Genomic DNA, 56,088 nt, shown 5'->3' with positions numbered 1-56,088 from the left:
TGCAGGACGTCGGCTCGGAAGTCACCCTGCGTCACAGGGAGTTCAAGGAGAGCATCCCCTACTGGGGCGCGAGCGTCACGGTGGACGCCGACGACATGCAGGGGTTCGTGAAGGCCATCTCCGCCGCCACGGGCGAGGAGGTGTGGAGGTGGCGCAACGAGACGCCGATGAGCGCGTCGGCGCTGGCGACGGCCGGAGACCTGGTGTTCGTCGGCAGGCCGTCCGGGGAGTTCACCGCGTTCCACGCGCGCACCGGGGAGCCGCTGTGGGAGTTCCAGACGGGTAGCGGGCACCACAGCAGTCCGACGACCTACAGCGTCGACGGAAGGCAGTTCATCGCCGTGCCGGTCGGCTGGGGCAGCTGGATCGAGGGGATCGTTCCGGCGATGCTCGGCGCCTCCCACGGCGACGCGGTGTTCGCCTTCGCACTCCCGCAGTAGCGCGGCGGCCCCCGCTGTGCTGCCTGCGACCGAAGACGTCAGGGAAGCGCGAGACACAGGAGGAGGTGACAGCCGTGGACCGGGAGAGCGTCATCGACCAGGCGTGCCTGGACGAGTGGGAGACCCCTGTGTTCGAGGAGATCAGCGTGTCCGCCGAGGTGACCGCCTACATGGGCGTGTGGGAGCCCGACGGGGGATGACGGCGGTGCGAGGCGCCGGGCACCGGGAGGACGGCGGATCGACGTGTGGGTGCGCGTGCTGGGTTCGGCGGCCGGGGGCGGTTTCCCGCAGTGGAACTGCGCCTGCCCGCCGTGCCGTGCGGTGCGGGACGGCTCCCGGCCGTGCCGTGCGCGCACCCAGTCGTCGATCGCCGTGAGCACCGACGGACGGGTCTGGTTCCTGTTCAACGCCTCTCCGGACGTCCGGGCGCAGATCGAGTCGTACCCCGCCCTGCGCCCCACCGCGGCGCTGGTCGTCGTGCTCACCGATGCCGAGCTCGACCACACGCTCGGTCTGCTGTTGCTCCGGGAGGCGGAGGGCATCGAGCTGCACGCCACCAAGGTGGTGCACGACACGCTGTACGACGGGACCTCGCTGCTGCGGACGCTCCTCGCCTACTGCCCGGTCACCTGGCACCCGGTCGAGCCGGAGACCGACGTGCCGCTCGCGGAGGGGCTGTCGTACCGGGCGTTCGACGTGCCCACGAGGAAACGGGCCCGCTTCGGCTCCGACGACGGGGCCGGGCAGGGGCGGGTGGTCGGCTACCGCCTGACCGACGAGCACAGTGGCCGGGCCCTGGTGTACCTGCCCTGCGTCCAGGAGCTCACCCCCGAGGTGCGCGACCGACTCGCGGACTGCGCCTGTCTGTTGGTCGACGGCACGTGCTGGGACGACGAGGAGCTGATCCGGCTCGGCAGGGGGCACCGGACCGCCCGGGAGATGGGCCACGTGCCCATCTCCGGCCCCGGCGGCAGCCTGCAGCAGCTGTCCCCGCTCCCCGTCGAGCGCACGATCTACACCCATCTGAACAACACGAACCCCGTCCTGCTCGAGGACTCGCCCGAGCGGCGCGCCGTCGAGCGACACGGCATGGAGGTCGCCGTGGACGGGCTGGACCTGTGGATCTGAGGGCCATGGCGACGGCGACGGAAACCGACGAATTCGTGGCGGCGCTGCGCGCGCAGTCCCGCCGCTACCACGACCGGCATCCCTTCCACCGGGCGATGAACGCGGGCGCGCTGACCCGTCGGCAGCTCCAGGCGTGGGCGGCGAACCGCTTCTACTACCAGGAGAACCTGCCCCGCAAGGACGCCGCGATCCTCGCCAACTGCCCCCACCGCGAGGTGCGCCGCCGCTGGATCCTGCGCATCGTCGACCAGGACGGCACCGCGGACGGCGAGGGCGGTATCGAGGCCTGGCTGCGCCTGGGCGAGGCGCTGGGGCTGACCCGGGAGGAGATGGGGGACGACCGGCACGTCGTCCCCGGGGTGCGGTTCGCCGTCGACGCCTACGTCACCTTCGCCCGTACCCGGCCGTGGACCGAGGCGGTGGCGTCCTCGCTGACCGAGTTGTTCGCGCCGGACCTGATGGCCGAACGGCTCACCGCGTTCGAACGCCACTATCCGTGGATCGACCGCCCGGGGCTCGCCTACTTCCGGTCCCGCCTGACCCAGGCCCCCCGCGACGCCGAGCACGCCCTGGAAGTGGTGACGGCGTACTGCGGCAGCCCGGCGGAGCGGGCGGGCGCCCTGGCCGCCCTGTCCTTCAAGTGCGACGTCCTGTGGAGCATGCTCGATGCCATCGAACGGTCCTGTGCGGACGGTCGGTGACACGGACCGTCCCCGCCTCGCGCCGCACGTCCGGCTGGCCTACGACCCGGCGCGCGGGCGGCACGTCCTGCTCGCGCCGGAGGCGGTCTCCGTTCTGAACGGCACGGGCGCGGCGATCCTGGACCTGTGCGACGGCGAGCGGACGGTCACCCAGATCGTCGCTGAGCTGAGCGGGCGGTACGCCCATGTGGCCGGCGACGAGGTCCGGCTGTTCCTGGCCCGGCTCGCCGCCCGGCGATGCGTGGAGGTCGGTGATGGATGAACCGCTCGGGCTGCTGGCCGAACTCACGTACGCGTGCCCGCTGCACTGCCCGTACTGCTCCAACCCGCTGAACCTCGGTGACTTCGGGGACGAGCTGACGACCGAGGAGTGGCGGCGGGTGGTGACCGAGGCCGCCGGTCTCGGGGTGCTGCAGCTGCACCTGTCCGGTGGTGAGCCGCTGGTGCGCCGCGACCTCGTCGAGATCGTGCGCCACGCCGGTGACCTCGGGCTGTACACCAACCTCATCACCAGTGCGGCCGGCCTGACGCCCCGCCGTGCCGAGCAGCTGCGCGCCGCGGGCCTGGACCATGTGCAGATCAGCATCCAGGCCGACGAGCCGGCGCTGTCCGACCGCATCGCCGGAACGCCGTCCTTCGCCCGCAAGACGGCGGCGGCCCGGCTGGTGAAGGACCTGGGCTGGCCCCTCACCGTCAACGTGGTGCTCCACCGGCACAACATCGACCGCATCGACCGCATCCTCGCCCTCGCCGAGGAACTGGCAGCCGATCGCGTCGAGCTGGCCAACACCCAGTACTACGGATGGGCCTGGCGCAACAAGGAAGCCCTGCTGCCCAGCACGGCCCAGCTGGCGCGCGCCGAGCCGGTGGTGCGTGCGGCACGGATACGCCTCAGGGACCGGATGGAGATCATCTACGTCGTCCCCGACTACCACGGCCGGTACCCGAAGCCCTGCATGGGCGGCTGGGGCCGGCGGCAGCTCACCGTGGTCCCGAACGGGGATGTGCTGCCCTGCCCGCCCGCGCACGCGCTGCCGCTGCCCCGCGCCAGTGTGCGCGAGCACTCCCTGGCATGGATCTGGGAGAGCTCACCCCTGTTCCAGCGCTTCCGCGGCACGGACTGGATGCCGGAGCCCTGCCGGAGCTGTCCGCGCCGCGAGGTCGACTTCGGCGGGTGCCGCTGCCAGGCGTTCCTGCTCACCGGCGACGCCGCCCGCACCGACCCGGTGTGCCACCTGTCCCCCGACCACGGGATCGTCGCCGCGGCGGTGCGGGCGGCCGACGAGGCGGCCGGGCGGCGAGAGCACGTCCTTGCGCCCCGGCCGCATCCGGGCCGTCGGGTGTGAGTCCGCCGTGGCCTCGATCCTGCTGTTCGTCGCCGGGGCGGCCCTGCTGGTGTTCAGCGCCGAGCAGCTGATCCGGCGGCTCGTCGGGATCGCGAGCGGCTTCCACATCTCCCTGTTCCTGGTGTCCGTCGTCTTCACGGGCATCGAGTTCGACGACATCGTCCTCGGCGTCGCGCTCAACTTCGAGGACCTCGGCGGGGTCGCACTGGGTGTGGTGATCGGGACCGCGCTGTCCATGACGGGAGTGGTGCTGGCCCTCGCGGCGATCCTCACGCCCACCCGCGTCAGGATTCCGCGCGACTACGTCCTGATCTTCGCCTGCGCGCCCCTCGTGATGGTCGTGTGCGCGCTGACCGCGCCGCTCACCGCTCTGGACGGCGTCGCGCTCCTCGGGCTGTTCGCGCTGTTCCTCGCCTATGTGGCGGTCCGGGAGTCGCGGGACGACACACCGGTGTTCCGGGACGCGGAGCTGTACGAGGCGTACTCCCTCGCCCGGGGCTCCAGGGACGCCCCACCGGTCCGCCGGGGGGCGGACGCCCGCGCGATCACGGCGGAACGGACCTGCGCGGGAGCACCGCCGGGTGACGGGCTGCTCGCCCAGGTGCGCGAACGGTCCGGCTGGACGGGGCTCGGCCTCGCGGTGCTCGCCCTGGCCGGCCTCGTCGCCGGCTCCGCCATCACCGGCATCGGCACCAAGGGCATCCTGCAGACGTACGGGCTTCAGGGAACCGTCTTCGGCGCGACCATCGTGACGGTGGTGCTGACGGTCGAGGACGTCTTCCTGACCGTGGAACCGGCCCGGAAGGGGGCACCGGAGATCGGGGTCGGCAACGTCATCGGCAGCGTCGTCTTCTCGGTCACGGGCAAGCTCGGCATCGTGCTGCTGGCAGGCAGCGTGGTCATCGACCGGAGCGTCCTGACCTGGCACCTGCCCGCGCTGCTCGTGGTGAACGGGTTCGCGGCGTATGTCATCTCCACCGGGCGGCTCAGGCGCCGGCACGGTTTCGCGCTGCTCGCGCTGTACGTCGTGTACTGGGTGGTGAGTTTCATCGGGTTCGGAATGGTTCCTGCCGATACGTCCTGACGGTGCCGGGTGCCGGCCCCGCCTCCCGCGACGGACGCGCCTCCCTGCCGCGTAGAGCAGAGGAAGGGATCCGTACAGGGAGGGGAGTGCTCCGTGGCAGGGCGAGTGTTCAGGCATGCGTTCGGGGGTGCGTTCAAGGGAGTCAGGGGGACGGCGGTCGCGGCGGCGGCCATGGCGGCGCTCACCGCTTCGCAGGCGCCGGGCGCGGTGGCGGCACGGGCCTCCGAGCCCGTGCGGCCGGACGCCCCGGCGGAGCACGGGCCGAGCGTGTCCGGCGACACCCCCTACCGCACGCAACTGCCACCGCTGCGCGCGGGGAAGCCGGACCAGGGCGGGCGGTCGGCGACGGGCGGCGCGGGGGCGTTGCCCGCGACGGTGTTCGCCGCCTACCGGCACGCGGAGGCGGAACTGGCGCGCACCGCTCCCGGATGCCACCTGCGCTGGCAGTTGCTGGCCGCGATCGGTCAGGTGGAGTCCGGGCAGGCGTGGGGCGGCCGGGTGCGGGCGGACGGTACGACGGTGACACCGATCCTCGGACCGCGACTGACCGGCGGTCCCTACGCCGTCGTGCGGGACACCGACGGGGGCGCGTACGACGGGGACCCGGTGTACGACCGCGCGGTCGGGCCGATGCAGTTCATCCCCTCCACCTGGGCCCACTGGGGCGCGGACGGCAACGGTGACGGACGGGACGACCCCGACAACGTCTTCGACGCGGCGCTCGCCGCGGGCCGTTACCTGTGCGCGGGCGGCCGGGACCTGTCGGACCCCGCGCAACTTGACCGGGCCGTCCTGGGCTACAACGCCTCGCAGGAGTATCTGCGGACGGTCAGGGCCTGGTACGCGTACTTCCTGGCAGGGCACCGCGTGGTGCCGGACCTGCCCGGGGGCGCCGCGGCGTCGCAGGGACCGAAGCCGCCCCGGCAGGGCGGCACGGCGCACCCCTCGCCGAAGCCGTCGGGGCACCACCCGGGCGCGACACCGTCCCCGGCTCCGTCGGCCACGGTCTCCGCGCCCTCCCCCACCCCGTCCCCGTCCCTTACGGCCGGGGTGCCGCAGCAGACGGACGCCCCGCCGTCGCTGCCCGTGCCCACCATCGGGCTCCCCGGGACCGGGGTGCTGCCCAGCGGAGGCCCGCTGACCAGCAACAGTGCGGACACGATGGGCTCCACCCCCTCCCCAACCGCGGATACTGGGCGGTAATGTCGCCACCCGCCGGGTGCACAGGACCGGCGGGTGAGCGCGAAGGGGCCCTCATGGCGACGGACATGCCTGCTGAGACAGGGGAGGCCGGGTACGCGGAGACACAGGCGGCCCACGACGACCGCTGGAAGCGCATGTGGAGCCACCGGGAGCACCTGCTCAAGGTGGCCCGGCGCCGGTCGATGAGTCTGGAGGACGCCGAGGACGCGGTGCACGAGGCGATGCTGCGTGCGGCCGAGCGCCCGGATCTCGACGACGAGCGCCTCGGTGCCTGGCTGACCACGGTGACCATGCGGCTGTGCGTGGACCGGTACCGGCAGGTCAACCGGGAGGCCGAGGTGCGCAGCAGCCCCACGCTCCTCACGCCCGGCCCGGTGCCCGTGGACGAGGCGGTGTGCGACCGGGCCGAGGCCCGGTGGCTCGCCGTGCGCAGCGGGGAGTTGCCGGCGCGCCAGGCGGAGGCCCTGCGGCTGAAGTCCGAGGACCTGGACGTGGGTCAGGTCGCCGTGCGGATGGGCCTGAGCTACCGCACCGTCGAGTCGTTGCTGGCCCGGGCCCGGCGCACGCTGCGCGCCTCGCTGGCCGGGACGCTCGGCGCCGTGCTCTTCCTGCTCGGGCGTGGACGGCCGCGCGGGGCGGCAAGGCGCAGACGGTGGCGGTCACCTCTACAGCGGCGACGCTGGTGGTGGCCGGGTTCGTCCTGCCGCAGACGCTGGGCGGAGGCGGGGGCTCCACCGACGCGCCGGTCCCGCGTCCGGCGGTGTCGCAGAGCGCCGAGCCGCTCCGCACAGGCAGCACCGACAGCACGGACCGGCTTCATACGCCGAGGACGCGCCCGGCCTCGCAGACGAAGAGTCTCCCGGCCGGCCGGAAGACGGCCCGCACACCGGGCACCGGCTCACCGCTGCCCCTGTCCGTGCCGTCCCTGCCGGAGGTGTCGTCGGCCCCGCTCCCGACGCTGTCGGCGCCCGGGGTCCCCGGCGTGCCCACGGTGCCGAAGCTGCCGGTCCCCTCCACCGCCCCCTCGCTCCCGTCGGTCCCGACGGGCATTCCCTCCCTGCCCTCCGCCTCGCTGCCCGTGTCCACCCCGAGCACGCCTTCCGTGAAGCTGCCGTAGGACCCGTCGGCAACGCCGCCGCAGGCCCTGCCGGCGCGTCCGGAAAAATTTCCGCTTCCTAGCGACGGACCCGCCGCCCCTCCCCGTAGAGCAGATGTCGGAGCTGCTCACGCGGGCGAAGGGTGGAGCGCGGATGGGTGTCGAGATCTGTGTGGAAGGGCTGACCAAGTCCTTCGGGCACCAGGTCATCTGGCAGGACGTCTCGCTGACGCTGCCCGCCGGGGAGGTCTCCGTGATGCTCGGCCCCTCCGGCACGGGCAAGTCCGTGTTCCTCAAGACACTCGTCGGGCTGCTCAGACCCGAGCGCGGCTCGGTGAAGGTCGCGGGCCGGGACATCACCAGGCTGCGCGAGCACGAGCTGTACGAGGTGCGGAAGCTGTTCGGCGTGCTGTTCCAGGACGGCGCGCTGTTCGGCTCGATGAACCTGTACGACAACATCGCCTTCCCGCTGCGTGAGCACACCCGCAAGTCCGAGTCCGAGATCCGGCGGATCGTGCTGGAGAAGATGGACATGGTCGGCCTGCTCGGCGCCGAGGGAAAGCTGCCCGGTGAGATCTCCGGCGGTATGCGCAAGCGGGCCGGGCTCGCCCGGGCACTGGTGCTCGATCCGGAGATCGTCCTCTTCGACGAGCCGGACTCGGGCCTCGACCCGGTGCGCGTGGCCTACCTCAACCAGCTCATCGTCGACCTCAACGCACAGACCGGCGCCACCTTCCTGATCGTCACCCACGACATCGCCTCGGCCCGCCAGGTCCCCGACAACATCGGGCTGCTGTTCCGCCGCGAACTGGTGATGTTCGGGCCCCGCGAAAAGCTGCTGACCAGCGACGAGCCCGTGGTGCGCCAGTTCCTGAACGGCCGGATGCAGGGTCCCATCGGCATGGCGGAGGAGAAGGACGCCGCCCAGGTCGAGCAGGAGCTGGCGCGTCTGGACGACAGTGCGCCCCAGGAGATGACTCCCCGGCTGCTGCCGGGCCCGGGCATCACCCGCCCGCCCCGCTGGGAGGCCATCGCCAGACGTGAGGCCGCACTGCACCGGAAGGAGGCCGCCGACGCATGAGCCTGTCCCCCACCGCGCCACTGCGCCACTCGGGCAACCTGTTCGCGCTGGCACTGGACGTCGTACGGACCCTGCCCCGACGGCCGTTCCAGGCGAGGGAATTCATCCAGCAGGCGTGGTTCGTCGCGAGCGTCACCATCCTGCCCACGGCACTCGTGTCCATCCCCTTCGGGGCGGTCATCGCCCTGCAGATCGGCAGCCTGACACGGCAGTTGGGCGCACAGTCCTTCTCCGGTGCCGCCTCCGTGCTGGCGGTGCTGCGGGAGGCGTCGCCGATCGTCACCGCGCTGCTGATCGCGGGCGCGGGCGGCACCGCGATCTGCGCGGACCTCGGGGCGCGCAAGATCCGTGAGGAGATCGACGCGATGCAGGTGCTCGGCATCGACCCGATCCACCGGCTCGTCGTCCCCCGCGTGCTGGCGTCCATGGTGGTGGCCGTCCTGCTCAACGGCCTGGTGTCCGTCGTCGGTGTGGCCGGCGGCTATTTCTTCAACGTCGTCCTCCAGAACGGCACGCCGGGCGCGTACCTGGCGTCCTTCACCACCCTCGCGCAGCTCTCCGACCTGTGGGCGGCCGAGATCAAGGCGCTGGTGTTCGGGGCGATCGCCGCGATCGTCGCCTCCTACAAGGGGCTCAACGCGAAAGGCGGCCCGAAGGGCGTCGGGGACGCCGTCAACCAGTCGGTGGTGATCACCTTCATGTTGCTGTTCGTGACGAACTTCGTGATGACCGCGGTGTACTTCCAGATCGTCCCGCAGAGGGGTTGAGCGATGCGATCTCCACGACCCCTGCGGCTCCTCGAACGGCCCCTGCGCTCCCTGGAGGATCTGGGCGCCCAGCTCTCCTTCTACGGCCGTTCACTGGCGTGGACGGGCCGCACCCTGCGCCGCTACAAGAAGGAGATCCTGCGGCTGCTCGCCGAGGTCAGCTTCGGCCGGGGCGCGCTCGCCGTCGTCGGCGGCACGGTCGGCGTGATCGCCTTCATGTCGTTCTTCACCGGCACCGAGGTCGGCCTTCAGGGCTACGCCGCCCTCAACCAGCTCGGCACCTCCAACTTCGTGGCGTTCCTGTCGGCGTACTTCAACACCCGGGAGATCGCGCCGCTGGTGGCCGGGCTCGCCCTGTCCGCGACGGTCGGCGCCGGTTTCACGGCGCAGCTCGGCGCGATGCGGATCAGCGAGGAGACCGACGCGCTGGAGGTGATGGGCGTGCCCTCGCTGCCGTTCCTGGTGACGACCCGCATGATCGCGGGGTTCGTCGCGGTGATCCCGCTGTACGTGATCGGGCTGCTGTCGTCGTACCTGGCCGCACGCACCATCACGACCGGCTACTACGGGCAGTCGACGGGCACGTACGACCACTACTTCCACCAGTACCTGCCGCCCGTCGACGTGCTGTGGTCCTTCGGCAAGGTGATCGTGTTCGCGGTCCTGATCATCCTGGTGCACTGCTACTACGGCTACCACGCGAGCGGCGGCCCGGCCGGGGTCGGCGTCGCGGTCGGCCGGGCGGTGCGCACCTCCATCGTGGCGATCAACGTCCTGGACTTCTTCCTCAGCCTCGCGATCTGGGGCGCCAATACGACCGTACGGATCGCGGGGTGAGCCGGTGCGAGCACTGAGACTGAGGTTGTACGGCGTCGCGTTCATCGCCGTGCTGGCGCTGCTGCTGTCGCTCGCGGTGGCCGTCTACCAGCAGGCGTTCACCTCCGTGGTGCGCGTGACGCTCCAGGCCGACAGCCTCGGCGACCAGCTGGAGCCGCGCGCCGACGTCAAGCTGCGCGGGCTGCTGGTGGGCGAGGTGCGCGCGGTGCACGCGGACGGCACGAAGGCGACGCTCGACCTCGCCCTCAAGCCGCAGTACGTCACGTTCATCCCGTCGGACGTGCACGCCCGGCTGCTGCCCAAGACGCTGTTCGGCGAGAAGTACGTCGACCTGGTGCCGCCCGCCGACGACACCGCCCGGCCCATCCGCGCCGGGGACGTCATCGCCCAGGACCGCACGAAGGCCGGCATCGAGCTGCAGCGGCTGATGAACGACCTGCTGCCGCTGCTGCGCACGGTCCAGCCCGGCGAACTCAACGCCACGCTCTCGGCGTTCGCCACGGCGCTGGAGGGCCGCGGCGACCGGATCGGCGACAACCTGACCCGGGTGGAGGCGTATCTGCGCCGTCTGAACCCGCATCTGCCGTCGCTGCAGGAGGACATCTCGCGTTTCGCCGATGTCGCCCAGGTGTACGGGGACGCGGCACCCGATCTGATGGCGATCCTGCGCAACACCGTCACCACCAGCCGCACCCTCGTCGAGAAGAAGAACGAGCTGGCCGCCGCGCTCCGCACCACCGCGACCGTCGCGGACACCGGGCGGGACTTCTTCGACGAGAACGGCGACCGGCTGATCACCCTCGGCCGGGTGTCCCGCCCCACGCTCGAGCTGTTCGCCCGCTACTCCCCCGAGTACCCCTGCCTCCTGCAGGGCCTGGTCCACCAGGAGCAGGTGTCGGAGGACGCCTTCCGGGGCGGCGAGATGCGGATCACCCTCGAGGTCGTGCGTCCGCAGGGCGCGTACCGGCCGGGCGAGGAGCCGCGCTACGCGGACCGGTCGGGACCCGACTGCCGGGGACTGCCCCATCCGCCGGTGCCCGGACCGAAACCCAAGCTCAACGACGGTACGTCGTCCGGTGCTTCGGACGGCGGCGCTCTCCCCGGAGGTGTCGACGTGTCCGCCACCCGGGCCGAACAGCGGGCCGTGGGCTCGCTCGTGGCTCCCGTCATGGGCGTGCCCGCCGACCAGGTGCCGCCCGTCGCGACCCTGCTGTTCGGGCCGCTGGCCCGCGGAACGGCGGTGAGCGTCGCATGAGGAGCGCAGGAGCCCGGCAGACCGCGGCACCGCTGATCAAGTTCGGCCTGTTCGCGCTGGTGACGATCGCGGCGACGGCCCTGCTCGCGGCCACCATCGTCAACGTCTCCTTCACCCCCAAGGACACCTACCACGCGGTGTTCAGCGACGTCACGGGCCTGGAGAACGGCGACGACATCCGGGTGGCCGGGGTGCGGGTCGGTCAGGTCGAGGGCATCCGGATCAAGGACCGGACGCTGGCGGAGGTCACCTTCAGCGTGGAGGCGGACCGCCCGCTGCTCACCAGCACCCACGCGGTCCTCCGTTACCGGAACCTGGTCGGGCAGCGGTACATCGCGCTCACCGAGGGCGCGGGCGACGGCACCCGGCTGCGGCCCGGCGGCACCATCCCGCTGTCCCGGACCCAGCCGGCGCTGGACCTGAACGCGCTGCTGAACGGCTTCAAACCGCTGTTCGCCGCACTCAGCCCGAACGACGTCAACCAGCTCGCCACCGAGATCATCCAGACCCTGCAGGGCGAGGGCTCCACCGTGAACAGCCTGCTCGCGCACACGGCGTCGCTCACCACGACCCTCGCCGACCGGGACCAGTTGATCGGCTCGGTGATCGACAACCTCAACACCGTGCTGGACACGCTCGACCGGCGCGGCGCCCGCTTCTCCGCGCTGATCACCCAGCTGCGGCGGGTGATCTCCGGGCTGTCCGCCGACCGCAAGCCCATCGGGGACTCCCTGGTGAGCATCGGCGACCTGACCGAGGCCACCTCCGGGCTGCTACGGGACGCGCGTCCGCCGCTGAAGGACGACATCGCCGGGCTGAACCGGCTCACCGGAACGCTGAACAGGAACGAGAAGACCGTGGAGGGTGTGCTGCAGCGGCTGCCGAACAAGCTGAACGCGCTGACGGGGACGGCGTCGTACGGCTCCTGGTTCAACTTCTACCTGTGCGACTTCGACGGCCGGATCGTGCTGCCGAAGACGAAGCAGATCATCACCCCGGACTTCCATGTGGCGCAGGCGAGGTGCGGCGCATGAGGACGCCCGTCACGCCCGGCAGGACCCGGCGCCCCGAGCCGCTGGTGAAGGTGCGGGTCCTGCCCCCGAAGCTGCCGACGGTCCGCCTGCTGCCCCGCAGGCCGAGTCGCCCGGAGCCTCTCGTGAAAGTGCGGGTCCTCCCGCCGAAGCTGCCGACGCCCCGCCCTCTGCCGCGCCGGACCCGGGGCCCGGAGCCCCTGGTGAAGGTGCACGTCCTGCCGCCGAAGCTGCCCGCGATCCGGCTGCGCCGGCCGCGGCTGAAGCCGTTCCGCGAGCGTAATCCCGTCGTGGTCGGTGCCGTGGGCCTCCTGACTCTCGCCCTGCTGACCGTCGCCGCGTTCAACGCCGACAGCCTGCCGCTGATCGGCGACGGCGAGACGTACGACGCGGCCTTCTCCGAGGCGGGCGGACTCAAGCCGGGCGACGAGGTGCGGATCGCCGGCGTCAAGGTCGGCAAGGTCGAGGGCGTCGACCTCGACGGCGACCACGTGAAGGTGACGTTCAAGATCAAGGGCGACCCGGCGATGGGCACCGCGACGACCGCCGCGATCCGGGTGAAGACGATCCTGGGCGCCAAGTACCTGGCGCTGTACCCGAAGGGGCCCGGCCGGCTGAAGCCGGGCGGCGAGATCCCGATCGGGCGGACGGTGTCGGCGTACGACGTGGTGCAGGCGTTCAGCGATCTGACCACCACGACGGAGAAGGTCGACACCCAGCGGCTGGCGAAGGCCATGGACACCATCTCCACCACCTTCCAGGACTCCCCCGCCGAGGTGAAGGCCTCCATCCAGGGGCTGTCCCGGATCTCTCGGACCATCGCCTCGCGCGACCAGGCCCTGGGCGACCTCCTCAAGCACGCGAACGGGGTCACCGGCGTGCTGGCCGAGCACACGAAGGACTTCTCCGCCCTGGTGAAGGACGGCGACAAGCTCTTCCAGGAGATCAGCGAGCGGCGCGAGGCGATCCACACGCTGCTCAAGACTTCGGCGGCGCTGGGCATCGAGCTGTCGGGCCTGGTCGACGACAACCAGAAGCAGATCGGACCCGCGCTTCAGAACCTCAACACGTTCGTCCGGATGCTGGAGCGCAACCAGGCGAGCCTGGACCGCAGCGTCAGCCTGCTCGCTCCCTACGTCCGGCTGTTCACCAACACCCTCGGCAACGGCCGCTGGTTCGACTCCTACGTCCAGAACCTGGTGGCCGCCCCGGTGGTGCCGCGCACGGGAGGCTCCCAGTGAACAAACGCTTCCGGCAGGCCCTGGCCCTGCTCACCGTGCTCGCGGTGGTCGCCGTCGTCGCCGTCGTGTTGTGGCCGCACCCGCGTACGGTCCGCGTCACCGCGTACTTCCCGCGCACCGTCGGCATCTACCCCGGCTCCGACGTCCGTGTCCTCGGCGTCCGTATCGGTCAGGTCCGGAAGATCACACCTCAGGGCGACCGGGTGCGGGTGGACCTGGAGTACGACGCGGGACGGAAGGTCCCCGCGGGCGCCCAGGCCGCGATCATCAACTCGTCCGTGGTCAGCGACCGTTATGTGCAGCTGCTGCCGGTGTACCGCAAGGGCCCGGTGCTGCGGGACGGCGCCGTCATCCCCGAGTCGCGCACGGCCGTGCCCGTCGAGCTGGACCGGATCTTCGACAGCCTGCACACCACGGCCGACGCGCTCGGCCCGAAGGGCGCCAACAAGGACGGCTCCCTGTCGCGGCTGCTCGGGGTGAGCGCGGACAACCTCAAGGGCCAGGGCACGAACCTCAACCAGTCCGTCGAGGACCTCTCCCAGGCGGTCACCACACTGTCCGACGGCCGGGGCGACCTGTTCGGCACCGTGCGCAACCTCCAGGTGTTCACGGCGGCGCTGGCGGCCGACGACCAGAGCGTGCGGTCGTTCAACGACAGTCTCGCCGAGGTGGCGGGGCAGCTCGCCGGGGAGCGCACGGACCTCGCCGCCGCGCTCAAGTACCTCGGGACGGCCCTCGCCGACGTCTCCGACTTCGTCAAGCACAACAAGACGGCACTGACCTCGGACGTCGATGGCCTCAGCAAGGTCACCCAGGTCCTGGTCACGCAACGGGCCGCACTGGAGGAGCTGTTGGACGTCGCCCCCACCGGCCTGTCGAACCTGCAGAACGCCTACAACCCGTCCGCCGGCACCCTCGACACCCGCAACAACGCCCAAGCTCCGCAGGACCCGGCGTCCCTGCTGTGCTCCCTGCTGAAGACCACCGGGGACGCGGGCGGCAAGAACCCCGACTGCGCACAGCTGCGGAAACTCTTCGACTCGCTGCCCGAGCTTCCCGCCGCCCCCACGGGCACGGGCACGGTCGACCGGACCCTCGGCGGAATCCTCGGGGGCGCGGCATGAGCGCGCGGCGCACGGGCCGGACGGTCGCGTGGACGGCGGCCGCTTCGCTGCTGCTGTCCGGGTGCGGGTTCAACGGCTGGTACGACATCCCGCTGCCCGGCGGCGCCGCCTCCGACGGCCACGCCTACCACGTCACGGTGGAGTTCCGGGACGTCCTCGACCTGGTGCCGCAGTCGGCGGTCAAGGTCAACGACGTCACCGTGGGCGCCGTCGAGAAGGTCGAGCTGGACGGCTGGCACGCGCGGGTGCGGCTGCGGGTGGCCGACTCGGCGAAGCTGCCCGCCAACGCGGTCGCCGACCTCAGGCAGACCAGCATCCTGGGTGAGAAGTACGTGGCGCTGTCCGCACCGACCGGTACCGCTTCCGTGGGCCGGCTGCGCGACGGCGATGTGATCCCGCTGTCCCGCAGCGGCCGCAACCCGGAGATCGAGGAGGTGCTGTCCGCGCTGTCCGCGCTCCTCAACGGCGGCGGCGTGGCCCAGCTCAAGACCATCACCGTGGAGCTGAACAAGGCCCTGGACGGCCGCGAGACGAGGGTCCGGTCGCTGCTGGGGCAACTCGACACGTTCCTGGGCGGCCTGGACCGGCAGCGCTCGGAGATCGTACGGGCGCTCGAGGGCATCGACCGGCTGGCCAAGCGGCTCGGGACGGAGAAGGAGACGATCGCCCAGGCCGTCGACACGATCCCGCCCGCCCTGAAGGTACTGGCCGACCAGCGGCGCGACCTGACGAAGATGCTCACCGCGCTGTCCAGGCTCGGCACGACCGGCACCCGGGTCGTCAACGCCTCGCGCGACGACACGGTCACCAACCTGAAGGAACTCCGGCCGATCCTCCAACAGCTGAACAAGGCGGGCGACGACCTGCCGAACTCCCTCGAGCTGCTGACGACGTACCCGTTCCCCCGCAACGTGGTCGACGCCGTGAAGGGCGACTACGTCAACCTCAAGATCACCGCCGACCTCGACCTCGCGGACCTGTACGGCAATCTCGCCGACGAGCCCGGCAAGGGCGGCAAGAACGGCGGATCCGGGAAGCAGCCGGTTCCCACGCCGTCCCTTCCCGGCCTGCCCGGCGTCCCCGTGCCGGTGCCCACCGCGCTGCCCAGCGCCCCGGGCCTGCCGAAGGTGCCGAAGCCGTCGGTCACCCCCTCCGCTCCCTCGGGCGGCGGCGGCCCGCTGTGCCCGCCGGTGTGCACCGCGAGCTACGGCACGTCCGACGGGGCGCGCCGCCTGCCGCCGGGGATCGACCTCGGGCTCGCCGAGCTGATGCTGAAGGGGATGCAGCCGTGATCACCCGTATGGTCAAAGCCCAGCTGGTCGCCTTCGCGGCGGTCACCGCCGTCGGGGTGTCGTACGTCGGCGCCGAGTACACCGGCCTCGCGGACGACGTGCTCGGCCGGGGCTACACCGTCACCGCCGACTTCGCCGAGTCGGGCGGCATCTTCACCGGCGCCGAGGTCACCTACCGCGGGGTGCCGGTGGGCCGTGTGGGCGCCCTGCGCCTGAACGGCTCGGGGGTGTCGGTCGCCCTGGACATCGAGGACGGCGCTCCGAAGATCCCGGCCGACACCCTCGCGGTGGTCGCGGACCGGTCGGCGGTGGGCGAGCAGTACGTGGATCTGCAACCGCGGCGCTCCGGCGGCCCGTATCTGATGGACGGCAGCCCCATCCCGCGCAGCCGCACCCGGACGCCGCTGCCCGTCACCGACCTCGTCCTCAGTCTGGACCGGCTGGTGAACTCCGTCGGCAAGGACGATCTGCGCACCACCGTCGACGAGTTGGGCAAGGCGTTCGCCGGCACCGGACCGAACCTGAGCCGCCTGGTGGACTCCGGCAACCAGCTCGTGGAGTCGGCGTCCGACTCGCTCCCGCAGACGGTGTCGCTGATCGAGGACTCGCGGAAGGTGCTCAAGACCCAGGCCGACAAGGGATCGGCGATCAAGTCGTTCTCCCGCGACCTGGCCGCGCTCACCGCACAGTTGAAGTCGAGCGACGGGGACCTTCGGCGGGTCGTCGGCAACGCGGCACCCGCCGCGCAGGAGGTCGACTCCCTGCTGACGTCCACCCGGCGGACCCTGCCCGTCCTGCTGGCCAACCTGATCAGCGGGGGCCAGGTCACCGTGGCCCGGCTGCCCGGGGTGGAGCAGGCCCTCGTCACCCTCCCGGTGGTGGTCGCGGGCAGCTACACCGTCATCCCCGGTGACGGCACCACCCACTTCGGGCTCACCGTGAACGCGAACGACCCGCCCGCGTGCACCCAGGGTTACGGAACCCGGCGGCGCGACCCCTCGGACACCGGAACCCGCGCAGCGAACACCGGCGCCCACTGCACGGCGCCGCGCGGCAGCGCCACCTCGGTGCGCGGCGCGCAGAACGCGCCCGGCGCGTCGGCCGGTTCGGGCGGCGCGGACCAGAGCGCATTCGTCACCCCGTACGACCCGGAGACCGGCACCGCCACCGGCCCGGACGGGACGCCCCTCGAGATCGGCTCGGCGGGCGGCGAACAGACCGTCTTCGGAAAGGAGTCCTGGCAATGGCTGCTGGTCGGACCGATGTCATGAGATGGGGACGCTCCCGGCTGCTCTCCGCCGGGCTCGTCGTCGCCACCGTGGTGACGACCGTGCTGTCCGTCTGGCTGGGCCTCCGGGTCGCCGACCGGCGCGCCGAGGAGCAGCGCCGGCAGGACATCCTGGCGGCGGCCCGCCAGTCGGCGCTGAACTTCACCTCACTCGACTACCGGCACTACGACCGCGACAGCGGGAACGTGCTGAAGGGCGCGACCGGCGAGTTCAAGAAGGAGTTCGCCGCGCAGACCGCGCAGTTGACGAAACTCGTCGCCCAGAACAAGTCGGTGTCCGAGGGGCAGGTCCTCGATGCGGGCATCGTCCGCTCCGACGCCGACTCGGCCCGGGTCCTGGTGGTCGCCGACAGTAAGGTGACCAACACCGCCGCGCCCCAGGGACAGGCGCGCACCTACCGGCTGCAGCTCGACCTCGTGCGCGAGCACGGGCGGTGGCTGACGTCCGACGTCGAGTTCGTGGGCTGACCCACGCCACCACAGGTGAGGAGAGTGACCGTGGCGAACCAGACCACCAAGGTCCGCGGCGCCGGGACCACCGCCCGACGCACCCTGACGGCTGCCGCACGGGCGGCGGCCAAGCGATCCGCACGGTCGGAACGCGGGGGACCCGAGGCCCGCGAGGAGCTGCACTCCTCGCGCACCCTGCTGATCGAACGCCCGGACGGCTGGGAGGACCCACCCGAGCCGAGCGCCGGGGAGGAGCCGGAGCAGCTCACACCGGGGCCCGTACGCGGACGAAGGCTGCTGACCGCGGCGTTGTGCGTCGTGCTCGTGGCGGGCCTGGTCGCAGTCGCCGTCCTCGGCTGGCAGTACCGGGAGGGCCGGCGGGCGGACCAGGCGCGGAGTCAGGCGCTGACGGCCGCCAAGGAGGCCGCGCCTGTCGTGCTGTCGTACGACTACCGGCATCTGGACCAGGACTTCGCCCGGGCCCGCGGCCGTCTGACCGGCGGCTTCCGTGACCAGTACCTGAAGACCACGAAGACGGTGGTCGGTCCCACGGCGGCGAAGTACCACGGTGTGGTGAAGGCGACGGTGGCGGCGGCCTCGGTGGTGTCGGCCGCGCCCGACAAGGCGGTCGTCCTGCTGTTCGTCAACCAGACCACGCAGAGCACCCAGGTGTCGGGATCGCGTCTGGATCTGAACCGGGTGCGCATGACGCTCAGCCGCACGTCCACGGGCTGGAAGGTGAGCGCCGTCGACGCCCTCTGACCCCACGCCTCCCCTGTGCCCCCGCGCGGTCCGCGCGGGGGCACTTTCCGTGTGTGCTCTTGACAGTGTCCACCGTGCACCGGCAGGCTTTCCATTAAGCAGAAAGCCTGTTCCACCATACGGAATTGCAGAGTCGTTCGATGAGAGCGCGATCCAGGGAGCGCCGCAGATGGGATTCGCCGACCAGCGCTACACCGTCAACCTGTCGATCCTCTTCGCGGAACTCCCGCTCCTGGACCGGCCCGCGGCCGCAGCGGCGGCGGGCTTCACCGCGGTAGAGATGTGGTGGCCCTGGGTCGACGCTCCCGCACCCGAGCGGTCCGAGTCGGACGCCCTGAAGAGGGCGATCGAGGACGCCGGCGTGCGACTCACGGGGCTGAACTTCTACGCCGGCCAGTTGCCGGGCCCGGACCGCGGCGCCCTGTCGGTCCCCGGCGAGGAGTCGGAGAAGTTCCGCGCCAACGTGGAGGTGGCGGCCGAGTTCGCCGAGTCGCTGGGCTGCGGGTCGCTCAACGCGCTGTACGGCAACCGCGTCGACGGCGCCGACCCGGCCGAGCAGGACGCGCTCGCACTGGAGAACCTGGCGCTCGCGGCGCGGGCGGCGGACCGGATCGGCGCGGCGCTCCTGATCGAGGCCCTGAACAAGCCGGAGTCGCCGCTGTATCCGCTGGTGTCCGCTCCGGCCGCCGTGGAGGTGGTCGACAAGGTCAACCAGGCGACGGGACTGGGCAATGCGCGCTTCCTGATGGACCTGTACCACCTGTCCATGAACGGCGAGGACCTGCCGCAGGTGATCGAGCGGTACGCGGACCGGACGGGCCACGTCCAGATCGCCGACAACCCGGGCCGCGGCGCGCCGGGCACGGGGACGCTGCCGCTGGAGGACCTGCTCGACCGGTTGCGGAAGGCGGGCTACGAGGGCCGCGTCGGCCTGGAGTACAAGCCGGTCGACCGCCCGAGCGCGGAGACCTTCGACTGGCTGCCGGTCCAGTCCCGCGCCGCCCGCTGAACGGCAACTCCCAGACGTACCGCAGCAGCGAGAAAGGCACCCGTGATGAGCGCACTCCCCAAGATCGCCTGGATAGGCCTCGGCATCATGGGCTCCCCCATGTCCGAGAACCTGATCAAGGCGGGCTACGACGTCACCGGCCACACCCTGGAGCAGGAGAAGCTGGACCGCCTGGCCGCCGCCGGAGGCACCGTGGCCGGCTCGGTCGCCGAGGCCGTGCGGGACGCCGACGTGATCATCACGATGGTGCCGGCGTCTCCGCAGGTCGAGGCGGTGGCGTACGGCCCGGACGGCGTCCTGGAGAACGCCCGGCCCGGCGCCCTGCTGATCGACATGTCCTCGATCACTCCGCAGACCTCGATCGACCTGGCCGCGGCCGGGCGGGAGAAGGGCATCCGGGTGCTCGACGCGCCGGTGTCCGGCGGTGAGGCCGGTGCTGTCGAGGCGGTGCTGTCGATCATGGTCGGCGGCGACCGGGCCGACTTCGAGTACGCCCAGCCGATCTTCGAGACGCTGGGCCGCACCATCGTGCGATGCGGCCCGCACGGCTCGGGCCAGACCGTTAAGGCCGCCAACCAGCTCATCGTCGCCGTGAACATCCAGGCGTGCGCCGAGGCCGTGGTCTTCCTGGAGAAGTCGGGCGTGGACCTCAGGGCGGCCCTCGACGTCCTGGGCGGCGGACTCGCCGGCTCCACCGTGCTGACCCGCAAGAAGGACAACTTCCTCCGCCGCGACTTCAAGCCGGGCTTCCGTATCGACCTGCACCACAAGGACATGGGCATCGTCACGGACGCGGCCCGCGCGGTCGGCGCCGCCCTGCCGGTGGGCGCGGTGGTCGCCCAACTCGTCGCGAGTCTGCGCGCGCAGGGCGACGGCGACCTGGACCACTCGGCCCTGCTGCGAGGCGTGGAGCGCCTGTCCGGCGCCCAGGTCTGACGCACAGACCTCCGGGCCGCGTCGGCGCCGACACTTGTCCTCGCGCCCCAGGCGCCGCCGCGGCCCGGACCCGTCCCGCGGAGCAGGGCGTTCCGCGAGCACGGGCGCGCCATCGCCGACCGGATCAGCGCGAGAGCGGCACGACGAACCATCGTGCCGGTGCGGCAAAGGCCGGGACAGCCGATCGGGCGACTCACGGTACGGCTGCCACCCGGAGTGGCAGGGCCGGGAGAGGAACGCCCCGGTGCCGCCGCGTCCGCTGTGGCCCCCGGGGTGCGGATCCGGCGCCGTCGCAGGACGCTGAACCCATGGAACAGTCACCGCAGCATCCACACATCGTGGTGCACGCCCCGGCACTGGACGGGTCCCGGCGGGTCACCGAGGGCGACGTGACCCTCGGCATCGCATCCCACCTGGACGACGTCATCGAGATCCTGCGCATGACCGACCTGGACCGGATCGAGGTCGAGGAGAGCGACATCGTCGAGTGGCAGGGCGGCGGACCCGAGGACTGGCCGGGACTCTCGGAGCACGAGATCGAGTGAGGCGTCTACGCAAGCAGGCGTACCCCCGTCTACGCAACCCTCAAATGAACCTCTGAACACCGGTCAGGGGGCTTCAACTCCCCCTGGTCATGGGGGGATTCTCGGCACACGGGGCCCGCCGACACGGGGGCGGCGGGCCTCTCGGGGGGTCACCCGGGGGACCGCGGCCCGTGAGGGCGGGCCGCGGTGGTGCCGATCTCCGCACGGAGAGAGTTCCCTCAGCGGGCGTCGCCCATCCTGTTTTCCAGCCGGTCAGTGGGGCACGCCCTTCCAGGTCGCGAACCACATGCGCAGCACGGTCATCGCCGTCGCCGATTCGCTGCTGGGGCCGTTCACGGTCATCGACCCGTCACGCCCCACACCGCCCGAGCACCTCATGACCCTCGACGGAACGCTGTACGTCGACCCGTCCGGGCAGCCCTGGATGGTGTACGCACACCAGTGGCTGCAGACCATCGACGGCACCATGGAGGCGATCCGGCTGACCCCGGACCTGTCGGGAACCGTTTCGGAGAGCCGACCTTCCTGTTCAAGGCCTCGGACGCGTTCTGGCTCGGCGAGCAGATACCAGGCGGCGTACCGCACCAGATCCCGCCCTACGTCACCGACGGTCCGCAGGTGTACCGCACCGTTCCTAGAGACTGAGCGGGAGTGAGTCCTGCTGCCAGGATTCGTGCTCAGCCGTGTGCCCCGAACGGTTGTGGGCACACTGGTCCCCCGCTTTCGCTCCGCATCCGGCCCCGACGGATCGTGTCCGTGGTCCGGGAATGCGGGGGCGGGTTTCCTCACGCCCCGGGACAGCCGGTGCGGCCTGGACGGTCCGATGCCCCACACGATCGCTCCGGTCGTGTGGGGGCGGTGCCGTCCGTCGCCGGATCGGGTGTCCCAGGGCGCGCCTTCCGATCGCCACGGCGGCAGCCTGGTGGCGTGTGGTCTTGCGCGTTCTCGTGGTCAGGGGCTTTTGCCAGTGCTGGGCGCCGAAGCGGCTGGTGTAGGCGGGGTCGACCGCGACGAGGGGGAGGCCGAGCTCGGCGGCCATGGACACCAGCCTGGCGCGCAGCTTCCCAGTGGGCATCCCGGAGATCATCTTGCGGAACCGCTTGCGCCGCCCGTGCTTCTCCCGGGTTTTCTCCGCGTGGAAGTCCAGGTCCTCGATCGCGAGGGACAGGCCGTGATGCTTGGCCCAGTGCAGCAGGCGGGTCAACGCGTGCCGCACCTGTGCGTCGCGGTGCGGTGCGCTGCCGGTCAGGTCGTAGTCGAACCTGCGGGGCTCACCGACCGGGTTGCCGTGCTCGTCCAGCCGCCAGGCGGCCAGGTGGTCGGCGTTCATGTCCACACCGATGAGCCCACCGGCCCGGGCCGCCTCCAGCGGCAGCGTCTTCACGGGCGGGATCTGCCAGGAGGCGGTCAGATACCAGCGGTCACGGCCGGCGTCGTAGTGGATGCGGTAGGCCACGGCACGGTTCGCGGTGATGCGGTCGGCCCACTGCTCGCCCCGGTGCCGGAAGCCGACCTGGCAGGCAAGCACGTACCGGCCGTGCGAGGCGTTCGCCAGGCCGGTCAGCGGCGTGGGGAGTTTGATGCTCACCTCCCCGTCAGGGGTGACGCGGATCGTCTCGTTTCCGAACCGCTTCCCGGACTCGCCATCGGCCTGGAGGAACCAGCGCCCGGCCTGCCACCGGCTGCGCCACCCGGCCTCGGTCAGCTGGGCGGCCTCCAGGTGGTGCCGGGTGCGCAGCAGCTTCTTGCCGCCGCGCACCACCCGCACACGTCCGGCATCACGGTCGGCCCGCTCACGCTCCAGCCGGTCTTCCAGAAGGTGCAGACGCCGAGACTTGGCGAACCACTCCTGCTTCGAGCGGTAACCACCCGGCTTGCCCTTGGAACCCTTGGCCCCGATGGGCAGCGACAGCCGCTGCCTGATCGCATCGACGTCCGCCTGGAGACTCTGAATGCAGGCGAGTTGTCCACGTTTGGCCAGCGCCCACTGGTCGTTGGTGGCTTTGGTGATGCTGCCCGCCCACCGGGAGGAGGACTCCTCGGTCAGGGCACGCTTGCGCTGCGCCCACTGGTCGCTGTCATGCCCGAGCCCGGCCGTGCAGCGGGCCTTCAGATCCCGGGAGGCCAGGGAACCGAGCAGGTCACCGACCAGGCGCAGGACCTTCCCGTCCTGCGAGGTCAGCCCGTTCAGGCTGCACCGGATGGCCACCCCGGACGGGCCGGGCGCCACGAACGAAGCCGCCACCTGGCGCAGCCCACCCATCCCCCACCCCCTGGTCTCCAAGAATCCGTCACCACACCCAACGAACACCACCCGGCGAAGGTCACGCATTCGACGCAAGAACTCCCGTTCCCCACCCAGGCCCGCGCACGTCGTGGCCGAGATGCTCACTCCTGCACCCCGGAACGCGTTCAAGCACCCTCAACCAGTAACAGTTCCCAACCGCTGACGGATCCCTGCTCATGCTGTGGTCGACGTACGAAAAGAACGTGGCCGGCGACGACGGCACGATCGGCGGCGGCTATGTGCAGACCTATGCCGTCGCCAAGTCCGGCACCATCGAGGGGCCTTGGCAGCAGTACCGGCCCCTGGTGCGCGAGGACAGCGGTCACGGCATGCTGTTCCACACCTTCGACGGCCGCCTGATGATGATCCTCCACCGGCCCTTCGAGAACGCGCGCCGGAAGCTGTACGAGATGCAACTCGTCGGCCATGAGCTACGGGTGCTGCACAGGCGGGCCGACCTCGACGGCGGCGGATGACTCCAGGTGCGCCCGAACGCATCCGATGGAGCGCGCACCGGGTGGGGCGCCTGTTTCCACTGGGTCCGGGTCCGTTAACCTCGCCCTCGCATGGGGGGCATGGTGACCGAGGGCTCGGGCGCCGTGGCGACAGTGGGGCCTCAACCACCCGAGCCACCCTGAGCCTTGGGCCGTCGGCCGGATGTCACCCGTGCCCCACCGTGAAGGAGGAATGGGTGGCCCAACACACCCTGAGGAGCGGATGCATCGCGGTCGCCGCGACGTTCGCCCTCGCTTCGGGGGTACTGCCGCTGACCGCGGCGACGGCCTCGGCCGACACCCCCACCGAGGCGGTCATACCGGCCGCTCTGCTCAGCAACCCGCCCAGCGATGCGGTCGTCTTCGCGGGCACCGGTGGCTTCTTGCACCGGTCAGGCACGCAGTCCACCTTCGTCTGGACGAAGTACGCGGGTGGGCCGGACACCCCGCTGCCCGGACTCAGGACCAACCCGATGCCCGGGTACACCGGAGCGGGTTCCGATGTCGTGGCGACTCCGGCGGTCGACGGGTACCACCTGCACGACATGGACTCCGGAACGACCACCACCATCACCCCCGGCGCCGGCCAGAGCTACCTGGGGACCTTCGGCTCGCGCGTGCTGACGGTCACCAAGGCCACGGACGGAACGGTGACGGGCTTTCATGTGCTCGGCATGGCGGACGGGCAGCAGACCGACACACCGGTCACCGGCTGGCCCGGGGGCGCCACACCGCAGCCCACGGTTCTCGCCGGGGACGCCGACTCGGTGGTGATCCTCTACACGGACAGTACCAACGGCACCACTGAGGCTCGGTTGGCGCTGGTGGACCTGGCGACCGGTGCGGTCACGCCGGTGATGGGGCCGCTGGCCCCATCCGCTCACGTCGTACTGTCTTCCAAGTACGTCGCCTGGTATTCGTCATACGGAGCCGACGGGAAGGCATCGGCGGGACAGGTCCACGTCGTGTCCCGGTCCGCCCCCGCCGGCCCGGAGAACACCACCCAGGTCCCGGCGGCGCCGCTGGGCAGCGGGTACACCAGCACCCTGCGCGGCCTGGCCATCGCGGGCGACTCCCTGCTGATCACCCACTTGGTGTCGCACGGCGGTCCGCTCACCGCGGACGACACACTCGGTTACCCGCTCTACGCCATGCCGATGTCCGGCTCTTCCGCCCTGACCCCGATCCTGGACCACGTCAACTTCAATACACTGAGGCAACAGCCGAACGGGGCAGTCGTTGTGGGCGGCTCGTCCGTCACCGACTGGGCGGCCCGTCTGTTCACCGCCGGGCCGGACGGCACCCCTACGGGGACCGCCGTGGACTCCGACCCCGCCGTGCCCGCGCCTCTCGACGGTCTGGCCTTCGGCGGCGGGAAGCTGTACACCGTGGAGAGAACATCGAGCGGTCAGGACTATGTCTACGACCGGAACGTGCAGCTCGGTTCTCCGCCCTCCTACGGTGACGAGCAGAGCTTCGGCCAGCCCTTCGCGCCCACCCACTGCGACACCGCGACCACCTGCAACACGCCCATCGCGACCGGCGACGGCAACATCTCGCAGCTGTGGCCCAACGCCAACTCCCAGGGTGACGCCGTCACCGTGCAGACCCCGAACAGCAGCGCGGTTCTGGTCACACCCGGTGCCACCGGCGGCACCCTCGTCGACGCCGAGGGCCGCTACGTGGTCTACGACGGCGGCTCCACAACCAAGCAGTACATCGGGGACGCGGACGCGGGCGGCAACAGCCACGTGCTCTTCAGCCGCCCCGTCACCGCCGCCGCGCTGTCGGGCTCCACGGTGTGGGTCCCCGGAGCCACCCCGGGGACGCTGACCCAGATCGACCTCACCACCCGGCGCACCGTCCAGAGCATCGCCACCGGTGCGCCGTGCGTGCCCGGCGAGCTGCAGGCTGCCGCCCAGCACTGGGTGTACTGGTCATGCGGAGAGCTGGGCCCGGCGGGCGTGTGGGACCTGGCCACCGGCAAGGACATCCCCGTGCCCACCGGTCTCGCCCAGCTCGGGGACGGAATCGTCGTCGAGCACGACAGGGCGGCGGGCAAGCTGACGCTCACCGACGTCCACACCGACACCGCCGCCACCACCGACCTGGCCGACCTGCCCGGTGGACCGGTCGCGGACGACCGCAGGGTGTCCTGGGCCGTCGACAAGTACCAGGGCGGCATCGCCTACCTGGACAGCGGGAAGAACATCCACCTCGTCGACCCGCACATCCCCGCCTCGACTCCCGCCCCGGCCGCAGGCTCATTCATGTACGCCGGGCAGCACCTGTCCCCGGGCCACAGCCTGAGCAGCGCCACGGTGACGCTGACCATGCAGACGGACGGCAACCTTGTGGCGTACCTGAAGACCGGCAAGGGCGTCGGTCAGGCGGTTTGGTCGAGTCGGACCGGCGGCAACTCCGGTGCGTACGCGGTGATGCAGACGGACGGCAACCTGGTCGTCTACAAGAGCGGCGGCGGTCCCGGCACGGGCGGCGCCCTGTGGTCCACCGGCACGTACGACGACCCGGGCGCGTACGCCACCGTGCAGGACGACGGCAACGTCGTCGTCTACGCGGACGCGAGCACCTCGCCCCTGTGGTCGACGGGCACCTACCTGCGGTCGCAGACCATCAGCTCCGGCACCACCCTCAAGCCCGGCTGGTGGACGCAAGGCACCTACACCCGTCTGGTCATGCAGCCGGACGGCAACCTGGTGATGTACCGCCGGCGCGACGGTGCCGCGATCTGGTCCAGCCGGACCTACGGCCACCCGGGCGCCTATGCGGTGATGCAGACGGACGGCAACTTCGTCGTCTACAAGAGCACCGGGGGTCCCGGCAAGGGCGGTGCCCTGTGGTCCACCGGCACCTACCACAACACCGGCGCGTACGCCGTCATGCAGAACGACGGCAACCTGGTCGTCTACAAGAGCACCGGGGGCACCGGCAAGGGCGGCGCCCTCTGGGCCACCGGCACCACGACCACGTCGCGGTGACCACGTCCTGATCCAGGTCGCATTCAGCACGGGGCCGCGGGCGACCGCGGCCCCGTCCGCGTGCGGAACCGCGACCAGGTGCAACGCTCGATCAATCGCGGGGATCCTCCACGGACGATGGTGCGTTCGCGTGGGTCATGGTGTGGTCGGGGCCGTACGGGTCGCGTGGTGCGGTGCGCTGGTGACGATGAGTGAGACGTTCTGCCCACCGAAGCCGAAGGAGTTGCTGAGCACGGCCTCCTGGGGGAGGTCTCGTCGCTCTGCGACGACATCGAGATGGATGTCGGGACCGACGCCGGCCGCGGTGATGTTGCGGGTCGGCGGGATGACGCCGTGCTCCACGCTGAGGATGGCGATGAGCGCTTCGATCGCGCCGGCGGCGCCGAAGAGGTGACCGAGCGCCGCCTTGGGGGCCGTCACGGTGGCGCGGCCGAAGACCTCCCCGATCGCGTGCGCCTCGGCGACGTCGCCGACCGGAGTTCCGGTGGCGTGGGCGTTGATGTGGCTGATCTGTTCGGGAGCCAAGCCGGCTTGCGCGAGGGCCTTCCGCATGGCCGAGATCTGACCGGAGCCGTCGGCAGCGGGCGCCGTGATGTGGTGAGCGTCGGCGGTGATGCCGGCGCCCGCGAGTACCGCGTGGACGCGCGCGCCTCGGGCGCCGGCGTGCTCGGCGCTTTCGAGCACCATGACAGCGGCGCCCTCACTGAGGACGAATCCGCTGCGGTCCGCGGCGAACGGCCGTGACGCTGAGGCGGGTTCGGCGGTGTGCCGCGACAGTGCTTGCGCCTGGGCGAAGCCGGCGACGGTGATCGGGGTGATCGCGGCCTCGGTCCCGCCCGCGATGACCACGTCCGCCTCGCCGGCGCGGATGAGCCTGGCTCCCAGGGCGATCGCCTCGGCACCGGAGGAGCATGCCGAGACGGGCGTGTAGACCCCGGCCCGTGCACCGTATTCGATACTGATCAGCGCCGCCGCCGCATTGGGCATGAGCATCGGGACCGTCCGTGGCGAGACGCGCCGCGTCCCGGCCGCTTCCAGTACGTCGTCTTCCTTCAGCAGCGTCTGTACGCCACCGATGCCTGTGCCGATCGCCGATGCGAGCCGGTCCGGGTCCACCGCGGGGGCGCCGGCGTCGGCCCAGGCTTCGGCCGCCGCGATGAAGGCCGCCTGCTGCGAGCGGTCGAGCCGCCTGGCCTGTACGGGCAGCAGCGACTCGGCGGGGTCGATCGCCATCGTCCCCGCGACGGTGTCGGGAAGGCCGGCGTCCTCGTGGCCCCGCAGGACGCCGCCGCGGATGCCGGACTCGCCGGCAAGCAGGGCTTTCCAGGTGGACTCCACGTCTGCACCGAGTGGCGTGATCGCGCCGAGTCCGGTCACGACGACTTCAGTCCGTTGCATGCGCTCCTACCTTTCTTGTATGCCATACAAGCGGGGCAGGTCTTGTTGTATCACATACAATTCGGGTGTGGAGAAGAAGCAAACCGAAGCTCGATCGACGTCGGCTCCGTCGCGTGACCGCGGTCGCGCGACGAGGCGCCGGCTGATTGAGGCAACTGCACGACTCTGCAAGGAGCGGCCCGGCGCCGAGGTGAGCGTCGCGGAGATCGCGAACGCGGCAGGCGTCTTCCCCAATCAGGTCACCTACTACTTCGGCTCCAAGGACTCGCTGCTCGTGCACGCCGCCTTTCTCGGCTTGCTGCACGACGCCCGACGGATCGAGCGCATCGGTCGCCAAGCCCCCGACGCGGCGGCATTCCGGTGCAACATCGCCCGCGCCGTACTGGCCATGCCCTCGCTCCCGTCGGTCGCGCGAGCACTCGCCGCCGGGATCTCCAAGCCCGAACTCGCCCCCGTGGTCGACCAGCACCTCCAGTTGCTGTTCCGGCAATCCGAACGCTTCGTGAGCCGGCTCATCGACAGTCGCGGCTGGAGTGCCGGTCGACCGCTCGACGTGGAGGCCAGGACGTTCTGGAGCACCGCGCTCGGCGCAGTGCTGCTCGTCCGCGCCGGGGCACACGGCACTGTCGCCGACCTCGACCTCGCCGGAGCATTGACCATCCACGACGAACCCGAGCGCAGCTAGTGCCGCAACAGGCAACGTTCGCCCCGTCGCGACGCCCGGCACGCTCCCCCAAGCTCTTCGAGCAGGGGGTACCCCCACTCGCCGCACCGGCCGAAAGCCCAAGTACATCCAGTACGAGGACTTCCGGCCGGCACTCCCCCAAGCTCTTCGAGCAGGGGGTACCCCCAGAGCACGCACCGGACGCCGCTCCTTGACGGGCAAACGTTGCCTGGCGCGGCACTAGCTCAGCCGAACGGGTCCGCGGCGACGACATGCGGTTACCGCCGCGACGGTGGCCTGTCGCGATCGGCATGTTCGCCGTCGCCGACGAACTCCACGATTTCCCGGTGACCGCTCAGCTCTCCGGGCCTGCCCGTCCGGGAGCCACCCATGGATACGGCCGCGTGCCGATTCCCGCCGTCCGCCGTACTACCTGTGCCGCAACCTGACCGACCCGGCGAACCTTCGCGGTCACGACGCTAGGCGCTCTCCTCGAACTCCACGACCTCGCTGATGTCGTTGGTGGTCGACATGGAGATGTTGGTGACGCGCTCCAGGATCGCCTCGACGACCACGGGCACCCGGTACTCGGCGGCGAGCTTCTTGGCCTGTTCGAAGGCCGGGGCCAGGTCGTCGGGGTCCGTCACCCGGATCGCCTTGCAGCCCAGGCCCTCGGCGACCTTGACGTGGTCGACGCCGTAGACGCCCAGTTCGGGTGAGTTGATGTTCTCGAACTCCAGCCTGACCTGGAAGTCCATGTCGAAGGCCCGCTGTGCCTGGCGGATCAGGCCGAGGTAGGAGTTGTTCACGAGGACGTGGACGTACGGGATCCTGTGCTGGGCGCCGACCGCCAACTCCTCGATCATGAACTGGAAGTCGTAGTCGCCGGACAGCGCGACCACGGACGCCTCCGGGTCGGCCTTCGCCACGCCGAGCGCGGCGGGGACCGTCCAGCCGAGGGGGCCCGCCTGGCCGCAGTTGATCCAGTGCCGCGGGCGGTACACGTGCAGCATCTGGGCGCCGGCGATCTGGGAGAGGCCGATCGCCGTCACATACCGCGTCTCGGGGCCGAAGGCCTTGTTCATCTCCTCGTAGACGCGCTGCGGTTTGATCGGGATGTCGTCGAAGTGCGTACGGCGCTTCAGGCGGGCCTTCTTCTCCCGCGCGGCGGCGGCCCAGGCGGAACGGTCGGGGAGCCGGCCGGCCCGCCTCAGCTCCTCGGCCACCTCGACGAACAGGCCCAGGGCCGCCTTCGCGTCGGAGGCGATGCCGTAGTCGGGGGCGAAGATCCTGCCGATCTGGGTGGGGTCGATGTCGACGTGGACGAATGTCCGCCCGGCCGTGTAGACGTCGATGCGCCCGGTGTGGCGGTTGGCCCAGCGGTTGCCGATGCCCAGGACGAAGTCGGACTCCAGGAAGGTCGCGTTGCCGTACCGGTGAGAGGTCTGGAGGCCGACCATGCCGGCGTGCAACTCGTGGTCGTCGGGGATGGCTCCCCAGCCCATCAGGGTCGGGACGACGGGAATGGCCGTCAATTCCGCGAAACGCACGAGGAGTTCGGTCGCGTCGGCGTTGATGATCCCGCCTCCGGCGACGATCAGCGGGCGTTCGGAGGCGTTCAGCAGGGCGAGCGCCTTCTCGATCTGGGCGCGGGTCGCGGCGGGCCTGTAGACCGGCAGGGGCTCGTAGGTCTCGGGGTCGAACTCGATCTCGGTGAGCTGGACGTCGACCGGCAGGTCGATCAGGACGGGTCCCGGGCGACCGGAGCGCATCAGGTGGAACGCCTGCTGGAGGACGCCCGGCACCTGCGCGGCCTCCAGCACGGTGACGGCCATCTTCGTCACCGGCGCGGCGATCGAGGCGATGTCGACGGCCTGGAAGTCCTCCTTGTGGAGCACCGCGGTCGGGGCCTGGCCGGTGATGCAGAGGATCGGGATCGAGTCGCCGGTCGCCGAGTAGAGCCCGGTGATCATGTCGGTGCCGGCCGGGCCGGAGGTTCCGATGCACACGCCGATGTTGCCGGGGCGGGTACGGGTGTAGCCCTCCGCCATGTGGGACGCACCCTCGACATGGCGGGCCAGGGTGTGGTGGATGCCGCCGGATGCTTTCAGGGCGGCGTAGAAGGGGTTGATCGCGGCGCCCGGAACCCCGAACGCGTCCCGGACGCCCTCACGTTTGAGAATCTCGACTGCCGCGCGGGCAGCGGTCATACGAGCCATGGAGTACTCCTGCTTCGGCTGTCGGACTCGCGCTCCCGTCGCGCCCCGCGGTGAGCACCAATGGGCCTTTCGGTTATTCCGTATGGCGGAATATTGTTTCTGCTATCTGGAAGCAATGTAGGCATGGCGGGGAGAGCCGTCAAGAGACGGCCCATCAGGCGTGCGCGATCGCCGAAGTCGAGGACAAGTGGGCATCCGCGGAAGCACCATGGGAGCTATGCCCGAGAGCGTGCCGGTGTCGTGTCCGGTCTGCCGGCGCCAACATGTGTACGCCGCGCCTTCGTATCCGTGCGTGTGCGGCGCGCCCGTCGCCCCGCCGCTGAACCGTCTCTCGCGGCCCTCCGTGGTCACTCACCGCACCTGGGACGACGACTGGGTCGCGGTCCGCTGCGGGAGTTGTGGCCGCGAGGGCGAGTGGCCCTGCCCGGAGCTGGACTGCCCGTGCGGGACGATCCTCCGCGTCCCGGTGAGTGAGGCCCCGGTGAGCGGGGCGCCACGCCCGGATTCCGCCACGGACGGCGCGGGCGGTCGGCGCGAACAGGAGCCCGTCTTCAAGCCCGTCACCATCCGCACGGCCGCCGACGCCATCGGCGCGGCCGCGCTCTGTCTGCGCCGACTCGGCCACCACGACGTCCGGCGAGCCCAGGAGCGTCCGCCCAGCGGGGTCCTGCTCACGGCGGAGGGGATGCGGGCGCTGGTGGAGCCGACGATGCGTCCGGCGTCGCTGCGGGACGTGGAGTGCCTGTGGCTCACCGCCCTGTCGGAGTCAGCACGCTGCGTGTGCTTCTCACTGGCGGGATACGCCGACGCAGCGCGTGCCGCCGCCGACCGTCTCGGCGTCCCGCTCTTCGTCCTCGACCTCACCGGCGCGCCCCAGCCGGTCAACAGGCAGGCCGACGATCTGGCCGCCGGCCTGGCCTGAACGGCCCTTCTCCTAAACCGGTTCCGCGAACCTCTCCCGCAGCTCGATCTTGCGGACCTTCCCCGAGACCGTCATCGGGAAGGCGTCCAGGGTCTGCAGCCGGCTCGGGATCTTGTAGTGGGCGAGCTGTCCCTCACAGAAGGCCCGCAGCTCCTCGAGGGTCGGCGGGTCGGCCGGGTCGCGCGGGATCACGCAGGCCAGGACCTCCTCGCCGTACCGCTCGTGCGGGACCCCGACCACCTGCACGTCGGCGATCTTCGGATGCGCGTACAGGAACTCCTCGATCTCGCGCGGGTAGATGTTCTCGCCCCCGCGGATGATCATGTCCTTGATGCGGCCGACGATCTCGACGTACCCGTCCTCCCGCATCAGCGCGAGGTCGCCGGTGTGCATCCAGCGGCCGGTGTCGACGGCCTCCGCGGTCTTCTCGGGCTCGTTCCAGTAGCCGAGCATCACGCTGTAGCCGCGGGTGCACAGCTCCCCCGCCGCGCCGCGCGGCAGGGTCACCCCGGTCGCCGGATCGACGATCTTGACCTCGATGTGCGGGAGGACCCGCCCCACGGTGCCCGTGCGGTGCTCCAGGTCGTCGTCCATCCGGGTCTGCAGCGAGACCGGGGAGGTCTCCGTCATGCCGTAGCAGATGGACACCTGCTCCATGTGCATCTCGCCGACCACCCGCTTCATCACCTCGACCGGACACGGCGAGCCCGCCATGATGCCGGTCCTGAGGGACGACAGGTCGTAGTCCGCGAAGCCGGGCAGGTTCAGCTCGGCGATGAACATCGTCGGCACGCCGTACAGGGAGGTGCAGCGCTCCTGCTGGACGGCCTCCAGGGTGGCCCGGGGGTCGAAGGACGGCGCCGGGATGACGATGCAGGCCCCGTGGGAGGTGGCGCCCAGGTTGCCCATCACCATGCCGAAGCAGTGGTAGAACGGCACCGGCAGACACACCCGGTCCTGCTCCGTGTAGCCGATCGTACGGCCCACCCAGTAGCCGTTGTTGAGGATGTTGTGGTGGGAGAGGGTGGCGCCCTTCGGGAAGCCGGTGGTGCCCGACGTGTACTGGATGTTGACCGGGTCGTCGCAGCTCAACTCGCCCGCGAGGGACGCCAGTCGGTCCTGCGGGACCGACGCCGCGCCCGCCGTGAACGCGTCCCAGGTGGGGTCGGCGATGTAGACGGTCTCGCGCAACTCCGGGCAGCCGCCGCGCACTTGGTCGACCAGGGACCGGTAGTCGCTCGTCTTGTGGGCGAGGGAGGCGACCAGGAGCGAGATCCCGGCCTGCTTCAGCACGTACTGAAGCTCATGGGCGCGGTAGGCGGGGTTGATGTTCACCATGATCGCGCCGATCCGCGCGGTGGCGTACTGCACCAGCACCCACTCGGGGCAGTTGACCGCCCAGATCCCGACCCGGTCGCCCTTGCGCACGCCCTTGGCGAGCAGCCCGAGCGCCACCTCGTCGACCGCGGCGCCGAACTCGGTGTAGGTCCAGCGCCGTCCGGACTCCACGTCGACCAGGGCCTCTCGCTCGGGGTACGCGGCGATCGCGCGGTCGAGGTTGGCGCCGATGGTGTCGCCGAGGAGCGGCGTCGTGCTGGTCCCGTGCGTGTACGACAGCTCCGTCGGTTCCGTCACCGGAAGTCCTCCTCGCGGTACTCGTTCTGCGAGCCGGCGGCCGTGGCCTCGCGCAGCTCGATCCGGCGGATCTTGCCGGAGACGGTCTTGGGCAGGTCCCCGAACTCCAGGCGGCGGATGCGCTTGTAGGGGGCCAGCACCTCGCGGGAGTGCTCGAAGAGGACCTTCGCGGTGTCCGGGCCGGGCTCCCAGCCCGCGGCGAGCACCACGTACGCCTTCGGGACGGCGAGGCGCAGTTCGTCCGGCGCCGGTACGACGGCCGCCTCGGCCACCGCCTCGTGCTCCAGGAGCGCGCTCTCCAGCTCGAACGGGGAGATCTTGTAATCGGAGGCCTTGAAGACGTCGTCGGCCCGCCCGACGTAGGTGATGTAGCCGTCCGCGTCCCGGGAGCCGATGTCGCCGGTGCGGTAGTAGCCGCCCGCCATGGCCTCGGCCGTACGGTCGGGGTCGCCGTGGTAGCCGGTCATCACGCCGACCGGCCGTACGGACAGGTCGAGCGCGATCTCGCCCTCGTCCGCGCCCGGCGCGCCGCTCACCGGATCCAGCAGCTCCACGCGGAAGCCGGGGCTCGGCCGCCCCATGGAGCCCGTCTTCAACGGCTGGCCGGGGCTGTTGGAGACCTGCACGGCCGTCTCGGTCTGCCCGAAGCCGTCCCGGATGGTCACCCCCCAGGCCCTGCGCACCTGCTCGATCACCTCGGGGTTCAGCGGCTCCCCGGCGGCGACCGCCTCGCGCGGCGGGGTGGCGAGCTGGGTGAGGTCGGCCTGGATCAGCATGCGCCACACGGTCGGCGGCGCACAGAACGTCGTCACGCCCGCGCGGTCCATCTCCGCCATCAGTCGGGGCGCGTCGAAGCGTGTGTAGTTGTGGATGAACACGGTGGCCTCCGCGTTCCACGGGGCGAACAGGTTGGACCAGGCGTGCTTGGCCCAGCCCGGTGAGGAGATGTTCAGGTGGACGTCCCCGGGCCTGAGGCCGATCCAGTACATCGTCGCCAGATGACCGATCGGGTACGACACATGGGTGTGCTCGACCAGTTTGGGCCGGGCGGTGGTGCCCGAGGTGAAGTAGAGCATCAGCGGGTCGTCGGCGTGGGTGGGACCGTCCGGCTCGAAGTCCGTGTCGGCCGCGTACGCGTCCTCGTAGGCCCGCCAGCCCTCCGGCGCGCCGCCGACCGCGATCCGGCTGTAGTCGCCGGGCACCTCGGCGAACTTGCCCGTGTCCTCGGCCCGCACGATCACATGCCGGACCCTTCCTCGGTCGACACGGTCGCGCAGGTCCGCGGGGCCGAGCAGCGGGGTGGCCGGAATGACGACCGCACGCAGCTTCATCGCCGCCAGCGCGGTCTCCCACAGCTCGGTCTGGTTGCCCAGCATGACCAGGATGCGGTCCTCCGCGCGCACGCCCCGCTCCCGGAGCCAGCCGGCGACCCGGTTCGAGCGCTCGGACATCTCGGCGAAGGTGAGGCGTTCCTCGGAGCCGTCCTCCTCCACGATGTGCAGTGCGGTGCGGTCGTTGCCGTCCGCGATGACGTCGAACCAGTCGAGCGCCCAGTTGAAGCACGCCGGCCGCGGCCAGCGGAAGCCCTCGTACGCCGTCGCGTAGTCCTCCCGGTGCGCCAGCAGGAAGTCCCGCGCGGTCCGGAACGCGTCCGTCGCGTCGGTGTTCGCCGTCATGTGTCCTCCTCATTGCCGGACAGCCGTCTCACATCGTGTAATCGGTGACGCAGGTCTCACCACCCCCGAACGGGGGGTGCGCCGCGACGGAGGGGCGAGCACGTGGCAGTTGACGCAGCCGAAACGGTTCAGGTGCGGAGCGCGCTGGTGCGGCTGCGGCGGGTCACGGGGCTGCCGGTCGCCTTCGGCGGACTGGTGGAGTCCGGGCGGCCGCAGATACGCATCAGCGAACTGAGCGGCACCGCGACGACGGCGCTCAGCTCGCTCGCCGTCGTCTCCGGCAGTGGCCTGGGCGGCAAGGTGACGGCGCTGGCCCGGCCGTGCGCGGTGACCGACTACTCGGCGTCCCGGCAGATCAGCCACGAGTACGACGCGGCGGTGGCGACGGAGGGCCTGAGGTCCGTCCTCGCGGTGCCGGTCGTCGTACGGCGCCGGGTGCGCGGGGTGCTCTACGGCGCCCTGCGGACGGCGCAGCCGCTGGGCGACCGCACGCTGAGCGCGGCGGTGGAGGCGGCACGGGACGTGGAGCAGGCGCTGGTCGCCCGGGACGAGGCGCGCAGCCTGCTGACGGCGGTGCGGGAGCCCTCCGGCCCGGCCGGGGCGGCCTGGGAGCAGGTGCGGGAGGCGCACGGCGCGCTGCGGGCGCTCGCCCAGCGGGTGGAGGACGTGGCGCTGCGGGCGGAGCTCCTCGATGTGTGCGGGCGGCTGGCCGGGGCGGCCTCCCCGGGACCGGCGGCGGGGAACGTGGGTCTGTCCCCGCGGGAGGTGGACGTCCTGGCGTGTGTGGCGGTCGGCTCGACCAACGCGGCGGCCGCCGAGCGGCTGGGGCTGCGCCCGGAGACAGTGAAGGGGTACCTGCGCTCGGCGATGCGGAAGCTCGGCGCGCACAGCAGATGGGAGGCGGTGGTGGCGGCGCGGCGGGCCGGGTTGCTCCCGTAGACCTGTAGTTTCCGATTCATTAGGTACTCCGATGAAATTCCCTCGAGTCACCGCTTGTTGTTTCCCTCACCATGCCGTCGTCGGAATTTTCAATGACGGGACGCCTAATATTGGCCAGGACACGACACCCGGAGGGGAGCGGCACCGTGCGACGGGACTTCAAGGAGCCTGCGAGACCCCACCATGACCTGGTCATCGGCCGGGAGGAGCTGTGCACGGCGGCGCGCCGGCAGCTCGCCGACGGGGGAAGTGTGCTGCTGCACGGCCCCGCCGGAATAGGAAAGTCGACGGTCCTGCGGACGCTGGCCGCGGAATACGGCGAAACGGTGCGCACCGTGTTGCGCTGCTCGGCGACCGAGTCCGAATCCCACCTTCCCTTCCTGGCCCTAGCCGACCTGCTCGGGCTCGTCATGGACGAGGTCGCCGACCGGCTGCCCGCCCCCCAGCGCACCGCCCTGGAGTCCGCGCTCACCGGGCGCGGCGAGTCCACGATGCAGCGGGACGGACTCGCGCTGCGGCTCGCCGTGCTCTCCACCCTCCGTGCGCTGGCCGCCCGCGGTCCCGTGCTGATCGTCGCCGACGACCTTCAGTGGCTGGATCCGGCCAGCACCGAACTCCTCGGCTTCGCCGCGCGGCGCCTCGGCGGCACTCCGGTGCAGATGCTCTGCGCGGTGCGCACCCATGCCGAGCAGGGCCAGGAGTACGACCGCTATCTGGGCGCGTCCCCGCCGGACACCCTCGCCCTCCAGGTGGGCCCGCTCTCGCGCGCCCGGATCGCCACGCTCCTCGACCACCGCGGCTACACGGGACTGCCCCGCTCCACCGTGCGGGAGATCCACCGCACCAGCGGCGGCAACCCGCTGTTCGCTCTGGAGCTCGGCCGCGCCCTCGCCGAGAGCCCGACTCCGCCGAGGCCCGGTGAGCCGCTGCCCGTGCCGACCTCGCTCAGGACCCTGGTGCTCAACCGGCTGGAGGCACTGTCCGACGAGGCCCGCCGCACCCTGCTCGTGGCGAGCGCGGGAGCCCGCCCCACACTGGCACTGCTGCGCGCGGCCGGCCGGGACAACGCGGAGGCGGAGACCGCGCAGGCCGCCGCGCTCGGGCTGCTGGTGACGGAGCGGGACGCACCGGGCGTGCGGTTCGCGCATCCGCTGATATCGGCCGCGCTGTACGCGCAGGCGAGCGCCCAGGAGCGGCGCGCCGTGCACGCGGCGCTGTCGACGGCGGCCTCCGACCCGATCGAGCGGGCCCGGCACCTGGCGCTGGCGACCACCGGCACGGATCCGCGGGCGCGCGCAGCGGCTCGCCGAGGCCGCGTCCGCCGCCCGGGACCGGGGCGCGCCCTCGGTGGCGGCGGGGCTCGGGCTGCTCGCCGCCCGGCACACCCCTGCGGACGCGGTGCCGGGCCCGGACGAGCGGCGGTTGCAGGCCGCCGAGGACGCGCTGACCGCCGGGGAGACCGACCTCGCCCGGGACATCGCCCGCGAGGTGCTGGCCCACGCGACGGAACCGGCGGACAGGGTGCGGGCCTGGATGGTGGTGATCGACGCCGCCGGGCACGCGATGGCCGAGGTCGACGCGGTCTTCCCGCAGGCGCTGGCGGACGCGGGCGACGACCCCCGGCTGCTCACCCTGGTGCACTACCAGCTGGCCTGGCGGGCACTGCTGGTGGAGGGCGACTTCGCCCGGGCCCGACAGGAGGGCGCCCTCGCCGCGGAGCTGGCGGCGCGGGCCGGTGACCGGCGCAACGAGCTGCTGGCCCTCGCCTTCCAGGCGCAGGCCGAGACCCTGATGGGGCACCCGGACGCACCGCGCACCATCAAGCGGGCGATGAGGGAACCGCAGGACGCGCGGGTGGCGTGCGACCACAACGGTGTCGGGGCCGTGCGGTTCCGCTGGCTGATCATGAGCGACCAGCTCTCGGAGGCGCGCAAGACGGTCAGCGCGCTGCTGCGCGAGGTGCGGCGGCGCGGCGTGGTCGAGGCCGAGGTCCACTTCCTGCGCGGCCTCGCCGAGACCGAACTGCGGGCCGGACACTGCGGGCGGGCCCTCGACCTCGCGCGGGAGAGCCTCAGGCTGGCGCGGGACACGGGGATCGGGGAGGCCGCCAGCGCCATGCTCACCTCACTGGCGGAGGCGGCGGGCGGCGAGGCGGAGCGGGCCCTGACACTGGCCCAGGAGGCCGTGTCCCGGGCCGAGGAGGACGGCGACGTGATCTACCTGTCGCGGGCGCTGGCCGCGCTGGGGCACGCCCAGCTGGTCGCCGGGGACGCGGCGGGGAGCGTTCGGTCCCTGCGCCGGGTGAGGGAGCTGGAGGAGGGGCTCGGGGTCACCGATCCGGCTCGGGGCCGCTGGCACGGCGACCTCGCGGAGGCGCTCGTACGCGTCGGGGAGCCGGCCGAGGCGCAGGACGTCATCGACGCCGCCCGCGCCCACGCGCTCAGGCTCCGGCGGGAGAGCGTGCTCGCGGTGCTGGACCGGGCGGAGGCCCTGGTCAGGGCCGCACGTGGTGAAGTGGACGCGGCAGAACGTCAGTTGACGGCGGCGCGGGACCAGCTCGCGAGGCTCGGCTACGGCCTCGAGGAGGCCCGGGCGGCATACGCGCTGGCGGGGCTGCGCGCCGGGCGGTCGGGACCGGCGTCCTACGACGAGGCGACCCGTCTCTTCCGCCGCTGCCGGGCGATGCCGTGGCTGCGCCTGGTGGAGACGGCCACGGTCACGGATCCGGCGAGGTCGGAGCCTCATCCGACGGGTCCGGCGCCGGTCGCTGCGGCCGCCCTCGACAGCCTGGCCGCGACGGAACGGCAGGTCGCCGCGCTGGTCATGGAGGGCGCGACGAACCGGGAGATCGCGGCCCGGCTGTTCATCAGCGTCAAGACCGTGGAGGCCACGCTGACCCGGGTCTACCGCAAGCTGGGCATCCGGTCACGGGTGGACATCGTGCGTCTGGCGGCCGGGCACCGCGCGAGCTGAACCAGCGCACACGGCACGCCCCTTGGCCGGTTCACGCGCGTGGACCGAGGGTTTTCCCTGCCCAACTCGCCTAGGGCGTTCCCTCATTGGGAGCGGACCGCTCCGGCTTCTAGCGTAAAGGCGTGCCGCTCGCCGGGCACACCGGGGCCGGTCCCCACTCGCGCGACCCCCCACCGGCAACCCCACGAGGAGACCCATGTCCGGGCCGAAACGCGTCAGAAAGGCCGCCGCTGCCGCCCTGGCGACCGCTGCCGCCGCCACGGGCACGCTCACTTCCTCCGGCGACATGGACACCTGCCAGGGCGACAGCGGCGGTCCCCCGCTCACCGGGGGCGTCCTGGCAGGGATCACTTCCTGGGCGACGGCCGTGCGGAGCGTGTGGTGACCGCGCAGGTCGACACGTGAGTCCCAGAAGGCTCCTGGGGTGACACCCCAGGTAGATACCAGGGGGCGTTGCGGGCCTCCACGAGCGGCCCGCAACGCCCCCTTTCCACGTCACTTCCATGGCCCGGCACTCCCCCGCCTGTTTGAATGGGCGACGGATGGGAGGGTCGCTCATGGTGTCCACAGACCGCTTTCTGGCGTTCGCCGCGATGTCCCTGCTGGTGATCGTGATCCCCGGTCCCAGTGTGCTGTTCGTGATCGGCAGGGCGCTCGCGCACGGCCGCCGCACCGCCGTGGCGACCGCGCTCGGCAACGTCTTCGGCTCCTACCTGCTGGTGGTGGCGGTCGCGGTCGGCATCGGCTCGCTGGTCGAGCGGTCGGTCGCCCTCTACATGGCGGTGAAGCTGGCGGGGGCGGCGTACCTGGTCCTCCTGGGCGTGCAGGCGTTCCGGCACCGGAAGGAGTTGAGGGCGTCGGCGATCAGGGCCGTGCCGACGGGCCCGGCGCGCGGCGATCTCCGTACGGTCCTGGACGGCGTCCTGGTGGGCGCGACCAACCCCAAGGGGGTGGTGTTCTTCGCCGCGGTACTCCCCCAGTTCGTGAACCACTCGGCGGGTCGTGTGCCGTTGCAGATGCTGCTGCTGGGCCTGGTCCCGATCGCGATCGGCCTGGTCACGGACACCTTGTGGGGGCTGACGGCGTCCGCTGCCCGCACCTGGTTCGCCCGATCCGACCGCCGCTTGTCGCTGATCGGCGGCGCGGGCGGGTGCACGATGATCGGGCTGGGGCTGACGGTGGCGGTGACCGGGCGGGCGGATTGAGGAGCCGGGGGACCGCGTCGCGGACCGGGCGTCAGGGGCGTGGGGGGACGACGGTACCGAACCGGATGTCGTACGCCGTGCCCTCGTGCATCGTCTTCAGCATCCGCGCCCCCTCCTCGGCCACCTCGTCCCGCTCGGCCCCGGTCAGCCCGCGGAACGGCTCGATGACGAGCGCGTCGTCCTCCAGCTTCCACACGCCCGCGAGGAAGCCGTCGACGAGCAGGGGGCGGTAGGCCTGGTTGCCCACCGCGTTGCGGCCCTTGAGGGCGCCGGGCACGACGCGGGAGCGGTCGGCGTGGGAGAGGAGCAGGTTGTCGTACTCGGGCAGGAAGCGCGGCGGGGCCGGGGTGTCCGGGTCGGGGCGGGGGGCGTCGGGCAGGTCGAAGAGTTCGACGCCGTGCTCGTCGCGGAAGGTCACGAGCCGTGGGCGCAGCCGCTCGAAGGCCTCCCGCAGCCTCGTGAGGCCCGCCCAGGTCTGCATGTCCTTCACCGAGGCCGGACCGAAGGCGGCGAGGTAGCGCAGGACGACGGAGTCGGGCGCCGGGGCGGACTCGGCGGGGCGCCCGAGCCAGTGCTCGGCGGTGGTGAGCGCGACCTGGCCGCTCAGCCCCCACAGACCGCGTGGGGTGACCTGTACGAGGGGCAGCCGGCAGCGGGCGGCGAGTGCGAGGGCCTGCGGGTCGGCGTCCGGCCACTCGGCGAGCAGCGCGTCCCGCAGTTGGGCCATGGTGCGCGGTCCGGCCTCCATAAGGTCGCCGGCGAGGGCGGCGAGCCGGTCGAGGTCGACGCCTGCGAGACCCTTGCGGAAGGCGGTGAGTTCCCGGTCGCGTGCGGGCTGGACGAACGGCCGCAGGGTGAGGCAGTCGTCGGCGGTGTGCGTGTGGATGGTGGACCGCAGGGTGACGATTCGGACGACCTCGCGGTCGGCCATGAGCCGCGACAGGTGCTCGGGCGCGAAGCCCTCCAGCCGTGCCGCGAGCGCGTAGTACGGCGGCTTGACGTTCTGCGCCTGGAGGCCGACCAGGTGCGCGACGGCCGCCTTCGCGGGCAGCGGCGAGCGGCGGAGCAGCAGCTGACGGGCGAGGGTGGCGCGGTTGAGGGCGCGGTGCGGGAGGACGGGAGCGGTGGCTGTGGACCGGTCGGCCCTCCGTGCGGCGGGGCTCGTCTTCGTCATGCCAGGACGGTAGCGGGGCTTGCGGACACCCGCTGTCCGCAACGGCCGAGCGGCGCCCCGCCGGGATTCCGACGGGGCCGGTCCCTGCCGCTGGTGGCGGACACCCCGGCGCGTCGATCCGCTTCTACGGCGCTCCACCTCCTTGCTTCTTCGCATCCTCGATGGCCTTGAGGTAGTCGTCCGGCGACAGTTTCGCGCACTGGGGCAGGCCGTCGTCCGCGGTGTCGTTCTTCGCGGCGACGATCGCCTTGGTGCACGTGGCGATCCGCTCCGCGCGGGCGGCGTCGTCGGCCGCTCCGGCTGTCGCGGAGGGGCTCGGCGCCGAGGATTCGTCGCTGCCGGAGCCCATGGCGGAGCATCCGGTCAGCATGAGCACGGCTGCGGCGAGCAGGGAGATGGTGTGGCGGCGCATGGGTCTCCTTGGAGGCCGAGTGGTGGCCGAAATCATGCACCCGAACGCGCACTTTGAGTGATCTTCGAGTGACGCTGTGTCCGTGTTGTGATCTGCGGCTGCGGCTCTCCGTCGTTGCAGGAGCGGTCGACGGTGGATCTGATGCCGTGCTTCGTCCGTGGTGACAGGATCGATGCATGGACACCGAGACGGACTGGGTGTACCGGGTGTTCGAGCCGCACGGCTCGGAGGGGTGGCGCCCCTACGGCAGAGACCCCGAACGGTGGCGGGGCATGATCACCACCGATGACATGAGCGAGGGACCTCGATACGCCGTCTCTCTCGTCGTCGCCGACCTGATGACCGAGTGGCAGGCCCTCGGCCTCCCTCGGGCGAGGCACGTACGGGTCTTCCTCTGGCGCGACGAAGAGGGCGACGAAGCGGACGCGGACATCATCGTGGAGGTCCGGCCGAGCATCCACGCGTTACCGACGAGCGACCGCGCCCGGTGGTGCGGGGGCGGTGCAAGGGTGCCGGTGCGAAGTGAAGTCATAGGAGTCCAGTTGAGCTGTGGGGGCAGAGTGGTGATGCTGTAGCGGTGCCCGCCATATCCGACAGCCCCTCAGCCGTCCACCACGTCACGCCCGTCCACCGGATACGGGCGGGCGATCCGGCGCTGTGGACCATCGTCACCGCGGTGTTCGCCCTGTACACGACGTTGTCCGTGGCCCGATACCTGACCGGCAGCCCGGCCTCCTGGGACCTGGGCATCTTCACCGAGGCCGTGGCCCACTACGCCAAGGGCGACGCGCCGATGGTGGCGATCAAGGACATGGACCAGCGGGGCGACCATTACTCGCCCGTCCTCATGGTCCTCGCGCCGTTCTTCCGCTTGTTCCCGTCCGCGGTGACGCTGCTTGTTGCCCAAGCCGCGCTGGCCGCCGCTTCCGTGGTGCCGGTATACCGGGCGGCCGAGCAGCTGCTGACGCGGAACGAAGCCCGGCTGATCGCCGCGACCTACGGCCTGTCGTGGGGCCTTGCCAACATGGTGTGGTACGACTTCCACGAGATCGCCTTCGCCGTGCCGCTCCTGGCCTGCTCGATGTCCGCCCTGGCCCGCGGCTTTCCGTGGGCGGCCTTCTGGTGGGCCGTCCCTCTGGTATGGGTCAAAGAGGACCAGGGCTGGACGCTCGCCACGATCGGCCTGATCCTGGCGCTGTTCTGCCGGCAGAGGCTCGCAGGAGGGCTGCTCGCCGCGTGGGGAGTCGGCTGGGCCCTGCTCGCCACCTACGTCCTCATACCGGCGATGAACCCGAGCGGCACCTACCCGTACTGGAAGGACAGCCCTCACCATCTTGGTGTCCTGGCGACCAGCTGGGAGGCGAAGGGCCCGCTGCTCGCGCTGCTCCTACTGCCTACGGCCGGTCTTGCCCTGCGTTCGCCGCTGGCGCTCGCCGCCGTGCCCGCTGTGGCCCTGCGGCTCGTCTCCTCCAACCACGCCTACTGGGGCACCAGCTGGCATTACAGCGCGACCGCCATGCCGATCCTGTTCGTCGCGGCCATCGACGGTCTCCACCGTTTGCGTGCCCGGCCGTCGTGGGCGCGGCGCAGCTTGTCGCCCTGGCTTGGCGCGCACGGACCGGCGCTGATGGTGGCCGTGGCCGCCGCCATGGTGTTCCAGTCGCCCCTGCATGAGCTGTGGCAGCCGGGCACCTACCGCACTCCCCGGCACATCGAAGCGGCGGCGCAGGCTGAGCGGATGATCCCGTCGGGACAGACAGTGGCCGCGACCATGGGCCAACTGGCCTCGCTGGGCGCCCGGAACGACGTGTGCTGGAACCGATGCCCGGCAGCACCCCAGTGGATCCTTCTGGACCAGGCGCAGGGCACCTGGTGGCAGTGGCAGGTGGAGCCCTCCGCGGTGACCGGCAACTATCGGCACGCCACGTACCGGACGGTGTTCCACGCGGACCAGGTCTGGCTGCTCAAGAGGGTTCGTTGACGCCGGCGGCTGCGGCCGGCAGACGACCCGGACACGCTGTAGTGGCCCGCCACTTCCCCCACACCGGCACCGGACTCTGTGGTGGCCGCCCGCACCGGCAACCCGTCATCGAGGGCGCTCCGCGCCCGCCGGGAACACGAACTCGACCGGCAGCGCGAGCAGCGGTCGCAGTCCCTCCGTGACCTGTGCGCGCGTCACGCGGTCTCGCAGCCGGTCGTTGACCACCAGGCCCCGGCCGAAGTCGACCAGCGTGGCGCCCGAGATCGAATTCAGGAGGCACCTCGGAAGGCCCGGCCGCTCACGCGAACGGCCGGGCCATACTCAACGCCGAGTCAGGGCAGCTTCCACTCCCCGGTCTGATCCGCGAATCCCGAGTCCATCGTGAACTGCACTGTCGCCGCCTTCGAGCCCTTCGGCACCTCGAACACGATCCAACCCAGCGCCTTGGCGCCCGGCTTGAGCTTCACGTCGGCGGACATGGACGGCCCGGCGGTGATGTCCGCGAACGTCGACTGGAACTGCTGCCCCTGCGTGTCAGCGACCTGCGCACCGTTTGAGGGACTGTCGCTGTACACAGCCGTGCCCGTGTTGACGAGCCGGAACTGCACGCCCACGTACCGCTTTCCGGCGTCGGGGGTCATGAACTCGTCGCTGGACTTGGCAGGGTCAGCGACCTTGACGACGGTGACATCCAGCCGGCTGCCGTCCTCCATGCCCTTCACCGTGATCGTGTCGCCGACCTCGGCAACGTCAGGCTTCTTCGCGGCCGGCTCCTCCGTGGCCTTCTTCTGACTGCCGCCCGCGCCCGCACCAGTGGAGGCCTTCGCCTGCGGTTTGTCCGTGACCGTGCTGCCGCCGCCGCTGCCGACGACCGCGCTGACGATGCCGATGACGATGACGACGGCGACGACGCCGAGACAGCCGAAGCCGATCACCTTGCCCGCGTTGGACTTCTTCGGCGGCTGCGGCTGGAACGGCGGCGGGGCGCCGTAGCCCGGCTGCTGCGGGCCGCTCCAGCCCGGCTGCTGCTGCGGATACTGCTGTTGGCTCATGATCCCCCCAGGGTTTCGTGGTGTACGTGTGATGGACACGTAAAGGAACCGTATGGTTGCACGGTTCACGTAAATAGGTGGAGGGGATGAAGCAACCCACGCTGCCGAACCTGCGTCCGCTCCCGCGCAGTACGTCCGCTCCCCTTACGCGAGCCTGCGTCCCCCGGCCGGCACGGCCGCCGGCTCCTCCAGTCAAAGAACCGCATTCCGCAGCTGCGCCCGCCAGACAGCTACCTCAGCGTGCGCCGATCAAGAGGTGCTCCATTCGGTGGCATTTCGGTTACGTGCGGCGTGGTGGCGCGTTGGTGCTGCATGAGCAGAAGTCGCAGGTTGCGGGATCTGTCAGGGGCGCCGGCATTCGACCAGTTGAGGGCCGAGCTGGCTCGTGCTGCTGACTCGGTCGCCGGGGCACGGCCGCCTCGGCGGAAGGCGATCGACAAATCGCTTCGCCCGGCGAGTGCGGAACCGGACGAGGACGTCGGCGAGACGGCGCCGCCCGGCTCGAGCTGAGGTCACTCGCCCGCCCTCTCGAGCGGCCGGCGGCGGCCTGCGTGCAGTGCGAGGGACCACCTGTGCCGCCCGGGGATAACCGGGGCCGTGATCGCGGGATCAGCCACAAACGCCCGACCCGCACCTGCGGAGGGCCGTAGGCTGCACTCGCATGAAGCATCTTGGCAGCCAGATCGAGTACTGGGACGGCGTCGGCGCCACGAAGACGTTCACCCACCCGGTGAACCTCGACTGGCTGGAGCAGGTGAACCAGAACGCTCGGATCTTGGACTATGGCTGCGGGTACGGCCGGGTCATGGCTGAACTGAGCGAGCACGGCTTCCGCGATGTGTCCGGTGTGGACGTGTCACCCGCGCTGATCGCGCGAGGTCGCCGGCTGAGGCCCGACCTCCGCTTCGCTGTCCTGGAAACCCCGCCTGTCGTGTCGTGTGCATCGGGGAGTTTCGACGTCGTCCTGTTGTTCGCGGTGCTGACGTGCGTCCCTGACGACGGCGCCCAGCGCGAGCTCGTCAGCGAGCTCATGCGCGTGCTGGCGCCCGGCGGGCTGCTCTACATCAGCGACGTGGTTCTCCAGGACGACGAACGAAACCGGGACCGCTATGCCACCTACGGGGAGAGGTTCGGCGCTCCGTACGGGGTGTTCGCCACTGACGATGGCGCGGTGTTCCGACACCACGACAGCGCCGAGCTGCACGCCGTGCTGTCCGGGTTCGACCTGGTGGACGAGCGCCGGATCGACGTCGTCACGATGAACGGCCACCGGTCGCAGGCAGTGCAGCTTCTGGCCCGTAAACCGTGAAGCCTCACAGCCATCCGTTCAACAATCGACTGCGCGAAACCGCGCCCCAGCGATCGAAGCAAACGGTCACATGCCCCTGGGGCCGTCGGTGGGCAGGTCATCCGCACGCTCGCCCGTGACCAGGTAGACCACACGCCGGGCCACCGACACCGCATGGTCGGCGAACCGCTCGTAGTAACGGCCGACCAGTGCGACGTCCACGGCCGTCTCCACCCCGTGGTGCCACCGGTCGTCCATCAGGTGCTGGAAGATCGCGCGGTGGAGCTCGTCCATGCGGTCGTCGTCCTGCTCCAGCTGGAGTGCCGCCTTGACGTCCTGGGTGAGGATCACTTCGGCCGCCTGCGCCATCATTCGCTGCGCGAGCCGGCCCATCTCCAGGATCGTGCGGCGCAGATCGTGGGGGACGGCCCGTTCGGGATAGCGCATCCGGGCCAGCTTGGCCACATGCTGGGCCAGGTCTCCGGAGCGTTCCAGGTCCGCGCTTATACGCAGCGACGTGACCACCGTCCGCAGGTCAGTCGCGACCGGCTGCTGCCGCGCCAGCACCGTGATCGCCCGGTTCTCCAGGTCGCGCTGCAGGTCATCGACCTGCTCGTCGGCTGAGATCACGCTCTCGGCAAGCTGCAGATCGGCGTCCAGGAGCGCGGTGGTGGCCAGACCGATGGCCGAGCCGACCAGGTTCGCCATCTCCACCAGCCCGTCGTTGATCGAAGCCAGCTCCGCTTGATACGCCTCGCGCATCGCGACCTCACCCTCCAATCGTGTGTCCGCCGGCCTTCGCCCCACTGTCAGACTCGCACACACGCAGTGCTTGACGGCTCAGGCGGCCGAGGTGCTCATCACTCGGGACGCCGGGACGCCGCTGCCACTGCAACTGAAGAAGGCGCCCGGCGTGGTCGGCCCGCTCTTCTGTGTGGAACGCTCTTCGCCATGGGAGAGCTGGTGGAACGGGTGGACGAGCGGGATGAGGTACTGGCGGTGGTGGATCGAGGTGCGGCCATCCGCCACGGATGGCTGCACAGGGTTGCCACCACCGTTTGCCGCGACCCCGACGGCCGGCTGCTCGTCCACCGGCGTCCGGACCATGCGTCCCGCTTCCCCGGCCGGTACAACTGGCTGGTCGGTGGAGCTGTGGGCGTAGGCGAGTCCTACCCGGCGGCCGCATCCCGCGAACTGGCCGAGGAACTCGGCGTCCACGCCCCTGCACGGTTCGTGTTCAAGTACCTGTGCCACGGCGCGATCAGCCCGTACTGGCTCGGCCTGCACGAAGCAGCCCTCAACGACCCGATCACCCCGGACCCCTCGGAGATCGCCTGGCACACCTGGCTGACACCGGCCGAATTGCGCGCCGCGATGGGCGACAAGCCATTCGTCCCCGACGCCCGGGATGCATTCGACCGCTACCAAGCGTCGAGGCCGTCCTCCGCACACATTCAAGGCGGGTGAAGCCGGCGACAATGACCTGGTGCAGGATCGCGGCCCGCGCCAGGTCCGCCGGCAGGACGGGATCCGCCGCCACGGCGGTGACGGTGTCCCCTGTCATGGGCTCGCCGTATGCCACTGGTCGGGCGCACGCGGGAATGTGCGCTCATTGACGCCGTACTGACGGATGTCCGGGCCGGGCGCAGCAGAACGCTGGTGGTCAGGGGAGCCGTGGGTACCGGCAAGACGGCATTGCTCTCGTACGCGGCTCAGGCGGCAGCGGGAGGGCTGCCGTGGGGCGGTGTGGACGAGCTGCTCGTCGAGGGGCCGGCTCCCGACGCGGCCCGCGAACTGCTGGTCTCCGTGGTCGACGGGCCCGTCGCCGAGGAAGGTGCGGGATCGGCTCGTGGCCGAGACCGGGGGTAATCCGCTCGCCCTGCTGCACGTCAGGGACTCTCTCAGCGCCCGTCAGCTCGCCGGGCGGGAGCCGCTGCCCGACGCACTGCCCGATCCGTTACGAGGAGGCCCGCGCGGGAGTGCGGTGGTCTCTTTCCGGCGGGCGCCCTCAGAGCCGCCGTCGGCGGTCCGGTGCCTTGCCGGGCTGCATAACGTCATGCAGAGTTCTCGATATGTGAATGGCTTGTCGACAGGTCGGCGTCAATTCGAAGTGCCGACTGGCCGATGGCCGAGATCGAGCGTCCAGTTCAAGGGGGTTTGGACTTCATGTCGTCTCGTATGGTGGACGCACCCGCTTTCGTGCGCTCCGGATCGGTGGTCCTCGACGGAGTCGGCCTCGAGGTCGAGGACGTCGTGCGTCTGGCCGACGGGGCTGCGCGGCCGGTCCCCGACGCCGAGGCGATGAAGCGTGTGACCGAGTCCTGGGACGCCGCCCGGCAGATCGCGGCGACCGGGCGCGTCTACGGCCGCTCCACCGGTGTCGGTGCCAACCGGAACGAGGACGTGCCCACCGAGGACGCCGCCGGACACGGCCTGCGCCTGCTGCGCAGCCACGCCGGCGCCATCGGCGAGGAGCTTCCGGCCCGCCAGGTGCGCGCCATGCTGGCCATACGCGCCAATCAGCTGTTGGCCGCAGGCGCCGGCCTGAGGCCCGGCGTGATCAACGCACTGTGCGAGGCGCTGGAGGCCGGAGTGCACCCGGTCGTCAACGAGTTCGGCTCGGTGGGAACGGGCGACATAGCCGCACTGGCACAGGTGGGCCTCGCACTGGCCGGGGAACGGCCTTGGCGGGGGGCGGGAACGGCCGGCGCGCCCGGGGCGGGTTCGTCGACTGGGACCGCCGTGGCCCGCGCCCCCGAGCCGCAACCCCTCGACAACAACGACGCGCTCGCGCTCATCAGCAGCAACGCTCTCACCCTCGGCCAGGCCGCCCTGGCCCTGCACGAACTGCGCGGGCTCATCGGTGCCACCCAGGTCGTCGCCGCGCTGTCACTGCTCGCGGTCGACGGGTCGCACGAGCCCTACGCCGCCCCCGTGCACGCGGCCCGCCCGCACCGGGGCAGCGCCGAGGTCGCCCGGCGGATGCGGGAGTTGATCGGCGCTGCGGAACGGCCGTCCCCGCCGCTCGGCCGGATCCAGGACCCGTACGGCTTCCGCTGCCTGCCCCAGGTCCACGGCCCCGCGCAGGACGCGGCGGCCGCGCTGGAACAGGTCCTCGCCGTCGAGATCAACGCGGCCGCCGAGAACCCGCTCATCTCTCCCGAGGACATGGCCGCCTACCACCACGGCGGCTTCTACCTGACCCAACTCGCCCTGGCGCTGGACCACTTCCGGCTGGCGGTCACCCAGGTGGCCCGCCTGTCCACGTCCCGCCTGTCCACCCTCAACGAGCCCGCCTACACCCGCCTGCGCCCTTTCCTCGCCGACCACGAGCCCGCCTCGTCCGGAGTGATGATCCTCGAGTACGCCGCCGGGGCCGCCCTCGGTGACGTGCGGGCCTTCTCGGCACCGGCCTCGCTCGGGCACGCGGTGCTCTCCCGGGGCGTCGAGGAACAGGCCAGCTTCGCCTCGCTCGCCGCACGTCAGACCCTGCGGTCGTGTGGCGCGTACCGTCTCGTCGTCGGCTGCGAACTCGTCGCCGCCGTACGCGCGTTGCGGCTGCGCGGCCTCAGGCCCAACCCGGATCTTCCGGTGGGGCGGGCCCTGGCGCTCGCCGAGTCGGTGCTCGACGAGGACCCGGCCGACCGGCCGCTCACGGACGACGTGACGGCGGCGGCCGCGCTGCTCGACCGCTTCACGGAAATCTGGACGCGAAGCACGTCATGAGCGGCACCTCCATGCGCGCCCCTGAAATACCTCGGGAGGTCGTTGGCAGGGGCGGGTCAGCCCCCGCTCGCCCCAAGCGTCAGTGAGCGTTCGGCCCGCTGTAGCGGGTGGCGGGTGTGGGACGGTTGCCGCCCCTCAGCAGGGCGGTCTCGGCGGCAAGGAGGGCGTCGAGGGCGGCAGCCTGGTCCTCGAGACCCGGAATGCAGATCGTCTCCCCCGACCGCAGTCCGGCCAGGCTGGCCTGCGCCACACCTTCCGCGGTCATGGCGAAGGGGACGTTGTGCCCGTATCCGTCGCTGAACTCCGTGGCCACCACGCCCGGACAGACGACCTGGGTTCGGATGCCGGTGTCGGCGAGCTCGTGGGACAGGGTCCGGGTGAACGCGACGGTGGCCGCCTTCGCAGCCGCGTACAGGGTGCGGCTCGGTATGTGCGGGTCGGTCTGCCCGGCGCTGAAGGCGAGCAGTGAGGCGACGGTGATGAGAGCGCCCTCGCCGGCGGCCAGCATGCCGGGCAGGGCGGCGCGGACGAGTCGGATCGGCACGACGCCGTTGAGGGTGAGCAGGCGGTCGATCTCAGTCGGGTCGACGTCGGCGAGCGGTGCATAGCCGCCGACTCCCGCGTTGCTGATCAGCAGCCGGACGTCATCGGCGGCCAGGCGCTCGGTCACCGCGGCCAGGCCGTCGGGCGTCCCCAGATCCGCGGGGAGCACCTCCACGGTGGCGTCGGCCGCGCGGAGTTCGTCCGCCAGCTCGGACAGGCGGTCGGCCCTGCGGGCCGTCAGGACGAAGTCGCAGTCGGCGGCGAGCAGGCGGGCGTAGGCGGCGCCGATGCCGGAGGAGGCGCCGGTGATGAGGGCAAGAGTGCGGGACATGACCTCATGGTGATTCAAGCGCCTGGCTGATGTCAAACGTTTGATAGTTGCCCAGTGCCGTATTCTCCTCGGTGTGAGTGGGGACGACGAGGGACCGGTCGCCGCCGACGCGCTGGACCGGGTGACCTGGGCGCTGCGGCGGGCGGAGTTGGCCGTGCAGGCCCTCAAGGAGCAGCGGCTGCGGTCGCTGGGCATGGCAGCGGCGCACTACTCCCTGCTGATCTCCGTCCATGCCGAGCCGGGGCTGACCGGAGCGGAGCTGGCCCGCCGCCTGAACGTCACCCCGCAGGCGGTGGCCTCCCTGGTGGCCCGCCTGGAGGACCGGGGCCGGCTGGAACGCCGACCGCACCCCCGCCACCGCCATGTGCAGGAACTCCACCTCACCGACGCCGGGCGCGACGCCCTCCGCGCGGCCGATGCCGTAATCGCGGAGATCGAACAGCAGATCACCGAGAAGCTGGGCCCCGAGGACACCGACCGGCTGACAGTGCTCCTCGGCCAGGCGGCCGACGCGGTCCGGGAATCCTGACCCCCGGCGCCTGCGGCGGCCCGCCGCACGCGGAGGCAGCCGTCACCGCACCGGACCGTCGACTGCCACGCGTCGCGGCGGAATCGGGGCAGACCCTGAGCAATCCGAGGGCAAGCGGCTAGGCTGCGAAGCCGGAGCATCGGCGCCGGGCGGAGGGGCTGGTTCGATGTGTGCACGCTGGACGCGGGTCCGCGAGGTACGCCGTCGGCTCGCACACGAGGGGCCCGCGTGGACGCGGGACCGCGAGGCGGACTTCGAGACGGTCACGGTGCCCGAACGCGAGTGCGACCAGCTGCGCGACCTGCTGATCTCCGAGGGCGCGCAGACGGTTGTCGAGATCGGCCTCGCGTACGCCAGTTCCGCGCTCGCGATCGGTGAGGCGCTGGTCACTGTGAATCCGCCGCACCCCCGGCACATCATCATCGACCCGTTCCAGGAACGTGACTGGTCCAACGCCGGCTGGGATCTGCTGCGCTCTGCCGGGCTGGATTCGATCGCCTCGCTCATGCTCGCCCCTTCATCGATCGCACTCCCGCAACTCCTCACCGAGGGGCTCCGCGCCGACGCGGCGTTCGTGGACGGCAGTCACCGGTTCCACGAAGTCTTCGTCGATCTCTACTTCCTCCGAAAGATCGTTCGCCCCGGCGGGCTGATCGTGATCGACGACGACTGGGCGCCGTCCGTGCGAACCGCCGTGCGCTACTACGAGCGGAACCTGGGGTGGACGGTGATTCCGGACGCCTTCCCCGGCGAAGCCGTGACGACGGCCGGCGCCGCCTCCCCGTCCGAGCCGAGGACTCGCTGCAAGGCACTCCGGTTGCCCGATCCCTCGTTCGAACCGCCCTTCGAGGAGTTCCACGCGTTCTGAGGCACCCACTCACCCCCGAATCAGCGGACGGAATCCGGCATCTCCGCCTGAGCCGCACCGTCGCCGGTCGCTCTCCCTCCGCGAGGGCGACCGGCGACGCTCGGTGACCTCGACGGCCGAGTACGGCACTCAGTCGAAGACCGGCTCAGAGGCCCAGGTCGGCGGCCAGGCAGGAGAAGGACATCCACGACCCTTCGGGGTTGTAGGCGTCCCTCGCCGGGTCGTTCGACGTCGCCTGCTTCTCTTCGACCATGTCCTCGAAGCGAATGCGCTCCGGCAACTTGCCGAACCGTGCCTGACGTGCCGCAGCAGCACTGTCCACGGTGCTCTGGCTCTCCATGGCCAACCTCCGCTCAGTCGGTGGCTTCTCGCCTTGCGGATGTCAGACTCACATCCCGTCGCGTCACCTGTCAAGACGGTGACGCGATACGGTCTGCCTCAGCCTACAGCGAGGCTCGTCAGCCTTCTCGCCGGACGCCGGCGCCCTACGGCGGTCAACGGCGCCGCAGCGACGGGTCGAGGAGCGCGGGCGGTGTGTCGTGCTTCTCGTGCGGGGCCAGGTCGGTGCCTGGAGCGACGATCCCGTCGATCGCGTCGAGCACGTCGGCGGAGAGCACGGTGTCCGCCGCGGCGAGCTGCGCGTGCAGGTGGTCCGGCGTGCGGGGGCCGATGAGCGCGCTGGTCACCGCGGGGTGCGCGGTCACGAAGCCGAGCGCGAGCTGGATCATGGTCAGTCCCGCCTCGTTCGCGACATCGGCCAGCTGCTCGACGGCGTCGAGCCTGGCACGGTTGGCGGGGAGGGCGGTGTCGAAGCGTTCCGGCATGAACGCCGAGCGGTGGGTGTTGACCTCCCGGCCCGCCCGGACCGCACCCGACAGCCAGCCCGAGGCCAGCGGGCTCCACACGAGCACGCCGAGCCCGTACTCCTCGGCCACGGGCAGGACGTGGCTCTCGACGCCGCGCTGCAGGATCGAGTAGCTGGGCTGCTCGGTGACGTAACGGCTCAGGCGGTTCTCCCGGGCGGCCCACTGCGCCTGCACGATGCGGTATGCGGGGAAGGTGGAGGAGCCGAAGTGGCGGATCTTTCCCGCACGCTGCAGATCGGTCAGGGCCGACAGCGTCTCCTCGTCGCTGGTGTTCGGGTCCCACCGGTGGATCTGGTAGAGGTCGACGTGGTCGACACCGAGGCGGCGCAGACTGTCGTCCAGCGCGGTGACCAGCCAGCGGCGCGAAGCGCCCCGGTGGTTGCGCTCGGCGCCCATGGGCATGGCGGCCTTCGTGGCCAGCACGATGTCGTCTCGGCGGCCGGCGACGGCCTTGCCGACCATCTCCTCCGACTCGCCGTCCCCGTAGATGTCGGCGGTGTCGATGACGTTGATCCCGGCCTCGAGGGCGGCGTCGACGATGGCGGTGGCCTCGTCCTGAGTGGTGCGCCCGATCCGGCCGAAGTTCATCGCGCCCAGCGCGAGGGAGCTGACCTGCACTCCGGTGCGGCCCAAGGTGCGGTACTGCATGGCTGTGGTCCTCCGTCGAGGGTGGGGCGGGGGCGGCAGGGCATGACTTGGTGCCGGGCCCCCGCTCTGACATCATGAGCAAGTGGAACCTCGTTCCGGAACGATACGGAACATCGTTCCGCTTTTGCAAGGGTGGTTGTGGAGGGAGCGGCGTGGTGAGCGACGGCGACGAGGGCGCAGGGCGGACGCGGACCGACCCGCCCAAGCGGAAGGACGCCCGGCGCAACAAGGAGGCGCTGCTCGACGCGGCCGCCGCGGTGTTCGTCCGGTCAGGCGTGGATGCGCCGGTACGCGACATCGCGGCCGAGGCCGGAGTCGGGCTCGGCACGATCTACCGCCACTTCCCGACCCGGGCGGACCTCATCATCGCCGTCTACCGGCACCAGGTCGACGCCTGCGCCGACGCCGGTCCGGCCCTGCTGGCGAGCAGCGCGACGCCGTACGCGGCACTGAGGGAATGGATCAACCTCTTCGTCGACTTCCTGGTCACCAAGCACGGGCTGGCCGCCGTACTGCAGTCCGACAACGCCGGCTTCGACACGCTGCACGCCTACTTCCTCGACCGCCTCGTGCCCGTCTGCACCCGGCTGCTCGAAGCCGCGGCCGCCGCGGGCGAGATCGGTTCCGACATCGCGGGCTACGAACTCATGCGCGGCGTCGGCAACCTCTGCATCGGCGCGGACAACGACCTCCGCTACGACGCCCGCCGACTGGTCGAACTCCTCGTCGGAGGACTACGCCGGCCGCACTGAGCTCTGACCTCCTAGGGTCTGATCTCGAAGCCGCCACGCCCGTCGAAGCGCACCTCCCGGACCGCGTCGAACCCGTCCGCCGGGGACGGTCTGCGCAGCCGCTTCAGGGTCGCGAACACGCCGACGTCCGGGACGCGCGCACGGTCCTCTCGAGCAGCGTTGCGGCGGAGCGAGCCCGTGAGGTCCGGCGGGAACCAGTACGCCGTGACCATCGCGCCGTGGGCGTGGCCCGCTTCCACCAGCGGGCCCCACTCCTGCGGTGAGGGGTTGGTGTTGTCCACCGCCACCGGCCGCCCCGCCGCGAGGGCCTCCTGCACCTGCCGCATCTGCCGCCGCTGCTTGTTGCGGGCGCGCCGGGGGAACAGGTCCTTGCTGACCAGCACGTACCGACCGGACAGGTGCCGCGTGTAGAAGGTGGACTTCCCCGACGCCTGCAGCCCGACGAGCACCGCCATGTCCAGTCCTGTCCCCATACGGGCCACGATGACACGAGGCCGGCGGACGGGCGAAGTCCCGTGGGCTCGGCGTTCCCGCGGACCGGGCGGACGATGGAGAGTGCGGGGAGCCGTCCCCGCTGGAGAGCGTCGTGACGAGAGCGGCGCGCGCCCGGCGGCCGCCCAGGCGGGATCGCGGCCGACGGGCCGGCGGACGGGCGAAGCCCCGTGGGGCTCGGCGTTCCCGCGGACCGGGCGGACGATGGAGAGTGCGGGGAGCCGTCCCCGCTGGAGAGCGTCGTGACGAGAGCGGCGCGCGCCCGTCGGCCGCCCGGGCGGGATCGCGGCCGACGGGCCGGGCGCCGGGAAGGCGGGGCGTTCGGTGAAGGAGACACTGTCTCTCGGGCGCATCGCCGGCGTGCGCGTCGGCCTGCACTGGAGTGTCCTGGTCATCATCGTGCTGGTCGCCGTCGTCCTGGCCCGCGGGCGGCTTCCTGCGGCCCACCCCGGTCATCCGGCCTGGGCCTACTGGGTGGCAGCGCTGCTGACCTCACTGGTGTTCCTGGCGTCGCTGCTCGCACACGAACTCGCCCACGCGGTCGTCGCACGCCGCAACGGAGTGCAGGTCGAGGGCATCACGCTGTGGATGCTGGGCGGTGCCGCCCGGCTGCGCACCGAGGCGCCGACGCCCGGTGCGGAACTGCGCATCGCCGTGGTGGGGCCGCTGACCAGTCTGGTCGCGGGCGGGGTGTGCACCGGCCTGGCCGTGGGGCTCGACGCCCTGCACGTCTCGGGTCTCGTGGTGGAGGCCGTCGCCTGGCTCGCCGCCATCAACATCGTGCTGGCCGTGTTCAACGCCCTGCCGGCGGCACCGCTGGACGGCGGACGGCTGCTGCGGTCGTTCCTGTGGCACCGCACCGGTGACCGGGTGCGGGCGACCCGGGGCGCCTCGGCCGCGGGGCGCGCTCTGGGCTGGTTGCTGGTGGGCGGCGGGTTCGCGGCGGTGCTCTTCGCGGGGAACCTGTCGGGACTGTGGTCGGCGTTGATCGGCTGGTTCCTGATCAGCACGGCGACCGCGGAGGCCCGCCAGGCGGAGCTGCGCAGCGCCCTGCACGGTGTTCCGGTGAGCCGGGTGATGACCTGGGCCCCGGTCACCGTGCCCGCCGCGATGACCATCGCCCGGTTTCTCGCGGACGCGCCCTTCGACCGGTTCCGTCACTCCGCCTTCCCGGTCCTGGCGCCCGACGGAGGCGTGGCCGGGCTGGTCACCGCCGGCGCCGTCCGTGACGTCCCGCCGGACGCCCGGCCGACCACCACGATCGGCCAGGTGATGCGCCCGCTCTCGGACATCGAGACGGCCGCACCCGGCGACATGGTCGTGGATCTGCTGCCCCGCCTCCAGGAGAGCCGGGAGCGCAGGGCACTCGTGCTGGACGCCGGGCGCCTCGTCGGCATCG

Annotated in this window: 51 protein-coding genes and 5 pseudogenes (2 of these 56 only partly in view); 43 read left to right on the top strand and 13 right to left on the bottom strand. The window is 71.3% G+C overall.

Annotated elements, in window-relative coordinates:
* The 25 genes and pseudogenes from N8I84_RS31470 to N8I84_RS31350 all read left to right on the top strand — a co-directional run.
* Positions 1-440, top strand: partial view of a PQQ-dependent dehydrogenase, methanol/ethanol family gene (locus N8I84_RS31470; RefSeq protein WP_263232793.1) — the end only. 1,240 nt of this gene lie to the left of the window's left edge; only the last 440 of its 1,680 coding nucleotides appear in the window; its start codon lies off the left edge, out of view; it ends in the stop codon at positions 438-440.
* A 74-nt stretch (positions 441-514) separates the two neighbouring features.
* The gene (gene pqqA / locus N8I84_RS31465; protein ID WP_263232792.1) at positions 515-640 is read left to right on the top strand and encodes a pyrroloquinoline quinone precursor peptide PqqA; all 126 of its coding nucleotides are present in this window, start codon (positions 515-517) and stop codon (positions 638-640) included.
* 49 nt (positions 641-689) lie between these two features.
* Complete coding sequence (gene pqqB / locus N8I84_RS31460; protein WP_263232791.1) at positions 690-1,568, top strand: pyrroloquinoline quinone biosynthesis protein PqqB; 879 nt, start codon at positions 690-692, stop codon at positions 1,566-1,568.
* Between the two features lie 5 nt (positions 1,569-1,573).
* Positions 1,574-2,269, top strand: coding sequence for a pyrroloquinoline-quinone synthase PqqC (gene pqqC, locus N8I84_RS31455; RefSeq protein WP_263232790.1), 696 nt, complete (start codon positions 1,574-1,576; stop codon positions 2,267-2,269).
* The gene (gene pqqD, locus N8I84_RS31450; RefSeq protein ID WP_263232789.1) at positions 2,235-2,531 is read left to right on the top strand and encodes a pyrroloquinoline quinone biosynthesis peptide chaperone PqqD; all 297 of its coding nucleotides are present in this window, start codon (positions 2,235-2,237) and stop codon (positions 2,529-2,531) included. Before pqqC ends, pqqD begins: the two co-directional genes overlap by 35 nt.
* Positions 2,524-3,615, top strand: a complete 1,092-nt coding sequence (pqqE, locus tag N8I84_RS31445; RefSeq protein WP_263232788.1) for a pyrroloquinoline quinone biosynthesis protein PqqE — start codon at positions 2,524-2,526, stop codon at positions 3,613-3,615. The genes pqqD and pqqE overlap by 8 nt, the downstream gene beginning before the upstream one ends.
* Before the next feature lie 7 nt (positions 3,616-3,622).
* Positions 3,623-4,699 (top strand): sodium:calcium antiporter, encoded by a 1,077-nt coding sequence (locus N8I84_RS31440; RefSeq protein WP_263232787.1) that lies wholly within the window; start codon positions 3,623-3,625, stop codon positions 4,697-4,699.
* Between the two features lie 171 nt (positions 4,700-4,870).
* Complete coding sequence (locus tag N8I84_RS31435; protein WP_263234941.1) at positions 4,871-5,902, top strand: lytic transglycosylase domain-containing protein; 1,032 nt, start codon at positions 4,871-4,873, stop codon at positions 5,900-5,902.
* A pseudogene (locus N8I84_RS42860) lies at positions 5,902-6,417 on the top strand (RNA polymerase sigma factor); the annotation flags it as partial. The gene N8I84_RS31435 and the pseudogene N8I84_RS42860, both read left to right, overlap by 1 nt.
* A 137-nt stretch (positions 6,418-6,554) precedes the next feature.
* Positions 6,555-7,019 (top strand): hypothetical protein, encoded by a 465-nt coding sequence (locus tag N8I84_RS31425; protein WP_263235072.1) that lies wholly within the window; start codon positions 6,555-6,557, stop codon positions 7,017-7,019.
* Positions 7,020-7,152: 133 nt separating this feature from the next.
* Positions 7,153-8,079, top strand: coding sequence for an ABC transporter ATP-binding protein (locus tag N8I84_RS31420; protein ID WP_263232786.1), 927 nt, complete (start codon positions 7,153-7,155; stop codon positions 8,077-8,079).
* A complete protein-coding gene (locus N8I84_RS31415; protein ID WP_200418148.1) occupies positions 8,076-8,846 on the top strand; it encodes an MlaE family ABC transporter permease in 771 nt (256 codons plus the stop codon). Before N8I84_RS31420 ends, N8I84_RS31415 begins: the two co-directional genes overlap by 4 nt.
* Before the next feature lie 3 nt (positions 8,847-8,849).
* Positions 8,850-9,683: an MlaE family ABC transporter permease gene (locus tag N8I84_RS31410; RefSeq protein ID WP_263232785.1), complete on the top strand. Its 834-nt coding sequence runs from the start codon at positions 8,850-8,852 to the stop codon at positions 9,681-9,683.
* Between the two features lie 4 nt (positions 9,684-9,687).
* On the top strand, positions 9,688-10,938 hold the full coding sequence (locus N8I84_RS31405) for an MCE family protein (protein ID WP_263232784.1): 1,251 nt from the start codon (positions 9,688-9,690) through the stop codon (positions 10,936-10,938).
* A complete protein-coding gene (locus tag N8I84_RS31400; protein ID WP_263232783.1) occupies positions 10,935-11,972 on the top strand; it encodes an MCE family protein in 1,038 nt (345 codons plus the stop codon). The genes N8I84_RS31405 and N8I84_RS31400 overlap by 4 nt, the downstream gene beginning before the upstream one ends.
* 257 nt (positions 11,973-12,229) lie before the next feature.
* On the top strand, positions 12,230-13,210 hold the full coding sequence (locus N8I84_RS31395) for an MCE family protein (protein WP_263234940.1): 981 nt from the start codon (positions 12,230-12,232) through the stop codon (positions 13,208-13,210).
* 20 nt (positions 13,211-13,230) lie between these two features.
* A complete protein-coding gene (locus N8I84_RS31390; RefSeq protein ID WP_390899066.1) occupies positions 13,231-14,334 on the top strand; it encodes an MCE family protein in 1,104 nt (367 codons plus the stop codon).
* Positions 14,331-15,626 (top strand): MCE family protein, encoded by a 1,296-nt coding sequence (locus N8I84_RS31385; protein WP_263232781.1) that lies wholly within the window; start codon positions 14,331-14,333, stop codon positions 15,624-15,626. Before N8I84_RS31390 ends, N8I84_RS31385 begins: the two co-directional genes overlap by 4 nt.
* Positions 15,623-16,897, top strand: coding sequence for an MCE family protein (locus N8I84_RS31380; protein ID WP_263232780.1), 1,275 nt, complete (start codon positions 15,623-15,625; stop codon positions 16,895-16,897). The genes N8I84_RS31385 and N8I84_RS31380 overlap by 4 nt, the downstream gene beginning before the upstream one ends.
* The gene (locus N8I84_RS31375; RefSeq protein WP_263232779.1) at positions 16,894-17,382 is read left to right on the top strand and encodes a hypothetical protein; all 489 of its coding nucleotides are present in this window, start codon (positions 16,894-16,896) and stop codon (positions 17,380-17,382) included. The genes N8I84_RS31380 and N8I84_RS31375 overlap by 4 nt, the downstream gene beginning before the upstream one ends.
* Before the next feature lie 30 nt (positions 17,383-17,412).
* Positions 17,413-18,126 (top strand): hypothetical protein, encoded by a 714-nt coding sequence (locus N8I84_RS31370; RefSeq protein WP_263232778.1) that lies wholly within the window; start codon positions 17,413-17,415, stop codon positions 18,124-18,126.
* A gap of 169 nt (positions 18,127-18,295) precedes the next feature.
* Positions 18,296-19,135 carry a TIM barrel protein gene (locus N8I84_RS31365; protein WP_263232777.1) on the top strand — a complete coding sequence of 280 codons (840 nt, stop codon included), beginning with the start codon at positions 18,296-18,298 and terminating at the stop codon, positions 19,133-19,135.
* A 45-nt stretch (positions 19,136-19,180) separates the two neighbouring features.
* Positions 19,181-20,071 (top strand): 2-hydroxy-3-oxopropionate reductase, encoded by an 891-nt coding sequence (locus N8I84_RS31360; RefSeq protein ID WP_263232776.1) that lies wholly within the window; start codon positions 19,181-19,183, stop codon positions 20,069-20,071.
* 308 nt (positions 20,072-20,379) lie between these two features.
* Positions 20,380-20,616: a hypothetical protein gene (locus tag N8I84_RS31355; RefSeq protein WP_263232775.1), complete on the top strand. Its 237-nt coding sequence runs from the start codon at positions 20,380-20,382 to the stop codon at positions 20,614-20,616.
* Positions 20,617-20,860: 244 nt separating this feature from the next.
* Positions 20,861-21,246, top strand: a pseudogene (locus tag N8I84_RS31350) (family 43 glycosylhydrolase); the annotation flags it as partial.
* A gap of 4 nt (positions 21,247-21,250) precedes the next feature.
* Here the strand turns inward: N8I84_RS31350 and N8I84_RS31345 are convergent.
* On the bottom strand, positions 21,251-22,879 hold the full coding sequence (locus N8I84_RS31345; RefSeq protein ID WP_263232774.1) for a transposase: 1,629 nt from the start codon (positions 22,877-22,879) through the stop codon (positions 21,251-21,253).
* A gap of 173 nt (positions 22,880-23,052) precedes the next feature.
* Between N8I84_RS31345 and N8I84_RS31340 the strand changes: the two are divergent.
* Positions 23,053-23,379 (top strand): annotated as a pseudogene (locus tag N8I84_RS31340) (glycoside hydrolase); the annotation flags it as partial.
* Between the two features lie 215 nt (positions 23,380-23,594).
* Positions 23,595-26,396: a hypothetical protein gene (locus N8I84_RS31335; RefSeq protein WP_263232773.1), complete on the top strand. Its 2,802-nt coding sequence runs from the start codon at positions 23,595-23,597 to the stop codon at positions 26,394-26,396.
* A gap of 135 nt (positions 26,397-26,531) precedes the next feature.
* Here N8I84_RS31335 and N8I84_RS31330 read toward each other — a convergent pair whose 3' ends face one another.
* Entirely contained in the window at positions 26,532-27,794 is a 1,263-nt protein-coding gene (locus N8I84_RS31330) for a beta-ketoacyl-[acyl-carrier-protein] synthase family protein (protein ID WP_263232772.1), read from the bottom strand.
* Between the two features lie 19 nt (positions 27,795-27,813).
* Between N8I84_RS31330 and N8I84_RS31325 the strand changes: the two genes are divergently transcribed.
* Positions 27,814-28,479, top strand: a complete 666-nt coding sequence (locus tag N8I84_RS31325) for a TetR/AcrR family transcriptional regulator C-terminal domain-containing protein (protein WP_263232771.1) — start codon at positions 27,814-27,816, stop codon at positions 28,477-28,479.
* 458 nt (positions 28,480-28,937) lie between these two features.
* Here the strand turns inward: N8I84_RS31325 and gcl are convergent, their stop codons facing one another.
* Entirely contained in the window at positions 28,938-30,677 is a 1,740-nt protein-coding gene (gcl, locus tag N8I84_RS31320) for a glyoxylate carboligase (RefSeq protein ID WP_263232770.1), read from the bottom strand.
* Positions 30,678-30,885: 208 nt separating this feature from the next.
* Between gcl and N8I84_RS31315 the strand changes: the two genes are divergently transcribed.
* Complete coding sequence (locus tag N8I84_RS31315) at positions 30,886-31,599, top strand: hypothetical protein (RefSeq protein ID WP_263232769.1); 714 nt, start codon at positions 30,886-30,888, stop codon at positions 31,597-31,599.
* Between the two features lie 12 nt (positions 31,600-31,611).
* Here N8I84_RS31315 and N8I84_RS31310 read toward each other — a convergent pair whose 3' ends face one another.
* Both N8I84_RS31310 and N8I84_RS31305 read right to left on the bottom strand, forming a co-directional pair.
* Positions 31,612-33,234 (bottom strand): AMP-binding protein, encoded by a 1,623-nt coding sequence (locus N8I84_RS31310; RefSeq protein ID WP_263232768.1) that lies wholly within the window; start codon positions 33,232-33,234, stop codon positions 31,612-31,614.
* Complete coding sequence (locus N8I84_RS31305) at positions 33,231-34,910, bottom strand: AMP-binding protein (RefSeq protein WP_263232767.1); 1,680 nt, start codon at positions 34,908-34,910, stop codon at positions 33,231-33,233. The genes N8I84_RS31310 and N8I84_RS31305 overlap by 4 nt, the downstream gene beginning before the upstream one ends.
* 102 nt (positions 34,911-35,012) lie before the next feature.
* On the opposite strand from N8I84_RS31305, the gene N8I84_RS31300 reads away from it, so the two are divergent.
* The 4 genes and pseudogenes from N8I84_RS31300 to N8I84_RS31285 all read left to right on the top strand — a co-directional run bounded on the left by N8I84_RS31300 (position 35,013) and on the right by N8I84_RS31285 (position 40,027).
* Positions 35,013-35,849 carry a helix-turn-helix transcriptional regulator gene (locus N8I84_RS31300; RefSeq protein WP_263232766.1) on the top strand — a complete coding sequence of 279 codons (837 nt, stop codon included), beginning with the start codon at positions 35,013-35,015 and terminating at the stop codon, positions 35,847-35,849.
* A 92-nt stretch (positions 35,850-35,941) separates the two neighbouring features.
* Positions 35,942-38,822, top strand: a pseudogene (locus tag N8I84_RS31295) (AAA family ATPase).
* A gap of 274 nt (positions 38,823-39,096) precedes the next feature.
* Positions 39,097-39,180 (top strand): annotated as a pseudogene (locus tag N8I84_RS31290) (trypsin-like serine protease); the annotation flags it as partial.
* A gap of 199 nt (positions 39,181-39,379) precedes the next feature.
* Positions 39,380-40,027 (top strand): LysE family translocator, encoded by a 648-nt coding sequence (locus N8I84_RS31285; RefSeq protein WP_263232765.1) that lies wholly within the window; start codon positions 39,380-39,382, stop codon positions 40,025-40,027.
* A 31-nt stretch (positions 40,028-40,058) separates the two neighbouring features.
* Here N8I84_RS31285 and N8I84_RS31280 read toward each other — a convergent pair whose 3' ends face one another.
* Positions 40,059-41,201, bottom strand: a complete 1,143-nt coding sequence (locus N8I84_RS31280; RefSeq protein WP_263232764.1) for a winged helix DNA-binding domain-containing protein — start codon at positions 41,199-41,201, stop codon at positions 40,059-40,061.
* 124 nt (positions 41,202-41,325) lie between these two features.
* Positions 41,326-41,613, bottom strand: coding sequence for a hypothetical protein (locus N8I84_RS31275; RefSeq protein WP_263232763.1), 288 nt, complete (start codon positions 41,611-41,613; stop codon positions 41,326-41,328).
* 176 nt (positions 41,614-41,789) lie between these two features.
* Here N8I84_RS31275 and N8I84_RS31270 point away from each other — a divergent pair, with 176 nt between their 5' ends.
* Together N8I84_RS31270 and N8I84_RS31265 are read left to right on the top strand one after the other, a co-directional pair.
* Positions 41,790-42,188, top strand: coding sequence for a hypothetical protein (locus N8I84_RS31270; protein WP_263232762.1), 399 nt, complete (start codon positions 41,790-41,792; stop codon positions 42,186-42,188).
* Between the two features lie 2 nt (positions 42,189-42,190).
* On the top strand, positions 42,191-43,594 hold the full coding sequence (locus N8I84_RS31265) for a DUF2079 domain-containing protein (RefSeq protein ID WP_263232761.1): 1,404 nt from the start codon (positions 42,191-42,193) through the stop codon (positions 43,592-43,594).
* Positions 43,595-43,926: 332 nt separating this feature from the next.
* On the opposite strand, the gene N8I84_RS31260 is transcribed toward N8I84_RS31265, so the two are convergent.
* Positions 43,927-44,646, bottom strand: coding sequence for a DUF4352 domain-containing protein (locus N8I84_RS31260; RefSeq protein WP_263232760.1), 720 nt, complete (start codon positions 44,644-44,646; stop codon positions 43,927-43,929).
* Positions 44,647-45,307: 661 nt separating this feature from the next.
* Between N8I84_RS31260 and N8I84_RS31255 the strand changes: the two genes are divergently transcribed.
* Positions 45,308-45,955, top strand: a complete 648-nt coding sequence (locus tag N8I84_RS31255; protein WP_263232759.1) for a class I SAM-dependent methyltransferase — start codon at positions 45,308-45,310, stop codon at positions 45,953-45,955.
* A gap of 66 nt (positions 45,956-46,021) precedes the next feature.
* On the opposite strand, the gene phoU is transcribed toward N8I84_RS31255, so the two are convergent.
* Complete coding sequence (phoU, locus tag N8I84_RS31250; protein ID WP_263232758.1) at positions 46,022-46,696, bottom strand: phosphate signaling complex protein PhoU; 675 nt, start codon at positions 46,694-46,696, stop codon at positions 46,022-46,024.
* Between the two features lie 189 nt (positions 46,697-46,885).
* On the opposite strand from phoU, the gene N8I84_RS31245 reads away from it, so the two are divergent.
* The 3 genes from N8I84_RS31245 to N8I84_RS31235 all read left to right on the top strand — a co-directional run bounded on the left by N8I84_RS31245 (position 46,886) and on the right by N8I84_RS31235 (position 49,660).
* Positions 46,886-47,401 carry an NUDIX hydrolase gene (locus tag N8I84_RS31245; protein ID WP_263232757.1) on the top strand — a complete coding sequence of 172 codons (516 nt, stop codon included), beginning with the start codon at positions 46,886-46,888 and terminating at the stop codon, positions 47,399-47,401.
* Between the two features lie 108 nt (positions 47,402-47,509).
* Positions 47,510-47,803: an ATP-binding protein gene (locus N8I84_RS31240; protein WP_263232756.1), complete on the top strand. Its 294-nt coding sequence runs from the start codon at positions 47,510-47,512 to the stop codon at positions 47,801-47,803.
* A gap of 297 nt (positions 47,804-48,100) precedes the next feature.
* Positions 48,101-49,660, top strand: coding sequence for an aromatic amino acid ammonia-lyase (locus N8I84_RS31235; RefSeq protein WP_263232755.1), 1,560 nt, complete (start codon positions 48,101-48,103; stop codon positions 49,658-49,660).
* A gap of 79 nt (positions 49,661-49,739) precedes the next feature.
* On the opposite strand, the gene N8I84_RS31230 is transcribed toward N8I84_RS31235, so the two are convergent.
* Positions 49,740-50,534, bottom strand: a complete 795-nt coding sequence (locus N8I84_RS31230; protein WP_263232754.1) for an SDR family NAD(P)-dependent oxidoreductase — start codon at positions 50,532-50,534, stop codon at positions 49,740-49,742.
* A gap of 73 nt (positions 50,535-50,607) precedes the next feature.
* Between N8I84_RS31230 and N8I84_RS31225 the strand changes: the two genes are divergently transcribed.
* Positions 50,608-51,063 carry a MarR family winged helix-turn-helix transcriptional regulator gene (locus tag N8I84_RS31225; protein ID WP_263232753.1) on the top strand — a complete coding sequence of 152 codons (456 nt, stop codon included), beginning with the start codon at positions 50,608-50,610 and terminating at the stop codon, positions 51,061-51,063.
* Positions 51,064-51,229: 166 nt separating this feature from the next.
* A complete protein-coding gene (locus N8I84_RS31220) occupies positions 51,230-51,931 on the top strand; it encodes a class I SAM-dependent methyltransferase (protein ID WP_263232752.1) in 702 nt (233 codons plus the stop codon).
* A gap of 145 nt (positions 51,932-52,076) precedes the next feature.
* Here the strand turns inward: N8I84_RS31220 and N8I84_RS31215 are convergent, their stop codons facing one another.
* Together N8I84_RS31215 and N8I84_RS31210 are read right to left on the bottom strand one after the other, a co-directional pair.
* On the bottom strand, positions 52,077-52,271 hold the full coding sequence (locus N8I84_RS31215; protein ID WP_263232751.1) for a hypothetical protein: 195 nt from the start codon (positions 52,269-52,271) through the stop codon (positions 52,077-52,079).
* A gap of 154 nt (positions 52,272-52,425) precedes the next feature.
* Positions 52,426-53,445, bottom strand: a complete 1,020-nt coding sequence (locus N8I84_RS31210; RefSeq protein WP_263232750.1) for an aldo/keto reductase — start codon at positions 53,443-53,445, stop codon at positions 52,426-52,428.
* Between the two features lie 155 nt (positions 53,446-53,600).
* On the opposite strand from N8I84_RS31210, the gene N8I84_RS31205 reads away from it, so the two are divergent.
* Entirely contained in the window at positions 53,601-54,197 is a 597-nt protein-coding gene (locus N8I84_RS31205) for a TetR/AcrR family transcriptional regulator (RefSeq protein ID WP_263232749.1), read from the top strand.
* Positions 54,198-54,208: 11 nt separating this feature from the next.
* On the opposite strand, the gene N8I84_RS31200 is transcribed toward N8I84_RS31205, so the two are convergent.
* Positions 54,209-54,670, bottom strand: a complete 462-nt coding sequence (locus N8I84_RS31200; RefSeq protein ID WP_263232748.1) for an ATP-binding protein — start codon at positions 54,668-54,670, stop codon at positions 54,209-54,211.
* Positions 54,671-55,013: 343 nt separating this feature from the next.
* Between N8I84_RS31200 and N8I84_RS31195 the strand changes: the two genes are divergently transcribed.
* Positions 55,014-56,088, top strand: the 5' portion of a protein-coding gene (locus N8I84_RS31195) for a site-2 protease family protein (RefSeq protein WP_263232747.1). 65 nt of this gene lie beyond the right edge of the window; 1,075 of the gene's 1,140 nt are visible here — the first part of the coding sequence; the start codon lies at positions 55,014-55,016; the stop codon falls past the right edge of the window.

It is taken from the genome of Streptomyces cynarae (assembly GCF_025642135.1).
Taxonomy (GTDB): domain Bacteria; phylum Actinomycetota; class Actinomycetes; order Streptomycetales; family Streptomycetaceae; genus Streptomyces; species Streptomyces cynarae.
This window is presented reverse-complemented; position numbering and strand designations above follow the sequence as displayed.

What these genes read in the sequence shown, in the direction of transcription:
- N8I84_RS31260 (WP_263232760.1), bottom strand. Translation starts at nt 44,646, where the DNA reads ATGAGCCAACAGCAGTATCCGCAGCAGCAGCCGGGCTGGAGCGGCCCG.
- pqqD (WP_263232789.1), top strand. Translation starts at nt 2,235, where the DNA reads ATGCCATCGAACGGTCCTGTGCGGACGGTCGGTGACACGGACCGTCCC.
- N8I84_RS31345 (WP_263232774.1), bottom strand. Translation starts at nt 22,879, where the DNA reads ATGGGTGGGCTGCGCCAGGTGGCGGCTTCGTTCGTGGCGCCCGGCCCG.
- N8I84_RS31315 (WP_263232769.1), top strand. Translation starts at nt 30,886, where the DNA reads ATGGGAGCTATGCCCGAGAGCGTGCCGGTGTCGTGTCCGGTCTGCCGG.
- gcl (WP_263232770.1), bottom strand. Translation starts at nt 30,677, where the DNA reads ATGGCTCGTATGACCGCTGCCCGCGCGGCAGTCGAGATTCTCAAACGT.
- N8I84_RS31400 (WP_263232783.1), top strand. Translation starts at nt 10,935, where the DNA reads ATGAGGAGCGCAGGAGCCCGGCAGACCGCGGCACCGCTGATCAAGTTC.
- N8I84_RS31420 (WP_263232786.1), top strand. Translation starts at nt 7,153, where the DNA reads ATGGGTGTCGAGATCTGTGTGGAAGGGCTGACCAAGTCCTTCGGGCAC.
- N8I84_RS31355 (WP_263232775.1), top strand. Translation starts at nt 20,380, where the DNA reads ATGGAACAGTCACCGCAGCATCCACACATCGTGGTGCACGCCCCGGCA.
- pqqE (WP_263232788.1), top strand. Translation starts at nt 2,524, where the DNA reads ATGGATGAACCGCTCGGGCTGCTGGCCGAACTCACGTACGCGTGCCCG.
- N8I84_RS31200 (WP_263232748.1), bottom strand. Translation starts at nt 54,670, where the DNA reads ATGGGGACAGGACTGGACATGGCGGTGCTCGTCGGGCTGCAGGCGTCG.
- N8I84_RS31360 (WP_263232776.1), top strand. Translation starts at nt 19,181, where the DNA reads ATGAGCGCACTCCCCAAGATCGCCTGGATAGGCCTCGGCATCATGGGC.
- N8I84_RS31235 (WP_263232755.1), top strand. Translation starts at nt 48,101, where the DNA reads ATGTCGTCTCGTATGGTGGACGCACCCGCTTTCGTGCGCTCCGGATCG.
- N8I84_RS31215 (WP_263232751.1), bottom strand. Translation starts at nt 52,271, where the DNA reads ATGGAGAGCCAGAGCACCGTGGACAGTGCTGCTGCGGCACGTCAGGCA.
- N8I84_RS31325 (WP_263232771.1), top strand. Translation starts at nt 27,814, where the DNA reads ATGCCATACAAGCGGGGCAGGTCTTGTTGTATCACATACAATTCGGGT.
- N8I84_RS31365 (WP_263232777.1), top strand. Translation starts at nt 18,296, where the DNA reads ATGGGATTCGCCGACCAGCGCTACACCGTCAACCTGTCGATCCTCTTC.
- N8I84_RS31410 (WP_263232785.1), top strand. Translation starts at nt 8,850, where the DNA reads ATGCGATCTCCACGACCCCTGCGGCTCCTCGAACGGCCCCTGCGCTCC.
- N8I84_RS31275 (WP_263232763.1), bottom strand. Translation starts at nt 41,613, where the DNA reads ATGCGCCGCCACACCATCTCCCTGCTCGCCGCAGCCGTGCTCATGCTG.
- N8I84_RS31385 (WP_263232781.1), top strand. Translation starts at nt 14,331, where the DNA reads ATGAGCGCGCGGCGCACGGGCCGGACGGTCGCGTGGACGGCGGCCGCT.
- N8I84_RS31330 (WP_263232772.1), bottom strand. Translation starts at nt 27,794, where the DNA reads ATGCAACGGACTGAAGTCGTCGTGACCGGACTCGGCGCGATCACGCCA.
- N8I84_RS31415 (WP_200418148.1), top strand. Translation starts at nt 8,076, where the DNA reads ATGAGCCTGTCCCCCACCGCGCCACTGCGCCACTCGGGCAACCTGTTC.
- N8I84_RS31285 (WP_263232765.1), top strand. Translation starts at nt 39,380, where the DNA reads ATGGTGTCCACAGACCGCTTTCTGGCGTTCGCCGCGATGTCCCTGCTG.
- N8I84_RS31375 (WP_263232779.1), top strand. Translation starts at nt 16,894, where the DNA reads ATGAGATGGGGACGCTCCCGGCTGCTCTCCGCCGGGCTCGTCGTCGCC.
- N8I84_RS31270 (WP_263232762.1), top strand. Translation starts at nt 41,790, where the DNA reads ATGGACACCGAGACGGACTGGGTGTACCGGGTGTTCGAGCCGCACGGC.
- N8I84_RS31230 (WP_263232754.1), bottom strand. Translation starts at nt 50,534, where the DNA reads ATGTCCCGCACTCTTGCCCTCATCACCGGCGCCTCCTCCGGCATCGGC.
- N8I84_RS31210 (WP_263232750.1), bottom strand. Translation starts at nt 53,445, where the DNA reads ATGCAGTACCGCACCTTGGGCCGCACCGGAGTGCAGGTCAGCTCCCTC.
- N8I84_RS31305 (WP_263232767.1), bottom strand. Translation starts at nt 34,910, where the DNA reads ATGACGGCGAACACCGACGCGACGGACGCGTTCCGGACCGCGCGGGAC.
- N8I84_RS31255 (WP_263232759.1), top strand. Translation starts at nt 45,308, where the DNA reads ATGAAGCATCTTGGCAGCCAGATCGAGTACTGGGACGGCGTCGGCGCC.
- N8I84_RS31240 (WP_263232756.1), top strand. Translation starts at nt 47,510, where the DNA reads ATGCCACTGGTCGGGCGCACGCGGGAATGTGCGCTCATTGACGCCGTA.
- N8I84_RS31280 (WP_263232764.1), bottom strand. Translation starts at nt 41,201, where the DNA reads ATGACGAAGACGAGCCCCGCCGCACGGAGGGCCGACCGGTCCACAGCC.
- N8I84_RS31435 (WP_263234941.1), top strand. Translation starts at nt 4,871, where the DNA reads ATGGCGGCGCTCACCGCTTCGCAGGCGCCGGGCGCGGTGGCGGCACGG.
- N8I84_RS31245 (WP_263232757.1), top strand. Translation starts at nt 46,886, where the DNA reads ATGGGAGAGCTGGTGGAACGGGTGGACGAGCGGGATGAGGTACTGGCG.
- phoU (WP_263232758.1), bottom strand. Translation starts at nt 46,696, where the DNA reads ATGCGCGAGGCGTATCAAGCGGAGCTGGCTTCGATCAACGACGGGCTG.
- pqqC (WP_263232790.1), top strand. Translation starts at nt 1,574, where the DNA reads ATGGCGACGGCGACGGAAACCGACGAATTCGTGGCGGCGCTGCGCGCG.
- N8I84_RS31220 (WP_263232752.1), top strand. Translation starts at nt 51,230, where the DNA reads ATGTGTGCACGCTGGACGCGGGTCCGCGAGGTACGCCGTCGGCTCGCA.